Genomic DNA, 56592 nt, shown 5'->3' with positions numbered 1-56592 from the left:
TGGTTTCGAAATAGCCCTTGATAGTCCACACATGCAGGGCGATGCCGCCAAGATAGGCGAAGATCACGCCGCCGTGAGTGTTCAGGCCGATGAACGGCACGTACTGGCCCAGACGGTCAAACAGGGCATACAACGCCACCAGTGACAGCACGGCCGGGAACATCTGGAAAATCAGCATCCCTTTCAGCAGCGTCGCTTTGCCTGGGAAGCGCATGCGGGCGAAGGCGTAAGCGCAGGTCGTGGAGAGCGTCACGATGCCGATCGCGGTGATGGTCGCCACCTTCACCGAGTTCCATAGCCACAGCAGCACCGGGAACGGCGGCGGCGTGACGCGGCCATCCGCGTGCTCCACGCTGAAGCCCAGCGCGAGCTTCCAGTGCTCCCAGGAGATTTCGTCCGGGATCAGACTCCCGGTGGCGAAGTTCCCCGAACGCAGGGAGATGGCGATAACCATCAGCAGCGGGAACATGATCGCCGCGATGAAAATCAGCAGGCCTAAGTGCGTCGCGAGGAGGCGCAGTTTCTGAGATTTGGGTTGTACCATTGCCATGTTCAGTGCCCTCCTTAGTCAAATTTCATACGTGTGGCTTTCAGGTTTACAATCGCCAGGGCGCCAACCAGCAGGAAGATCAGGGTGGCAATCGCCGCCGCCAGGCCGAAGTTCTGGCCGCCGCCGCCCTCGAAGGCGATACGGTAGGTGTAGCTCACGAGCAGGTCGGTATAGCCTGCCGGCGTAGTCGTACCGAGACGGTCCGGGCCACCGTTGGTCAACAGCTGAATCAGCACGAAGTTGTTAAAGTTAAAGGCGAAGCTGGCGATCATCAGCGGCGTCAGCGGCTTAATGAGCAGCGGCAGGGTAATTTTGAAGAAGTTCTGGAACGGACCCGCGCCGTCCATCGCCGAGGCTTCGTACAGATCGTCCGGGATAGCCTTCAGCAGCCCCATGCACAGGATCATCATGTACGGATAACCGAGCCAGGTGTTCACGATGATAATCATCGAGCGGGCGGTGGTTGGGTCGCTGAACCAGGCCGGTTTGATACCGAACAGCGCGCTCAGCATCATGTTGATTTCACCGAAGCTCTGGTTAAATAGCCCTTTGAAAATCAGAATCGAGATAAACGACGGCACGGCGTAGGGCAGAATCAGCAGCACGCGGTAAATCGCTTTGCCTTTCAGGGACTCCCACTGCACGAGGCAGGCCAGCACCATGCCCACGGCCACGGTCAGGATCACGGTCAGCACCGAGAAGACCACCGTCCAGACGAAGATGGCGAAGAACGGTTTCTGGATGCCTTCGTCGGTAAATACGCGGGTGAAGTTGTCCCAGCCGATGGTGACGGTATAGCCCGGGCTGAGTTTGTCGTCGCCCCAGCTGCCGTCGGCATTCACCGACTGAAAGAAACCGATATCGTTGTTCGGACGGTACTTCACGCCGCTCTGGTTGTTGGTCAGCGTGCCGTCATCCGCCAGAGTATAAAGCGGCTGCGTGCCGGAGAACTGGCGCAGCGAGCTCATGGTCACTTTGCTTTCGTCTGGCAGCACGGCGGTGAGCTGGGTCAGCGCCTGACGATTCTGGGTAATGATACGCAGGTTCGCACGTTCACCTTCCGGCAGGGCCGCAGCCTCTTTTAAGGCCAGCTTCTGCTCGCCGCCAAATTTGAACGCGTCGGAAAGATAGGTTTTGCCGCTCTCACCGTCAGTGAGCGCTAACTTCCACTCGTCACCCGTGGGATACAGGCCGAAGTTAAAGGTTTTACCCGCCTGGTAAGAACGATCCAGAAGCACCTGGGTGGCACGCTCCTGCGCGAGCTGGTTGGTGCTGCTGTAGTTGGTAAAGGCAATCGCGATGGTGCAGATCAGCGGAAAGAGGACAAACAGCCCCATCCCGGCAACGCCCGGGTAGACATAGCGCCAGGCGTACGCTTTACGGTTGGCGAAAATATACAGGCCAACCGAGCTTAAAATCAGCGTCATGATGGCAAACAGGTATTCCCCTTGCACGTACATTAAAACAACAAGGTAACCCACCAGCAGACACAGCAGACCTATCACTGACCACTTCAGTGCGTCGCTTTGCCACCAGTGTTTCTTTTTAATGACATCCATGGGGTTCTTCCTCTACAACGGTGGAAACTTATCGTCAGGTGGCGCTGCGCTTACCTGACCTACGGATCGTGCCGTAGTCGTAGGGCGGGTAAGCGCACGCGCCACCCGCCGTTTTTCAGACTTACTTAGTAATACGGCCCTGAGCATCTTTCAGTGCGGCATCGACACTCTGGCGACCGCTTGCAGCGTTGATGACCGCGGTACGGGTGGCGTACCAGAACGCAGCCATCTGTGGGATGTTCGGCATGATTTCGCCTTTCTGGGCGTTATCCATGGTGGCCGCAATACGCGGATCTTTCGCCAGCTGATCCTGGAAGGATTTCAGCGCAACGGCGCCCAGCGGCTTGTCCTTGTTCACTTCATCCAGACCCTGATCGGTCAGCAGGTAGTTTTCGAGGAACTCTTTCGCCAGCTCTTTGTTCGGGCTGGCGGCGTTGATGCCCGCGCTCAGCACGCCCACGAACGGTTTAGATGGCTTGCCGTTGAAGGTTGGCAGCAGGGTCACGCCGTAGTTGATTTTGCTCTTGTCGATGTTGGTCCAGGCCCACGGACCATTGATGGTCATCGCGGTTTCGCCTTTGTTGAACGCCGCTTCCGCGATGGAGTAGTCGGTATCCGCATTCATGTGTTTGTTCTTGATGAGGTCAACCAGGAAGGTCAGACCCGCTTTCGCACCTGCGTTGTCCACGCCCACGTCTTTCACGTCATATTTGCCGTTTTCAAACTTGAACGCGTAACCGCCGTCGGCAGCAATCAGCGGCCAGGTGAAGTACGGCTCTTGCAGGTTGAACATCAGGGCGGATTTACCTTTCGCCTTCAGCTCTTTATCCAGAGCAGGGATCTCTTCCCAGGTCTTCGGCGGGTTTGGCGCCAGGTCTTTGTTGTAAATCAGAGACAGCGCTTCAACCGCGATTGGGTAAGCGATCAGCTTGCCGTTATAGCGAACGGCGTCCCAGGTGAACGGGAACAGTTTGTCCTGGAAGGCTTTGTCTGGCGTAACTTCTGCCAGCAGGCCAGACTGCGCGTAGCCCCCGAAACGGTCATGCGCCCAGAAGATAATGTCCGGACCATCGCCAGTTGCCGCAACCTGCGGGAACTTCTCTTCCAGTTTGTCCGGGTGTTCTACGGTGACTTTGATACCGGTGTCTTTCTCGAATTTTTTGCCCACTTCGGCCAGACCGTTATAGCCCTTGTCGCCGTTAATCCAGATAACCAGCTTACCTTCTTCAATTTTGGCGAGAGCCGGTGCGGAAATCATCATTGCTGCGAGGGCGGACAATGCGAAAACGCGTGCGCCAGTCTTGATCTTCATATCTGCCATCCTTTATTGGTGATGTGCTCGTGGATACATAAGGTGGTTCAACGTGACTCAGTCTCCTTATTTGACATCCTCTTTCCATCCTCCCAGTCCCTACGCCCCACCCCCTGTTTGTGTGATCCCTGTAACATAAATTTAAGTTATGAGTGCTGGCGCACATAAAAACCCACTGAATTTTGCAGGCCGCTTCACGATTTTCGCCTCAGCCCCTCCGCTGCGGTCGCAGAGCCTGCTCTCTCATCCTCCCGCCTCCTCCCCCATAAAAAAGCCGGGGGGTGGAGGATTCACGAAAGTAATGGAACACGCATAGTGAACTTATCTTGAATGTTTCTGTCGGTGACAGGTTGTAACGAAGGGAGAAGGGCATGGCGAGCGTACAGCTGCGTAATGTAACGAAAGCCTGGGGCGACGTAGTGGTGTCAAAAGACATCAATCTGGACATCCACGAAGGTGAGTTTGTGGTGTTCGTGGGTCCATCAGGCTGTGGTAAATCGACTCTGCTGCGTATGATTGCCGGTCTTGAAACCATCACCAGTGGCGATTTATTTATTGGTGATACCCGAATGAACGACATCCCGCCAGCCGAACGCGGCGTGGGCATGGTGTTCCAGTCTTATGCCCTTTATCCGCATCTTTCCGTTGCCGAGAACATGTCCTTTGGCCTGAAGCTGGCCGGCGCGAAAAAAGAGACCATTAACCAGCGCGTCACCCAGGTGGCGGAAGTGCTCCAGCTGGCACATCTGCTGGAGCGTAAACCGAAGGCGCTCTCCGGTGGTCAGCGTCAGCGTGTGGCGATCGGCCGTACGCTGGTGGCCGAGCCGCGCGTGTTCCTGCTCGATGAACCGCTTTCTAACCTGGATGCCGCCCTGCGCGTCCAGATGCGTATCGAAATCTCCCGTCTGCACAAACGCCTTGGACGCACGATGATTTACGTCACCCACGATCAGGTCGAAGCGATGACGCTGGCCGACAAAATCGTGGTGCTGGACGCCGGTCGCGTGGCGCAGGTGGGCAAACCGCTGGAGCTGTATCACTACCCGGCAGACCGCTTTGTTGCGGGCTTCATTGGCTCGCCAAAGATGAACTTCCTGCCCGTAAAAGTGACCGCGACGGCAATCGAACAGGTACAGGTGGAGCTGCCAAACCGTCAGCAAGTCTGGCTGCCGGTCGACAGCGCTAACGTACAGGTGGGGGCCAACATGTCCCTCGGTATCCGCCCTGAGCATTTACTGCCGAGCCACATCGCTGATGTGACGCTGGAAGGTGAAGTTCAGGTCGTCGAACAGCTTGGTCACGAAACACAGATTCATATCCAGATCCCCGCCATCCGTCAGAACCTGGTCTACCGCCAGAATGACGTGGTGTTGGTAGAAGAGGGTGCCACATTCGCTATCGGTTTGCCGCCAGAGCGTTGCCATCTGTTCCGTGAGGATGGCACTGCATGTCGTCGGTTGCACAAAGAGCCAGGCGTTTAAGCATTCCAATTACAAAGAAAAGCAATGATCTCAGGAGATAGAATAATGATTACTCTGCGCAAAGTCCCTCTGGCTGTCGCCATTGCGGCAGGCATCCTGTCTGCCCAGGCGGGCGCCGTAGACTTTAAAGGTTATGCTCGTTCCGGCATTGGCTGGACCGGAAGTGGCGGTGAACAACAATGTTTCCAGGCAACAGGCGCACAAAGTAAATACCGTCTCGGTAACGAATGTGAAACCTACGCCGAACTGAAACTGGGCCAGGAAGTGTGGAAAGAAGGCGACAAGAGCTTCTATTTCGACACCAACGTAGCGTACTCCGTTTCTCAACAGAATGACTGGGAATCCACCAGCCCGGCCTTCCGTGAAGCTAACGTGCAGGGTAAAAACCTGATTGAATGGCTGCCAGGCTCTACCATCTGGGCCGGTAAACGCTTCTATCAGCGTCATGACGTACACATGATCGACTTCTACTACTGGGATATCTCTGGTCCTGGTGCCGGTATTGAAAACATCGATCTGGGCTTTGGTAAACTCTCTCTGGCAGCGACCCGTTCTTCTGAGTCCGGCGGTTCTGCAACCTTCGCCGATCGTGATGCGAACGGCGACCGTATTTATGACAACGTGGTACCAAACGATGTCTTCGATGTGCGTTTAGCCGGTCTGGAAACCAACCCGGGCGGTACGCTGGAGCTGGGCGTTGACTACGGTCATACCAACATTCCTGACGACTACTACCTGCAACCTGGCGCCTCTAAAGATGGCTGGCTGTTCACCGCTGAACACACCCAGAGCATGATGAAAGGCTTCAACAAGTTCGTACTGCAATACGGTACGGATTCCATGACCTCTAACGGTAAAGGTATTCCACAGGGCGGCAGCATCGATAACGACGGCTCTATGTGGCGCGTGCTGGATCACGGTGCAATCACCCTGGCAGACCGTTGGGACCTGATGTACGTCGGTATGTACCAGAACATCGATCGTGACAACAACAACGGTACCGAGTGGTGGACCGTGGGTGTTCGTCCAATGTTCAAATGGACGCCGATCATGAGCACCTTGCTGGAAGTGGGCTACGACAACGTCAAATCTCAGAAAACTGACGACAAAAACAGCCAGTACAAAATCACCCTGGCACAGCAATGGCAGGCAGGCGACAGCATCTGGTCCCGTCCGGCTATCCGCGTCTTCGCAACATACGCGAAGTGGGATGAGAAATGGGGCTATGCAAACAACGACTCAGGTGCAGGTTACACCTCTGGCGTAGCGTATAGCGACACCTCCGCGAAAACCTTCAGCCGTGGCGACAACGATGAGTGGACCTTCGGCGCCCAGATGGAAATCTGGTGGTAATTCGTCAAGCCTGACGTAATGACCTGAAAAGAGGGGCGCAAGCCCCTCTCTCCTTAGGGTGCTGCGCGCTATTGCCTGGCCACCGCAGTGCTCACGCTATCAGAGGTAATAACAATGAAAATGAAGAAAAGTCTCGTCGCGCTGTGCCTCTCTGCGGGGCTGTTGGCCTGTGCGCCTGCGGTCACCTTTGCAGATGTGAATTTTGTTCCTCAAAATACTAGCGCTGCGCCAGCTATTCCGGCTGCGGCACTACAGCAACTGGTGTGGACGCCAGTTGATCAATCGAAAACACAAACTACCCAGCTTTCAGCGGGGGGCCAGTCACTGAACGTGCCGGGTATCAGCGGTCCGGTCGCGGCTTTCAGCGTGCCGGCGAATATCGGCGAGCTGACCCTGACATTGGCCAGTGAAGTCAATAAACAGACCAGCGTCTTCGCGCCTAACGTGCTGATCCTCGATCAGAACATGACGCCATCCGCGTTCTTCCCAAGCGACTATTTCAGCTATCAGGAGCCTGGCGTCATGAGTGCCGATCGGCTGGAAGGCGTTATGCGCCTGACGCCAGCCCTGGGTCAGCAGAAGATTTATGTCCTGGTGTTCACGACTGAAAAAGATCTGCAACAGACAACGAAGCTTGTTGACCCGGCAAAAGCCTATGCGAAAGGCACGGGGAACTCTGTCCCGGATATTCCGGACCCGCTTGCCCGTCATACCACCGATGGTCTGATCAAGCTGAAAGTCTCCACCAACAGCGCCTCCAGCGTACTCGTAGGCCCGCTGTTTGGCTCATCTGGCCCGGGTCCGGTAACGGTGGGTAATACTGCCGCGCCTGTGTACGCCGCGCCAGCCGCAGCACCGGCCGCAGCCCCGGCCCCGGCGAAAAAAGCCGAGCCCGTGCTTAACGATACTGAAACTTACTTTAACAACGCCATCAAGCAGGCGGTTAAAAACGGCGATGTCGATAAAGCGCTGAAACTGCTTGATGAAGCCGAGCGTTTAGGTTCAACCACTGCCCGTTCCACCTTTATCAGCAGTGTAAAAGGCAAGGGGTAACCGTCTCCCCACAGTGCTGATTTTGTTAGTCGTTTAGTGCGCCTTCACGGGCGCACTTTTTTTGCCACTACTCAGGGGCAATCTGTTCAGAACGCATTATCCCTGACGCGGAAAGAAAGAATGATGCGATCCCAGATTTCCACTAGTTCAGCGTCGCTGTAATCAGGTGGGGATGAGACATCACTTCCTTCAGGTAAGATTTCATTGCTTAATGTCAGATCAAGGCTGGGGTGTGCAAAATCAGCGTTGGTTTCATTGGCTACGGCGGTAAACATTAGTTGTTTTGACGGATTTTCGGATGATTTATCTGGCGGGGCGGTGATTAGCCATTCACTGGCATTAAAACCGGCAATGCGTGCTTCTCCTTTTCGCAGCGTACTTCCGTCTATACTATTGATATAAGACTGAATTTCCCCGCTGCGCTCCAGCATGGTTGTGCTTTCCTTAAGGGCGTTATTGCTCCAGACTGAAAAAGAAAACACCGAACTATAGGGGTAAACAAAGGTAATATCTTCCTTAGGCTTGCCGTTTCCGTCGCGGATAAACCCTTGCGGAATACAGGTGCCGGGCACGGAAGGAATATCCTCATTATGCCGTCCGCTCAGTCGGGACATGAGGTCCTGTAATTCCGCCAGTTTCTGGGGTTTATCATTCGCCATCCAGTCAGGTCTTCCCGCTTCCTTGCGCAGATAAAACGCTCGCTCTTTAGCGAAGCGCGGATCAGAATAATCGGTAATCCCCTGCATGAGGATAAACGCTACTCCGTCAACGTAGAGATGACCTTCCAGAATGCGCCCAAATCCCGCCACACTCTCATTTTCATTACGGTCAAAAATGACCGCATTATCACTCAGCTTGTATATCTGCTTAAGAAATGGCTGATCAACAGGGTCCACGGTAGCGCTGTTTTTCAGTTTCTGTTCCCGCAACCGGATACGCTGCTCAAATGCCGGGCGGTAGAGTCGCTTGCTGCTGATGCGGATCTCATTAATCTGTGCCCGGTCAGTCAGGGTGTTTTCGAATGAGGCCGGAACCTCAAACACATAGCGCCCCACGCACTGGGATTTGGTGGTGGCAAAAAGAGTATTAACCATACGTTTTTCCTTGTCCGTTAACGCCGGGGGCGCATGCACAAATGTCACATAGTTATGGATGTAATATCCTGCCGCCAGCAGCAGGAGCGTCAGCGTAACAATCAGGGGGGATGTGTCTTTTTTCATGGGGCGGGAACCTGCTGCACAATCTTCACCACCGAGCGAACCGTGAACACCAGTGCGTCGGAGAGATCGCTGTATACCGAGCGGGAGAGATCGACAGGATCGACAGCATAAGCTCCTTCATGATCGACATCTGTCGCCAGGACGCCCTGAATACGTGAAGAGCTGGTGCAGACGGAGGTGATCGGCACGGTCCCATCGCCGGGGCTTGCGGATGAAATTAGTTGATGGGACCTTAACGGGGACAGTTCAAAAGGGTTAGCTGCATTTTCCCTGCTCCTCTGCGCTTCCTTAACGCTCAGGGGGATCCGCTCTTCCCATGTCAGGAATCCATCTGACGGGTTGCTTTTGCTGGCTCCGTAAAATAGCCAGGTCTGGGGGTGGTATTTGCCGTTTAACTTCTCAATAAATTTTTTAACGATATTACTTATTGTTTTCTCATATTTATTCCATTCGACCCTAGTATCATCCAGCAGCAAATCCTGCTCACATAGCCGCCACCACGCTGTTTTGTTGAGATAAATTTCCTCATACGGATCGGCCACCGGGAGGGAAAGTTGAGTCTCTTTACTGTTGATTTTCAGCCATCCCGGACCATAAGCCATACCCGGCAGAAGCTGTAACGGACCGGGAGACTGTGCCAGCACCGGCATCAGCTTTTCAGCACTTTCCCCGATAATCATTCCAGTAATGCCACGCTCACCGATCTTCATGCGGTGATAAGCTGCCGGTGAGCCGAGATCCGGCATGACGCCGTGTACGATACCCAGGATTGAGTCTTGTCCGCCCATATTTTCCGAGTAATGGCGGGCGACCAGTCCGCCCATCGAATGGGTGATCAGGACGACCTTGTTGACTGCCAGGCGTCCGTGATACGCACTCAGCACCTTACGGATATATTCGCCCAGCAACGCCGCAGAGTCCGCATTCGATTGCAGCCAGTTGTAACCAAAAACGTGCAGCGGGAATAAGAACTTGTGCCCGTGAGCCACTTCTTCTTCGCTCAGCACCTGCTCCTGAGGCTCGTTACCGATTCTGACGCCGATAAAACGCTGACGTGCCGTTTGCAACTGTGTCTCCCGAAAGTAATTATCCATCAGGATCTCGTCGTCGCTGAGCAGGTATTGCAGCCGGTCAAGCGCCTCACCGTAGCTCATGTAAAACGCACTTCCCCATCCGCGGGCGTGACGGGACGGGAATTTTTTTCCCATCCGCACCGTCGTTTAAAATTTCCCCAGAGTCATCGACGACGGTGGTCGTCGGATCAAGCAGTTGCTTTCTTTTTTGGGGGCCAGCAAGTGGCCATTTTTTAAGCGATGACAAGCTGAACTGCCAGACTTTTTTATCCCCACTCTTTAAGTTTGACCCCATCACCCCAGGAATAAAAATCACCGGGATCACTTTTGTAGGGGGCTTGAGACAAACCGAGATGTGGTTTTTGTCTTTTGGCTGAGAAAAAAACTTTATAATGAAACGTGCCATCGTCATCCCAGATGGGACGATGATAAGACCGATTAGGGGGCTATTTTTGTTGTCATCCATGTATTAAGTTACTGATATTCCTTCTCAAGAGCCGTATTAGCTCACAATTTATCCGCGCGATACTTAATCAAAATCAAGTTCTGCTATTGCTGCCACGAACATTTCTCCCGCGCTGTTGCACCATTGTTGCGATAGTGATCGCTAAATTTGGTTTGTCCGTCCTCATTTTGCCAATCTGCGATACAATGCCTTTACGTTATGTATCGGAGAGTCTGGCATGTCACACCCCGCGCTAACGCAGCTGCGTGCGCTAAGCTATTTCGACCAAATACCCGCGCTTGACCCGGAGCAACTGGACTGGCTGTTGCTGGAAGATTCCATGACAAAACGTTTTGAGCAACAGGGTAAAACGGTCACGGTGACGATGATTCAGGAAGGGTTTGTCTCGCCTGCGGAGATTGCCAGCGAGCTGCCGCTGCTGCCGCAAGAAGAACGCTACTGGCTGCGTGAAATTTTACTGTGTGCAGATGGCGAGCCGTGGCTTGCCGGGCGGACGGTGGTTCCTGAGTCTACACTTTCCGGGCCGGAGCTGGCATTGCAACGCCTCGGCAAAACGCCCCTGGGGCGCTATCTGTTCACCTCGTCTGAACTGACCCGTGATTTTATTGAAATTGGTTGCGATGCCGATTTGTGGGGGCGCCGTTCCCGCCTTCGTTTGAGTGGCAAGCCGTTAATACTGACGGAACTCTTTTTGCCAGCATCGCCGTTGTACTAAGAGGGAGAAAAAATGGAGTGGAGTCTGACGCAGAATAAGCTGCTGGCCTATCACCGCCTGATGCGTACTGATAAACCCATTGGCGCGCTGCTGCTGCTGTGGCCGACCTTATGGGCGCTGTGGGTTGCCACGCCGGGCGTGCCGCCGCTGTGGATCCTGGCGGTGTTTGTGGCGGGCGTCTGGCTGATGCGCGCTGCGGGCTGTGTGGTTAACGACTATGCTGACCGGAAATTTGATGGACATGTTAAGCGCACCGCGAATCGTCCTCTGCCGAGCGGTCAGGTGACCGGGAAAGAGGCGCGCATTCTGTTCGTGGTGCTGGTGCTGCTCTCATTCATGCTGGTGTTAACCCTTAACACCATGACCATTCTGCTGTCCGTTGCTGCTCTGGCGCTGGCCTGGGTTTACCCGTTCATGAAGCGATACACCCATCTGCCGCAGGTGGTATTGGGTGCGGCATTTGGCTGGTCGATTCCCATGGCGTTTGCCGCGGTCAGCGAGTCCGTTCCGCTCAGCTGCTGGCTGATGTTCCTGGCGAATATTCTCTGGGCCGTTGCGTACGATACCCAATACGCGATGGTCGATCGCGATGACGATCTCAAGATTGGCATCAAATCGACGGCGATCCTGTTTGGTCGTCACGACAAACTTATCATCGGCATATTGCAGGTGGCGGTGCTGGCGCTGATGGTGGCGATTGGTCGCCTGAACGGCCTGAACTGGGAGTTTTACTGGTCCGTACTGGTGGCGGGGCTGCTGTTTGCGTATCAGCAGAAGCTGATCGCGAAACGCGAGCGTGAAGCCTGCTTTAAAGCGTTTCTGAATAATAACTACGTCGGGCTGGTGCTGTTTCTGGGCCTGGCGATGAGTTACTGGTGATAAAAAAGCCGGGTGGCGGCTTCGCCTTACCCGGCCTACGATTTAGCGGAACATGTAGGCCGGGTAAGCGTTAGCGCCACCCGGCTTTAGCATCACTCGCCCTGCGTCGAACTCTCAATCGTCAAACGCACATCCGCGGTAATCAGCTCTGCCAGCATCTGGTAAACCTTCATCGTCTCTTCCGGCTCGGCATCGCCCGTATCGCTAATGTACCCTTCGTCGCGCAGCGTCAGCACCAGGGAGCTGAATACCGCTTTGTCGAAGAATTCCGGGGCGTTAATGCCATGCAGAACGGAAAGGCGCTGAGCCAGCGTCCGGCTCTCTTTTTCCAGCGTACCGCGGTTGATGGACGGATTTGCACTCAGCAACCAGAAGGTAATGGCGTAGCGCTGCAACGTCTCACGCGCACCGGAAGCCAGGAGCTGCAAGGTACGGGAACGTGACGGATTGATATGCAGTTCATCATCAACGATGGTAATCAGCCCCTGACGATGCATCTCTGCCGTCATTTTATCGAGCTCTGCCGCCAGTTCATCCTTACTCCAGCGCAGGAACAGCTCCGCTTTCAGCATTGGGTAGATGGCCTGAATATGGCGCAGCAGCTCCTGACGCGAAATACGGCGGTGCTGGGTAATAATGGCCGCCATCAGCGACGGCAGCATCAGCATGTGCGTGATGTTATTGCGGTAGTAGGTCATCAGCACGGCCTGCTCGCGCGGCAGAATGATGATGTCACCAATCGTATCTTTCTCGACTTCGAACTTGTTCATCTGCAACGCGTGATCGATCAGCTCGCTGGCGGTGGCAGACGGCACGGTCGAATCAACGGAATACGGCACGTTGCGCATGATATCCAGGTAGCAGTCAATCTGCTCGGTCAGCTGCTCACGGGTCAGTGAACGCTGGCGGGAGGCCAGAAGCGCAGTACAACACAGGTTCATGGCGTTTGCCGCACCAGCATTGTTGATGCGTACCATCAGCTCGGATGCAATGCCGTTGACCGTTGGCGTCAGCCAGGCCGGACGTACCGCTTCGATAGGATCGATAGACTCGCGCCACTCCGGAACATGATGGTTCAGATATGTCATCAACGGCAGGGGCTCGCCAAAGTTCACGTAGCCCTGGCCGAGGTTGCGCAGTTTACTCAGCCCACGCAGCATCTGCGGCAGACTCTCTTTCTCTTTGGTCGCACCGCGCAGCTCTTTCGCGTAGGTGCCCACTTCCATCACGTGTTCATAACCGATGTAAATAGGCACCAGCGTGATAGGACGCGTACCGCCACGCAGCATGGCCTGAATGGTCATCGACAGCGTGCCGGTCTTCGGATCGAGCAGACGACCGGTACGCGAGCGACCGCCTTCAACAAAGTACTCCACGGAATAACCGCGGCTGAACAGCTCGCCCAGATACTCCCTGAAGACGGTGGAGTAAAGCTTGTTACCCTTAAAGGTACGACGAATAAAGAACGCACCCAGACGGCGGAAAATCGGGCCTGCTGGCCAGAAGTTCAGGTTGATACCGGCAGCAATATGCGGCGGCACCAGCCCCTGGTGATAGAGCACGTAAGAGAGCAACAGGTAGTCCATGTGGCTGCGGTGGCAGGGCACATAGACAATCTCGTGGCCGTCGTGCGCTAACTGACGTACGCGCTCGGCGTTGTGGACGTTAATCCCCTGATAGAGGCGGTTCCACGTGAAGCCAAGGATACGGTCAGAGAGGCGAATCATCTCGTAGGAGAAATTCGCGGCGATCTCTTCCATCAGCGCTATCGCGTTCTGCTGAGCTTTCTCGTGCGAAATTTTCTTGCTGCGCGCTTCGTCTTCTACGGCACGGGCAATCGCTTTGGAAGCCAGCAGCTTGTTGAACAAATCCTGACGTGCCGGGAGACGTGGTCCAACGGCCGCCAGACGCTGACGTGCAAAGTGCATACGCGCAACGCGCGCCAGCTTTTGCGCAATGATTTTGTCAGTGCCGTGTTCATCCGCCATGCGGCGCAGTGAAACGGAAGGTGAGAAGCGGACAAAGCTGTCGCGTCCTAGCCAGGAGACGGCGAAGAACTTCTGAATGCCGTTGAGCATACGCAGCGGCGGGTTCTCTTCCCCTTTTTCGCGCCCCGGACGACGGCCAAACATCACCGACACCGGCACCATCTGCACGTCCAGATCGGGGTTGCTGCGGTGCAGATCGAGGTAATCATGGAACAGCTTAATGGACTCTTCTTTCGGCGTATAATAGGTGAACACGCGCGGCCCGCCATGGATGAACACGTAGCGCGGCAGCAGCGTACCGTCGACTTCCAGCGGTTCAAGCGGGTCAGGTAAATCGTGCGCCAGACATTGAGCGCGAAGCGTCAGCAGGTCTGCCTTCGAGTTATAAGGCAAAACGTACATAATAGGGCGCGACGTATCGAGCCCTAATTCCAGCGCAGGTTCTGCTGGGATAGACTTACTTTTTACCAGGACGCTTAATGGTAAATTAAGTAATTTGTAGTAAATTCGTGGCCAGCCGGACATAAACGATGTAAAGCCTCTGGTTAATAATGCAATTGCGGCGCAAGGATAACAGAAAGCGCGCAAAATTTCTGTTGTTACCCGTCATACTTCAGGTTGCAGCAAAACGCGCTGCGGCTTTAGTTACAGACGCTATTTATCATAAAAGGTTCTTTTAATGGCCAATAATACCACTGGGTTAACTCGAATCATTAAAGCTGCCGGTTATTCATGGAAAGGTTTCCGCGCGGCATGGGTTAATGAAGCCGCTTTCCGCCAGGAAGCGGTTGCCGCAATCGTTGCCGTTGTCATCGCCTGCTTCCTTGATGTTGATGCTATCACCCGCGTACTGCTCATCGGATCTGTCCTTCTGGTGATGATAGTGGAAATTCTGAATAGCGCTATTGAGGCCGTAGTTGATCGAATCGGGTCGGAATTCCATGAACTGTCTGGCCGGGCGAAAGACATGGGTTCCGCTGCCGTACTGCTGGCGATTATCACTGCGGCGATCACCTGGGTCACGCTGCTTTGGTCGCATTTCCGATGAGCCTCGAGGAATAATTAAGTCCCTGGTTTTTTGTGCAGTTTTTGGTTCCAAAATCGCCTTTGACTGTATATACTCACAGCATAACTGTATATACACCCAGGGGGCGGTATGAAAGCGTTAACGACCAGGCAGCAAGAGGTGTTTGATCTCATTCGGGATCATATCGGCCAGACGGGTATGCCACCCACGCGTGCAGAAATTGCGCAGCGTCTGGGCTTCCGTTCTCCTAATGCTGCCGAAGAGCACCTTAAAGCGCTGGCGCGTAAGGGCGTGATTGAGATTGTTTCCGGCGCCTCACGCGGCATTCGTCTGCTTGTGGAAGAAGAGAGCGGTATTCCGCTGGTGGGCCGCGTTGCCGCAGGTGAACCTCTGCTGGCGCAGCAGCACATCGAAGGGCACTATCAGGTTGACCCAGGCATGTTCAAGCCGAGCGCCGATTTCCTGCTGCGCGTTAGCGGAATGTCCATGAAAGATATCGGTATTCTGGATGGCGATCTGCTGGCGGTACACAAAACGCAGGATGTGCGTAACGGGCAAGTCGTGGTGGCGCGCATTGATGATGAAGTGACGGTTAAGCGCCTGAAAAAACAAGGCAATACCGTGCAGCTTCTGCCTGAAAATAATGAATTCTCCCCGATTGTGGTGGATCTCCGCGAGCAGAGCTTCTCTATTGAAGGGCTGGCGGTCGGCGTTATCCGCAACGGTGAATGGCTGTAATCTCTTCCTGACAGGCTGTAGTTCCTCTACAGCCTGGCCTGTTTTCTGATTCCGGTAATTTCCATGGCATTGCTAACTTCTGCCGATAAGGCGTTGTGGCGTCTTGCGCTACCGATGATTTTTTCCAATATTACCGTTCCTCTGCTGGGGCTGGTGGATACGGCGGTTATCGGGCATCTCGATTCGCCGAATTATCTTGGCGGCGTCGCGATCGGCGCAACGGCGACCAGCTTCCTCTTTATGCTGCTGCTTTTTCTGCGCATGAGTACGACAGGCCTGACGGCCCAGGCGTATGGTGCAAAAGATCCCCTGCGTCTGGCGCGTGCGCTGGTTCAGCCGCTCATTCTGGCATTCGGTGCCGGCGCGTTAATCGTTCTGTTGCGTACGCCGCTGATTGATCTTGCGCTCCATATTGTAGGCGGCAGCGATGCCGTACTGGAACAGGCCCGGCGGTTCCTCGAAATTCGCTGGCTCAGCGCGCCCGCTTCACTGGCAAACCTGGTCCTGCTGGGCTGGCTGCTGGGCGTGCAGTACGCCCGCGCGCCGGTGATCCTACTGGTGGTGGGCAACCTGCTTAACATTGTGCTCGATCTCTGGCTGGTGATGGGGCTGCACATGAACGTCCGGGGCGCGGCGCTGGCCACGGCGATTGCCGAGTACGGTACGCTGCTGATCGGTTTGGGGATGGTCTGGCGCGTGCTGGCGATGCGCGGTATCACCCTGGATCTGCTGAAATCGGCCTGGCGCGGCAACATTCGTAAGCTGCTGGCGCTTAATCGCGACATCATGCTCCGTTCGCTTCTGCTGCAACTCTGCTTTGGTGCATTAACCGTTTTTGGTGCGCGTCTTGGGCCTGAGATCGTTGCCGTCAACGCAGTGCTTATGACATTACTGACCTTTACCGCTTACGCGCTGGATGGTTTTGCTTACGCCGTGGAGGCGCATTCAGGGCAGGCCTATGGCGCGCGTGAAAGCGGCCAGTTACGCGAAGTCTGGCGTGCTGCCTGTCGTCAGGCGGGCCTGGTGGCGCTGGTCTTTGCTCTGGTATACGCCTGTTTTGGTGGGCATATTGTCGCGTTACTCACCTCGTTGCCCGCGCTACGTGAGCTGGCCGATCGCTACATCCTCTGGCAGGTAGTATTACCGGTGGTGGGCGTGTGGTGCTATTTGCTGGACGGCATGTTTATTGGTGCGACGCGAGGGGCGGAGATGCGCAACAGCATGGCCGTCGCGGCGGCGGGGTTCGGCCTGACGCTGCTAACCCTGCCGTATCTCGGCAATCATGGTCTGTGGCTGGCGCTGGCGGTGTTTCTCTCACTGCGTGGCCTTTCGCTGGCCGTTATCTGGCATCGTCACTGGCGAAACAATACCTGGTTTCCAGCCCCGCACGATATATCGTAACGGTTAAAGATTCCGAATATAAAAACAACTGCCGAATCCTTAACTACAATAATAATCACGTCCAGCAGAAAAGAACGAAGCGGACGATACTCATAGACGCTTAACACGAGGACACGATTATGAATAAAGACGAAATCGGCGGCAACTGGAAGCAATTCAAAGGTAAAGCGAAAGAACAGTGGGGTAAGCTGACAGATGACGATATGACCGTCATTGAAGGTAAGCGCGATCAGCTGGTAGGTAAAATCCAGGAGCGCTACGGTTACGAAAAAGATCAGGCGGAAAATGAAGTCAAAGACTGGGAAACCCGTAACGACTACCGCTGGTAACCGGCACTATCCCCAAGGGCGGCCCTGAGCCGCCTTTTTCTTCGGCTTTAACGCGGCTTTTTCTTCACCAGGATAGAGTGATCGTGCTGACAGGCATCCTGATGGCGGCATGACTCCACCTCCACGCAGGCAGAACATAAGCCGTGGGCTTCAATCACGTTATGGCGCAGCGCAAAGCCCATTCTGGCTGCCAGCGTATGCATAATATCTTCCACACCTTCCGCACACTCTTCCTTCACCACACCACAGCGATCGCAGATAAACATGGCGGACGTGTGAGTTGGCTGGTCAAAAAGATGGCACAGCACATAGCTGTTTGTTGATTCCACTTTATGCACAAACCCTTGCTCCAGCAGAAAATCCAGCGCCCGATAAACGGTCGGCGGTTTTGCCTGCGGCTCGCTTTCACGCAGCAGATCGAGCAGATCGTAGGCGCTGATGGCGCCCTGTTGCAGGCTCATCAGACGCAGTACCTCAAGGCGCTGCGGGGTCAGGCGCACATTGCGTTGCGCGCACAGCTTTTCAGCTTGCGCTAACAGCTCTTTTGTGGACTTGTCCATCGGGCACCTCGGATATGGTAAGGGGTGAAAACATTCACTTTATCATGTTCTGCTAAAAACACCGAGATCCGCCAGGCTGTGCTATACCTGACGCATCGCAAATCAGGAGATCGCAAAATGAAAAGACCTGACTGTATTCGGCACTGGCGGGACGTGGAAGGCGCTGATGACGCAACGTATCCTGACAGTAACGAACGTTTTTCTGTTGGCGCGCCGCTGGCCCGCAGGCTGGGTCTCGGCCGCATTGGTATTCACCATGAACGGCTGCCACCCGGACGCCGTACGTCTTATCCGCATGCGGAAAGCGACGAAGAGGAGTTTGTTTACGTTCTGGAGGGTTACCCTGAGGCCTGGATCAATGGCTATTTATGGAAGCTCGAACCCGGAGACAGCGTGGGATTTCCAGCCGGGACGGGCGTGTGTCACACCTTTATCAACAATACCGATGAAGAGGTGCGCTTACTGGTGGTGGGTGAGGCCAATAAAAAACATAACCGCATCTACTATCCGCTCAATCCGGTGTATGCCGCGACGCGCGAAGACCGCTGGGTCGACCATCCGCCTCAGTTTTTTGGGCCGCACGATGGAAAACCTGGGCGAAAATAATTTCCTCTTCTATAAATATTGATGGTCGTCACATATTACAACAGGCCGGGATGGAATTTAACTTAAGGAAATAGCGGGTCTTTTTGCACTTATTCACAGCAATAGTTCGTTCCTGTTTGGGTGATAACAGACAGGGTTAACTAATAACAAACTATTTACGAGCACACTGTGAAAAAACATTTTAAATTTTCGATGGTTAGCATCGCTGTCTCCTTTTTTATGGCAAATCAGGCGGGAGCAGCCAATACCTGGACGGAAGCGCGTAGCGACGCAATGGGCGGAACGGGTGTCGCGGCAGGGAGCTATGGCAGCGGGGCGTTAATCAACCCCGCGTTACTGGCAAAATCTAAGCCAGAGGATGATGTGACGGTCATTTTGCCGTCCGTTGGCGTGCAGGTGACCGATGAAGACAATCTTCAGGACGAGATTGATACCATTAACGACAAAATCAATCATTACAAGGATGTGGTTGATAGTCTGACCCCCATTGAAGTTATCACCAATCCATTAGGTTCGATCAATCAGTTCCAGGGCGCAGCGAAAGATCTCGCTGATGAACTGGACTACCTGAAAGGCAAGACCGCACACGCCACCGCAGGGCCGGGGATTGCCGTCAGTATCCCTAACGATATTCTTTCCGTGGCCTTTATGGCAAAAGGCTATGCCCATGGCCGGGTCAGCTCTTCAATCGATCAGCAGGACATTGATTATCTGCGCGGTATACAACGAAGCGATGCGGTGGCTGCCGGTGTGGCGCTGGATGCCGCGCTAAACGGTACCGATCAGATCACCAAAAACCTTAACTCTACGGCGTCTGGTCGGGCGGCGATTGTGTCCGACTACGGTATTGCGGTGGCCCGTCAGTTCGATCTTGGCGGCGTTCCGGTTTCCGTTGGCGTCACGCCGAAGCTGCAAAAAACCTGGCTCTATAACTACACCACTTCAATCTACGATTACGACAGTAATAAGTGGAACGACAGCCGCTACCGTACCGACGACACTGGCTTCAACGTCGATGCCGGTATTGCTGCTGATTTCGGTGAAAACTGGACGGTCGGCGTGAGCGGGCAAAACCTGATGTCGCGCGATATCGATACCAAAGATATCCGCATCCGCAACGGGCGTACGGGAGAGGTGGTGAGTTATAAAGACACTTATCAGATCCGTCCGCTGGTCACTGCCGGGGCCGCCTGGCACAACGATCTGGTCACGCTGACCGCAGACGGCGATCTGACCGAAACCAAGGGCTTTAAAAGCGAAGACACCTCCCAGTACGTTGGCGTTGGTGCCGAAGTCACGCCGCTGAGCTGGCTGGCAGTACGCGCCGGTTATCGTGCGGATATGAAAGGGAACGACAGCAACGTCTTTACCGGCGGTGTCGGTTTCGCGCCGTTCAACTCCGTCCACGTTGACCTGATGGGGCTTTATGGCGAAGACGAGACATGGGGTGCAGGGGCACAGTTGAGCATGACGTTCTAAAGTACACCGGAGGCGCTGCGCCTCCGGCTTTTCTTTGTGCTATAGTAGCGCCCCTTTTCCACCAGATGCTTAAAACTTCGCCATGTCGTCAGAACTCCAGACCGCTTTCCATGCACACCGTTTCTCCATTGCGCCAATGCTCGACTGGACGGACAGACACTGCCGCTATTTCCTGCGCCAGCTCTCCCGCCATACGCTGCTGTACACCGAAATGGTCACTACCGGCGCAATTATTCACGGCAAGGGCGATTATCTGGCGTACAGCGAAGAGGAGCATCCGGTTGCGCTGCAACTGGGTGGCAGCGATCCGGCTGCGCTGGCGCAGTGCGCGAAGCTGGCTGAAGAACGCGGCTATGACGAGATTAACCTCAACGTCGGTTGCCCGTCCGACCGTGTGCAAAACGGTATGTTCGGCGCGTGTCTGATGGGTAATGCACATCTGGTGGCGGACTGTATCAAAGCGATGCGCGACGTCGTCTCTATCCCGGTCACGGTCAAAACCCGTATCGGCATAGACGACCAGGACAGCTACGAGTTTCTGTGTGATTTCATCAACACCGTATCAGGGAAGGGTGAATGCGAGATGTTTATCATCCACGCCCGTAAAGCCTGGCTCTCTGGCCTCAGCCCGAAAGAAAACCGCGAGATCCCGCCGCTGGACTACCCGCGCGTGTACCAGCTAAAACGCGACTTCCCGCACCTGACCATGTCGATCAACGGCGGTATTACGTCGCTGGACGAGGCCAAAGCGCATCTCGAACATATGGATGGCGTGATGGTCGGACGCGAGGCGTATCAGAATCCGGGCATTCTGGCGACGGTTGACCGGGAAATCTTTGGCGTTGACGGTGCTGACACCGATCCCGTGGCAGTAGTGCGCGCCATGTATCCGTATATTGAGCGCGAGCTGAGTCATGGTACGTATCTGGGCCATATTACCCGCCATATGCTTGGCCTGTTCCAGGGCATTCCTGGCGCGCGCCAGTGGCGTCGTTATCTCAGCGAGAACGCGCATAAGGCCGGTGCGGATATTGAGGTCCTGGAACACGCGCTGCGTCTGGTTGCGGATAAACGTTAAATTTCGCTAAAAGATGGTCAAATACGCCACGCCCTGCAAGACATTGCGGGGCGTTTTGCTTTCAGAACAACGACTTATTTTTGGCATGTTTCTTGTAACGATCGCAGCATCATTCGGGAACTCGTGGGAGAGCACCATGCTGGAACTACTTTTTGTGATTGGCTTCTTTATCATGCTTATGGTCACGGGCGTATCGCTGCTCGGTATCCTGGCCGCGCTCGTCGTGGCCACGGTGGTGATGTTTGTTGGCGGTTTATTTGCCCTGACGATTAAACTCTTGCCGTGGTTACTTCTGGCGATTGCGGTGGTATGGGCGATACGGGCGATTAAATCACCAAAACTGCCCACTTATCAGCGTAATAACCGCTTCCGTTACTAAGGTATTGAGGTGTACGTCACATACCTGCAACTTTTCCGGCAGCAATCCTTAGAACAGAATAGGATTTACTTATCGAATCTGTCACTATGGCTGCCGCTAAAGAATTCATCGAGCTGTACCCTACATACAGCCGAACTAAAAAAAGAAAGGGCTTCCCACGGGAAGCCCAATTTCTTTTTATGGCTCAGGGAATTAACAGACTTGATCCCTGCGTTGCCCGGCTCTCCAGCACCTCATGCGCGCGCTGCGCATCGGTCAGCGGATATTTCTGCGCCTCTGCCACATCCACTTTAATTACCCCACTGGCGATCAGCGAGAACAGCTCGTTGCTGGCTTCCTCAAGTTCTTCCCGGTTGGTGATGTAACCTTGCAGGGAAGGGCGAGTGACGTACAGTGACCCTTTCTGATTCAGAATGCCCAGGTTGACGCCGGTGACTGCCCCGGAGGCGTTACCGAAGCTCACCATCAGCCCGCGACGTTGCAGGCAGTCCAGCGAAGATTCCCAGGTGTCTTTCCCCACCGAGTCATACACCACGCGGACCTTTTTGCCGCCAGTGATCTCTTTCAGCCGCTCAACGATGCTCTCTTCCCGGTAGTTGATCACCTGCCATGCGCCCGCGTCCAGCGCGCGCTGCGCTTTTTGCGCGCTGCCTGTGGTGCCGATCAGCTTCGCGCCCAGGGCTTTCGCCCACTGGCAGGCAATCAGCCCCACGCCACCTGCGGCTGCGTGAAAAAGGAATTGCTCGTCAGGCTTAATTTCGTAGGTTTTGCGCAGCAGATAATAGACCGTCAGCCCTTTCAGGAATGAGGCGGCAGCCTGCTCGAAGCCGATCGCATTTGGCAGAAGCGCCGCTTTCTCGGCCGGAACGTTATGGATGGAGCTGTAAGCGCCCAGCGCCGACTGCGCGTACACCACGCGATCGCCTTCCTTAATGTGCTTAACCGCGCTGCCCACTTTGCTGACGATACCGGCCGCCTCGGTGCCCAGTCCGCTCGGCATCGACGGAGGCGGATAGAGGCCGCCGCGAATATAGGTATCGATGTAGTTAATGCCGATCGCTTTGTTTTCCACCTGGATTTCGTTCTCGCCAGGCGCAGCGGGGGTAAATTCCACCGCTTTGAGTACGTCAGGGCCACCATGCTTGTGAAATTCAATACGTGTTGCCATGCTTCCTCCAGAATGTGGTAATCTTTCGACCCACTCTTTATCTCGGTAACTCCATTCACTATGGCAGGAAACAAACCCTTCAACAAACAGACTGAACCTCGTGAGCGTGATTATCAGGTCGCCGGGTTAAAAGTCCCGCCGCACTCGATTGAAGCGGAACAGTCGGTGTTGGGCGGTTTAATGCTGGATAACGAACGCTGGGACGACGTCGCCGAGCGTGTTGTCGCGGAAGACTTCTATACCCGCCCGCACCGCCATATTTTTACGGAAATGGCGCGTTTGCAGGAGTCGGGCAGCCCTATCGACCTGATTACGCTCGCAGAATCGCTGGAGCGTCTGGGACAGCTCGACAGCGTCGGCGGATTTGCCTATCTGGCAGAACTGTCAAAAAACACGCCAAGTGCCGCGAACATCAGCGCTTACGCTGATATCGTTCGTGAACGTGCCGTTGTCCGCGAGATGATCTCGGTGGCGAATGAGATCGCCGAGGCCGGTTTCGATCCCCAGGGGCGCACCAGCGAAGATCTGCTCGACCTGGCGGAATCCCGCGTCTTTAAAATCGCCGAAAGCCGTGCGAACAAAGACGAAGGCCCGAAAAATATCGCCGATGTGCTCGACGCCACGGTTGCGCGTATTGAGCAGCTTTTCCAGCAGCCGCACGATGGCGTGACGGGGGTGAACACCGGTTATGACGATCTCAACAAGAAAACGGCAGGTCTTCAGCCATCGGATTTGATTATCGTCGCGGCGCGTCCGTCGATGGGTAAAACGACATTTGCGATGAACCTCGTCGAAAACGCGGCGATGTTGCAGGATAAGCCGGTGCTTATCTTCAGTCTTGAGATGCCCTCTGAACAGATCATGATGCGTTCTCTGGCGTCCCTGTCGCGTGTGGATCAGACCCGCATCCGTACCGGTCAGCTGGACGATGAGGACTGGGCGCGGATCTCCGGTACCATGGGGATTTTGCTGGAAAAACGGAACATCTATATCGATGACTCCTCCGGCCTGACGCCGACGGAAGTACGTTCCCGCGCGCGCCGTATCGCCCGTGAACACGGTGGCATCGGCCTCATCATGATCGACTACCTTCAGCTGATGCGCGTTCCGTCGCTTTCCGACAACCGTACGCTGGAGATTGCCGAGATTTCCCGCTCGCTCAAGGCGTTAGCCAAAGAGCTGCACGTGCCGGTGGTGGCGCTATCGCAGCTTAACCGCTCTCTGGAACAACGTGCAGACAAGCGCCCGGTCAACTCCGACCTGCGTGAATCCGGCTCCATCGAGCAGGATGCCGACTTAATCATGTTCATCTACCGTGATGAGGTTTATCACGAGAACAGCGATCTGAAAGGGATCGCCGAAATTATTATTGGTAAGCAACGTAACGGCCCCATCGGTACGGTACGTCTGACCTTTAACGGCCAGTGGTCGCGTTTCGACAACTATGCCGGTCCTCAATATGATGATGAGTAATTTCTAAGGAATTCAAATGCAAGCGGCAACTGTTGTTATTAACCGCCGCGCTCTGCGACACAACCTGCAACGTCTGCGAGAACTGGCGCCCGCCAGTCAGCTCGTTGCAGTCGTGAAAGCGAACGCTTACGGACACGGTCTTCTTGAGACCGCGCGAACGCTCCCCGATGCCGACGCTTTTGGCGTCGCCCGTCTCGAAGAAGCTCTCCGCCTGCGCGCAGGTGGAATTACGCAACCGATTCTGCTCCTGGAAGGCTTTTTTGAAGCCTCGGACCTGCCGACCATTGCCGATCAGCACCTGCACACGGCGGTGCATAACGAAGAACAGCTGGCCGCGCTGGAAACGGCTGAACTGAGCGAGCCGGTCACCGTCTGGATGAAGCTCGACACGGGCATGCACCGTCTGGGCGTGCGGCCGGAAAGCGCGGAGGCGTTTTATCAGCGTCTGAGTCAGTGCAAAAATGTGCGTCAGCCAGTGAATATCGTCAGCCACTTTGCCCGCGCCGATGAGCCTGAATGCGGCGCAACGGAACAGCAGCTTGATATCTTCAACACCTTCTGCGAAGGCAAACCGGGGATGCGCTCCATTGCGGCGTCCGGCGGGATCCTGCTATGGCCGCAGTCGCACTTCGACTGGGCGCGTCCGGGCATCATTCTTTATGGCGTTTCGCCGCTGGAGAACAAACCCTGGGGGCCGGACTTTGGCTTTAAGCCGGTTATGTCGCTGGTTTCAAAGCTGATTGCCGTGCGTGAGCATAAAGCGGGAGAGCCGGTGGGTTACGGCGGCACCTGGACCAGCGAGCACGACACGCGTCTTGGCGTGGTGGCGATGGGCTACGGCGACGGCTATCCCCGCGCCGCGCCAACTGGGACGCCGGTGCTGGTCAATGGACGCGAAGTCAAGATTGTCGGTCGCGTGGCGATGGACATGATTTGTGTTGATCTTGGGCCCGACGCGCAGGATAAAGCGGGGGACGATGCGGTGATGTGGGGTGAAGGCCTGCCGGTAGAGCGTATTGCTGAAATAACAAAAGTGAGTGCTTACGAACTTATCACGCGCCTTACTTCAAGGGTCGCAATGAAATACGTCGACTAAGCATGAGCGGGATGCGATGCATCCCGCTTCTGTTAACATCCCCTCGATCTTCTTCCGCTTCCGGTTTATTGTTGAATGCCCTGCCTCATAATAATCCGGAGAACATCGCGTGTTTCAGAAAGTAGACGCCTACGCCGGCGACCCTATCCTCTCCTTGATGGAGCGTTTCAAAGAAGATCCTCGCAGCGACAAAGTGAACCTCAGCATTGGTCTTTACTACAACGAAGACGGCATCATTCCTCAGTTGAAAGCCGTTGCCGAAGCTGAAGCGCGTCTGAACGCAACCCCGCACGGTGCTTCGCTTTATCTGCCGATGGAAGGATTAAACACCTACCGCAACACTATCGCGCCGTTGCTGTTTGGTGCGGACCACGCGGTGCTCGCGCAAAAGCGCGTGGCGACTATCCAGACGCTGGGTGGCTCGGGTGCGCTGAAGGTAGGCGCAGATTTCCTGAAAAAGTACTTCCCGGATTCCGGCGTGTGGGTCAGCGACCCGACGTGGGAAAACCACGTTGCGATCTTCGAGGGCGCGGGCTTTAAGGTGGCGACCTATCCGTGGTTCGACAGCGAAACCAACGGCGTGCGCGTTGATGCGCTGCTGGAAAAACTGAACACCCTGCCGGAGCGCAGTATCGTATTGCTGCATCCGTGCTGCCATAACCCGACCGGTGCGGACCTCACCAATGCCCAGTGGGATGCGGTGATCGAGATACTGAAGGCGCGTAACCTGATCCCGTTCCTCGACATCGCCTATCAGGGCTTTGGCGCGGGCATGGAGGAAGACGCCTACGCCATTCGCGCGATTGCCAGCGCGGGGCTTCCCGCTCTGGTCAGCAACTCGTTCTCAAAAATCTTCTCCCTGTACGGCGAGCGCGTTGGCGGCCTGTCCGTGGTGTGTGAAGACGCCGAAGCCGCGGGACGCGTACTCGGTCAGCTGAAAGCGACGGTCCGCCGGATCTACTCCAGCCCGCCGAACTTTGGTGCGCAGGTGGTGGCGACAGTTCTCGGTGACGAAACGCTGAAAGCGTCCTGGCTTGCGGAAGTGGAAGCGATGCGTAAGCGCATCCTGTCGATGCGTCAGGAGCTGGTTAACGTCCTGAAAGAGGCCGTGCCTGGGCATAACTTTGATTATCTTCTCAAGCAACGCGGGATGTTCAGCTACACCGGACTGAGCGCAGCGCAGGTCGATCGCCTGCGCGAAGAGTTCGGTGTCTACCTGATCGCCAGCGGCCGTATGTGCGTGGCGGGTCTGAATGCCAGCAACGTCCAGCGCGTGGCGCAGGCGTTTGCATCCGTAATGTAAGCATTCACTTACTTGCATACTGTATGTAGGCCGGGTAAGGCGTAGCCGCCACCCGGCTTTTTTGTTCGCGCCGGTGCCAGTCATTGCCCGGTGGCGCTTCGCTTCCCGGACCTACACGTTTCTTCTGCGCTTTGTGATCGTCTTCTTTTTATTCAGCTCCATAAGTAAAAACTCCTTTCCTTCCCCTACCGCTGGGGTTATGGTCGGATAGTTTTTTGACCATCCGCTCAAAATAAAAAGATAACAAACTGAATATTCAGGGGAAAATATGCGCAAGATCACACTGGCGCTCAGCGCCGCCTGCTTATTGTTCTCGCTTAATAGCGCCGTTGTTGCACGGGCTTCTGCACCCACGCCGCTTTACACCGGCACTACCGCCGCCATTCTTGCCGAACAGGCCCCCATTCACTGGGTTTCAGTGGCACAAATCGAAAATAGCCTGACGGGTCGCCCGCCGATAGCCGTGGGCTTCGATATTGACGATACCGTTCTCTTCTCCAGCCCCGGTTTCTGGCGCGGCAAAAAAACGTACTCCCCGGACAGCGAAGCCTATCTGAAAAACCCGGAATTCTGGGAAAAGATGAACAACGGCTGGGATGAGTTCAGTATCCCGAAAGAGGTTGCCCGCGCGCTGATCGCCATGCACGTAAAGCGCGGCGACAGCATTTACTTCGTGACCGGACGTAGCCAGACCAAAACCGAAACCGTCTCGAAAACGCTACAGGATGATTTCCTGATCCCGGCGGCCAGCATGAACCCGGTCATTTTTGCCGGGGACCAGGAAGGGCAAAACACCAAAACCCAGTGGCTGGAAAAGAAAAATATCAAAGTGTTCTACGGGGATTCAGATAACGACATCACCGCGGCGCAAGACGTGGGAGCCAGAGGCATCAGGGTGTTACGCGCCTCGAACTCCACCTACCGACCGCTGCCGATGGCCGGAAAATTTGGTGAAGAGGTGATCGTTAACTCTGAATACTGACGCATTAACGGCGGGGTGAATGCTTTTTTAAGCAAATCTCGCTGCGCGGGTTTTACCTTTCGCTTTCTTGCTGCACACTTAGAAAGATTCACCTTTCATAATGGAGCAGCACATGTGGTATCAACAGACCCTGACCTTAAGCGCAAAACCACGCGGATTTCACCTTGTGACGGACGAAGTCATCGGGCAAATCCGCGACCTGTCGCGCGTCAAAACGGGTTTGCTGCATCTGCTGCTTCAGCACACGTCTGCTTCTCTCACGCTCAATGAAAATTGCGATCCCACCGTCCGGTCCGACATGGAGCACCATTTTCTGAAGAGCGTCCCGGATAACGCCCCGTATGAGCATGATTACGAGGGGGCGGACGATATGCCTTCGCACATCAAATCCTCTTTGCTGGGCGTCTCGCTGATGCTGCCGGTCCACAACGGACGGCTACAGCTGGGAACGTGGCAGGGGATCTGGCTGGGAGAACATCGCATTCACGGTGGTTCGCGTAAAATTATCGCAACGCTACAAGGGGAATAAAGATGACAATTTCGGAGATACTTCAGTACTGCATGAGCAAGCCGGGTGCGGAACAAAGCGTTCACAGCGACTGGAAAGCCACGCAGATCAAAGTGGGTGATGTGCTGTTCGCGATGGTGAAAGAGGTGGATGCGCGGCCTGCGGCATCACTGAAAACCAGTCCGGAACTGGCCGACTTACTGCGCCAGCAGCACGATGATGTCAGGCCAAGTAAGCATCTGAATAAAGCGCACTGGAGTACGGTGTTTCTCGACGGCTCGCTGCCAGATTCGCAAATTTACTACCTGGTGGATGCGTCGTATATACAGGCGGTTGAACTGCTGCCGGAAACGATCCGACAGCAGCTCTCCGTGTGACGATTACAGCAACGGTTTGAGGAAGCGCGCGGTGTGCGAGGCTTCGCACTCTGCAACGGTCTCTGGCGTACCGGAGACGAGGATTTCACCGCCGCCGCTGCCGCCTTCCGGGCCGAGATCGACAATCCAGTCAGCGGTTTTAATCACGTCCAGGTTGTGCTCAATCACCACGATGGTGTTGCCCTGATCGCGCAGCTGGTGCAGCACGTCCAGCAGCTGCTGGATATCCGCAAAGTGCAGGCCGGTGGTCGGCTCATCCAGAATATACAGCGTCTGACCGGTACCGCGTTTGGACAGCTCACGCGCCAGCTTCACGCGCTGCGCTTCACCGCCGGACAGCGTTGTCGCTGACTGCCCCAGACGAATATAGGTCAGACCCACATCCATCAGGGTTTGCAGCTTACGCGCCAGCGCAGGGACGGCGTCAAAGAACTCGCGCGCCTCTTCGATGGTCATATCCAGCACTTCGTGGATGGTCTTGCCTTTGTACTTAATCTCCAGCGTTTCACGGTTATAACGCTTACCTTTGCACTGGTCGCACGGCACGTAGATATCCGGCAGGAAGTGCATCTCAACCTTGATTACGCCGTCGCCCTGGCACGCTTCACAGCGGCCGCCGCGCACGTTAAAGCTGAAACGGCCTGGCGTATAGCCGCGTGAACGCGCTTCCGGCACGCCGGCAAAGAGTTCACGTACGGGCGTAAAGACGCCGGTATAGGTCGCCGGGTTGGAACGCGGCGTACGGCCAATCGGGCTCTGATCGATGTCGATAACCTTGTCGAAATGCTCCAGCCCCTGAATGTCGCGGTACGGCGCAGGCTCGGCCAGCGTCGCGCCGTTCAGCGCCGTCTGCGCAATCGGGAACAGCGTATCGTTGATCAGCGTCGATTTACCGGAACCGGACACGCCGGTGATGCAGGTAAACAGCCCGACAGGCAGTGTCAGGGTCACGTCCTTCAGGTTGTTGCCGCGCGCGCCGGTCAGCTTCAGCACTTTTTCCGGGTTCGCCGCCACGCGCTGTTTCGGCACTTCAATTTTGCGCTTGCCGCTCATGTACTGGCCGGTCAGCGATTCAGGCACCGCCATGATGTCTTTCAGCGTCCCTTCCGCGACCACCTGGCCGCCGTGTACGCCTGCGCCCGGGCCGATGTCGATCACGTGGTCCGCGGCGCGGATCGCATCTTCGTCGTGCTCGACCACGATTACCGTGTTGCCGAGGTTACGCAGGTGAACCAGCGTGCCGAGCAGGCGTTCGTTGTCGCGCTGGTGCAGGCCGATAGACGGCTCATCCAGCACGTACATCACGCCGACTAAGCCCGCGCCAATCTGGCTCGCCAGGCGGATACGCTGGGCTTCACCGCCGGACAGCGTTTCAGCCGAGCGGGAAAGCGTCAGGTAGTTCAGACCGACGTTCACGAGGAACTTGAGGCGATCGCCGATCTCTTTCAGCACTTTTTCAGCGATTTTCGCGCGCTGACCGGAGAGCTTCAGGTTGTTGAAGAAGTCCATCGCGTGGCCGATGCTCATGTCTGAGATGGTCGGCAGTGCCGTGTTTTCGACAAACACGTGACGCGCTTCGCGACGCAGACGTGTACCCTCGCAGGTGGCGCAGGAGCGGTTGCTGATGAACTTCGCCAGCTCCTCACGCACCGCGCTGGATTCGGTCTCTTTGTAGCGGCGCTCCATGTTGTGCAACACCCCTTCGAACGGGTGGCGACGCACGGAAGTGTCACCGCGATCGTTCATGTACTTGAACTCAATATTCTCTTTGCCGGAACCGAACAGGATCACTTTATGTACGTTCGCGCTCAGGCTGGCCCACGGGGCTTCAACGTCGAACTTATAGTGCTCAGCCAGCGATTTCAGCATCTGGAAGTAGTAAAAATTACGCTTATCCCAGCCGCGAATAGCGCCACCCGCCAGCGACAGTTCCGGGTTTTGGATCACACGGTCCGGGTCGAAATACTGCTGAACGCCCAGGCCGTCACAGGTCGGGCACGCGCCCGCCGGGTTGTTGAACGAGAACAGGCGCGGTTCCAGCTCGCGCATGCTGTAGCCGCAAATCGGGCAGGCAAAGTTGGCGGAGAAGAGCAGCTCTTCCGCTTTCGGGTCGTCCATATCGGAGACCACGGCCGTGCCGCCAGAGAGTTCCAGCGCCGTTTCAAAGGACTCCGCCAGACGCGTTGCCAGATCTTCACGTACCTTAAAGCGGTCAATCACCACTTCGATGGTGTGTTTCTTTTGCAGCTCCAGCTTTGGCGGATCGGACAGGTCACACACTTCGCCGTCGATACGGGCGCGGATATAGCCCTGGCTTGCCAGGTTCTCCAGCGTTTTGGTGTGCTCGCCCTTACGCTCTTTAATGATCGGCGCCAGCAGCATCAGGCGTTTGCCTTCCGGCTGCGACAGTACGTTATCCACCATCTGGCTGACGGTCTGGGCCGCCAGCGGGACGTCGTGGTCCGGGCAGCGCGGCTCGCCCACGCGCGCATACAGCAGACGCAGGTAGTCATGGATTTCGGTAATGGTACCGACCGTGGAGCGCGGGTTATGCGATGTGGATTTCTGCTCAATGGAGATAGCAGGGGACAACCCTTCAATGTGGTCGACATCCGGTTTTTCCATCAGCGACAGGAACTGACGCGCGTACGCCGAGAGCGATTCAACGTAACGACGCTGTCCTTCGGCATACAAAGTGTCGAAAGCCAGTGAGGATTTGCCAGACCCCGAAAGCCCGGTCACGACGATGAGTTTGTCGCGAGGGATTATGAGGTTAATATTTTTGAGATTATGGGTGCGGGCGCCCCGAACTTCGATCTTATCCATTCACCTTTCCCGGTTGGAACACGGATTGCCTGATTTGTTTGAAGGACAAACGGCTGTCAGAAACGGCTAATTATGACACAAAATGACCTGTTTGAATATACAGTATTGGAATGCATTTTCTGATTCACTGTGTAACAATGTCGAGTTCGCGGGAGAACTCTGGAACGTGCTACGCAACTATCAAAGTGCAGCATGGAAATGGTACACTCGCGCGTTTACACTATTAAGAAACGTATTCAGGAGACACGAACATGGCCAGCAGAGGCGTAAACAAGGTGATTCTCGTCGGTAATCTGGGCCAGGACCCGGAAGTACGCTACATGCCGAGTGGTGGCGCAGTTGCCAACATTACGCTGGCTACTTCCGAATCCTGGCGTGATAAAGCGACCGGAGAAATGAAAGAGCAGACCGAATGGCACCGCGTTGTGCTGTTTGGCAAACTGGCCGAAGTGGCCGGTGAGTATCTGCGTAAAGGTTCTCAGGTCTATATCGAAGGCCAGCTGCGTACCCGCAAATGGACCGACCAATCCGGCGCTGAGAAGTACACCACGGAAGTGGTGGTGAATGTGGGCGGCACCATGCAAATGCTGGGTGGCCGTCAGGGCGGTGGCGCACCGGCAGGTGGCGGTCAGAATCAGCAGCAGGGTGGTTGGGGTCAGCCTCAGCAGCCTCAGGGCGGCAACCAGTTCAGCGGCGGCGCGCAGTCCCGTCCGCAGCAGCAGTCTGCTCCGGCACCGTCTAACGAACCGCCAATGGATTTCGACGACGATATCCCGTTCTGATATCCAGACGCGTGAAAAACAAAAAACCCAGACAATGTCTGGGTTTTTTTATAACAGGCTATCAGGTAATCACCATCGGCCAGTCTGGCGGAGTGTGGCTCATGGCTTCAACCATCACCACTTTAATGTTTTCCCAGACGGCGGCAATGTCTACCAGCGTAATGCCAAGCAAACCTGTCGCGAACCAGCATGCGGCGCCCAACCCTAACAGGGTGCTAATCACAGCAAGACCTGCGTAGTCGGACTTTCGAAACTGAATGTTTAACGTGCTGGCCAGGAACATCAAAACCGCGCTCAACAACGGCCAGCGCAGGAGCACCATGCTGGTGGTAATGGTTGCCATAAAACCCATCCTCGACAAAACAGACGAACTGGAATGAAACAATGTTTCTCGTTACATAAGATGTGTGAACTATATCACATTTGCTGTTTTATTCGCCAGTATCCGCGTGAGGTAAAAGTGGGATTATTGCCGGGGAAAATATATCGTCGTCGCTCAGAACGACGTCTGGTCGGAATTTTTATTTTTATTTCATCCAGATAGTAAAACCTTTGCAAAACGCCATCGGCTGTATAGCGTTTACAGCAGTATATCTATGGATTATGCTTGTGTGGAACAATAAATGTACCCGCAAAAATAATTCATCGCATTGAATTAATTGACTTTTTTGGATTTTGTATTCTTTGTTTTACACTCGGCATGCTCTTTGATTTCGTGGTCTTATTCTTTTATTCAGATATGAATTATTGCGGTTGCTCTCTCGATTAATGACCTGCGAAAAGATAATGAAAGAAAAAAGACGCGAGATTATTAACGACAGCATGCAGGCGCTGCATGCCCTGGCGAAGCTGATGCCGCAACTCAACGCGCAGTGTTCGCCGGTTGAAATGCTGGAAATTATCAACAGCGCACTGGGGGCAAATCTCTCATGGGTCAGTGTCGAATCCGCAGACGGGCCGCGCGTGGTTTGTGCCGGCGACGTGACGTGTCACGCCTTTAACGTGGCGGATTTTCTTGCCAGCACCCTGTTGCAGCGGCATCACCGCGCCTGGCGGGTGATCTACTGGAAAGAGCATATTGGCCGGGCGGTATTTTCCCCTCAGCACCCAGGCTATGCGCGGCTGCAAAGCGGCGTGCTGTGTAAATTCTCAGCGCATGGCAGACAGTGCAGTGGTTATTTCTTTTTGGCTTTTAATGAAAAACTGACCTCGTTGCCGATATTGAAAAATATCGTGGTGGTATTGGTTGAGAAGCTAAAAGATTATTTTGATGACATCATCGTGCGGGAAAAAACGGCGCAGGAAATGCAGCGCGTCGTCACGCAATATAAAACCTTATTTGAGCGTGCTCCGGTATTAATGAACGCCTTTGACAGGCATAACCGGTGTGTATTGTGGAATGCCGAATGCGAAAAAGTCTTTGGCTGGAGTATGACTGAAATCGGCGAGCATCCCGATCCGCTGGCCCTGTTTTACCCGGATCCTGAGGAGCGACAGCGCGTGCAGGAGTCGGTTCGTTTCGCACCACTTAAGGATATGTACGAATGGCACCCGGTGCGTAAAGACGGGACGCAGTTAACCATTCTCTGGTCAAACATCCTTTTGCCGGATAACTCCATTCTCAACATTGGCCTGGATATCACCGAACGTAAAAAAGCAGAACAGCAGCTGACCGTCAAAGCCACCACGGACGATCTGACGGGCTGTCTGAATCGCTCGACAATCTTACAGCGTCTCAAAATAGCGCTGGCAGCCAGTTCGCCGCAGGATGTCAGTAGCCACTTCTGTCTCCTGATGTTCGATCTCGATCATTTCAAGCAGATCAACGATCGGTGGGGACATCAGGTTGGCGATGCGGCATTGATCCACTTTTGCGACCGTATTCGCGAGGTGAGCCCGGCCGGGTCGGCGCTGGGACGGGTGGGGGGCGAAGAGTTTGTTCTTCTGCTGGCGCACACGGATGGTATGGCCGCTACGTTGCTCTCTTCCCGGCTGCGTGCCGCGCTGATCTCAAAACCGCTGCGTGTGGGCGATAAAACGCTGGTACTCTCTTTCAGCGCCGGGGTGGTTGAAGTCTGTCAGGGGCAACGGGATACTTCTGCCATACTGATGCGTGCCGATAAGGCATTATATGACGCCAAGCGTACGGGAAGAGGAAAAACGGTCCTGGCGTCTGATTATTTATAAATCAGCATAAGAACAAAGAGCAGGCTATTTCAGCCAGCGAATTTTCCACACCTGTCGCGGGTAATTATTTTCCTTATCAGAAACGAAATGAATACTTTTAGTTTGGCTTACGGGAAAATATTATCGGCATCACGAATTTTAGGATTTTTAATACCAAAAGTCAGTTGCTAACTTCCCATGATTCATGCAACGTAATCACCTGTTTATCAAAGCAGCCGGTCTTCATTGCTACAGGCGTACAACATGCAGGGATACAGAGCGGGAAATGAATCGTAGCGCGCTGCGCAACATGCTCAAAGTGGTCGGGATTATCATGGTAGTTATGCTGCCGGTGATGCTTGCGCTATGGTTTGCCCAGCTTAGAGCCGTGTCGGAAATCAGCGCCCAGCTGCGCACGTTTGCTGAACTTGCTTTAAACAAAACTGAACGGGTTATTCAACAGGTTGATCTGGCCCGGGAAGACGCGGAAAAATATCAGGGAAAAGTGTGTACGCCGGAGCATCGTCAATATATGTTGAACGTTTCCCGCGGTCGTCTTTTTGTTGCCGATTTAATTTATGCTGAAGGCCAGTCGTTTCTCTGCTCGACCCTTTTTACGCCGGATCATCCTTACACCATTCCCGCTGCCAATTACACACGTAAACCCGACGTTGCTATCTATTATTTTCGCGATACGCCATTTTTTGATGGTTATAAAATGATATATATGCAGCGCGGAAATTATGTCGCAGTGGTCAACCCGCTTTCGTACAGTGAGGTGATGTCAGACGATCGTTCCCTGTCGTGGGGGGTGTATGACACCGTCAGCAATGCATTCTTTTCTGTAAGCCAGAAAGCCAATATTTCTTTATTGCATTCGATGCTTCGACATCAGGAAACGACTTTTCAGAAAGGTGACCGTTTTTATACGATCGTGAAATCCGGGCAGCGGCCGATTGCGGCCATCGTTTCAACCTCCAGCGCCCGTTTTTATAAAACGCTTTATCATCAGGCCACCCTGACGCTACCGCTGGGGATAATTTGCAGCATTATTATTCTGCTGGTGTGGTCGCGTACACACCGTGAATTCAATTCGCCTGGCCGACTTCTGCACCGGGCGCTGAATAAACGCCAGCTGTGCGTCCATTATCAGCCCATTATTGATATTAAAAATAACCAGTGCGTGGGGGCAGAGGCGTTGTTGCGCTGGCCTGGATTCAACGGTCAGGTTATGAGCCCGGCGGAATTTATTCCCCTGGCAGAAAAAGAGGGGATGATTGAGCGCATTACGGATTACGTCGTGGAGGAGGTGTTCAGCGATCTGGGCCATTTTCTTGCCGCTCATCCCGGTCTGTATGTCTCGATTAACCTGTCGGCGTCGGATTTTCACTCTTCGCGTCTTATCGCCCTGATCTCCGACAAAGCCCGCTTTTACTCGGTTCGCGCGCAGCAAATCAAAATTGAGGTGACGGAGCGGGGGTTTATTGACGTGCCAAAAACCACGCCGGTCATTCAGGCGTTTCGCCAGGCGGGGTATGAAGTGGCGATTGATGATTTCGGAACCGGCTACTCTAACCTGCATAACCTCTATTCGCTGAACGTCGATATCCTGAAAATCGACAAATCCTTTATCGATACCTTAACCACCAACAGCACCAGCCACCTGATTGCCGAGCACATCATTGAGATGGCGCAAAGCCTGCGGCTGAAAACCATTGCGGAAGGGGTCGAGACGGGGGAGCAGGTGAGCTGGTTGCTGAAGCGTGGCGTGCAGTATTGTCAGGGATGGCACTTCGCGAAAGCGATGCCGCCCCAGGCATTTATGGCCTGGCAGCAGCAACCCTTGCGTTAACACGCATTAATTGAGCTGATGGCGGTAGTCGCTCGGCGTACGGTCAAACTCGCGGCGGAAGACGCGGGAAAAGGTCTGCTGCGACACATAGCCCAGATCCATTGCGATATCAAAAATGGGCCGCTGCGTTGAGCGTAACGCCTGCGCCGCCAGCAGGAGCCTGCGCTGGCGAATGTAATCACCCAGCGTTTGATGCATTACGGTGCGGAACATTCTCTGTAAATACCATTTCGAATAGCCCGACTTCTTAGCGACCACATCAATGTTCAACGGCTGGTCGATATGTTCATCAATCCATTCAATAAGTGTCTGAATAATTTGCTGATGCGACATAAGGTTACCCCTCTGTGGAGACATCTGTCCTGGTTGATTCGTCGTTTTCTCTGCGGGGGAGTATAATTCCTCAAGTTAACTTGAGGTAAAGAGGTTTTATGGAAAAGAGATTACCGCGCATCAAAGCGCTGTTAACCCCCGGTGAAGTGGCTAAGCGAAGCGGTGTGGCGGTGTCGGCGCTCCACTTCTATGAAAGCAAAGGGTTAATAAAAAGTATCCGTAACGCCGGAAACCAGCGGCGCTATACCCGCGATGTGCTCCGCTACGTGGCGATCATCAAAATTGCGCAACGTATCGGCATTCCTCTGGCCACCATCGGTGACGCGTTCGGCGTATTGCCGGAAGGGCACTCGCTGAGCGCGAAGGAGTGGAAGCAGCTGTCGTCCCAGTGGCGAGAAGAGCTGGATCGTCGTATTCACACGCTGGTGGCCCTGCGCGATGAGCTGGACGGCTGCATTGGTTGCGGGTGTTTATCACGCAGCGATTGTCCGCTACGTAACCCGGGTGACAGGCTGGGCGAGCAGGGAACGGGGGCGCGGTTGCTGGAGGAGGATTGAGAGGTGTTTGCCGGATGGCGCTTCGCTTACCCGGCCTACGCTCTCGGTTTTGCAGGTCGGGTAAGGCGCAGCCGCCACCCGGCAACAAGCATAAAGAACTAAAGCGCCACTAAGGGCGCTTTAGTTTTTTCCGGTCTTTGTCTTTCTCTCTATCCCGCTGGCTCACGGGAGGGTTTCCCCCGACATCAGTACCCCTCGTGTCGAGCTTGTGGAGGAGGTTCCGGTTTGTACTGACACTTTAATTCTATGCCCGGCCGCCGTTTTTGCCACCGGAGACGGTGAGATTTTAGCCAAATTTTTTTCGTGAAGTTGTTCAGTTTTCTATAGTTAAAAAGTATGAATCACCGGAGAACATCATGCTAACGGTCCACCACCTTAATCAGTCTCGTTCACATCGCGTCCTCTGGGCGCTGGAAGAGCTGGGTCTGACGTATGAGATTGTGCGCTACCAGCGCGAGAAATCCATGCTTGCACCGGATTCGCTCAAAAAAGTGCATCCGCTGGGGAAATCCCCGGTACTGGAAGATAACGGACTGGTGCTGGCCGAATCAGGCGCGATTCTGGAATATCTTCAGGAAACGTACGATTCGGCGTCACGATTCAAACCGTTAGATCCCGCCCATAAAGTGCAGTATCGCTTCTGGCTGCATTACGCCGAAGGGTCTTTGATGCCGCTCCTGTTAATGAAGCTGGTGTTTAACAGCCTCGGCAAACCACCCGTCCCGTTTGGCCTGCGCACGCTGGGTAAGGCGCTGGGGCAGGGGGTGCAAAAAGCGTATCTCAACCGCCAGCTGGAAACGCATGCGCGCTTTATTAACGATCATCTTGCCGAAAACAGCTGGTTTGCCGGCGACACGCTGACCATGGCTGATATCCAGATGAGTTTTCCCCTCTTCGCCCTGCTGGCGAGAGGCGGCATCGACAATCTCGACCACATAGCGGCGTGGAAACAGAGAGTGGAGGCACGTCCGGGCTGGCAGACAACGCTTGCGAAAGGCGGCCCGCTGACAATCCCCGGCGAGGGATGAAATGTAACGAAATTGCGCATGGACGATAACGTTTGCGCATCCTCTGCTTAATTCTTCATCGCCATGAGGCAATTTTAGCGAAAAACGAGAAAGTTCAGTTGAAAAGGGCGGGTATTAGGCTAGATAATCGTTTGCCTACATTTGACCACCCGTTTTGTAAGCGCGGAGCTAAACGTTTGCTTTTTTTGTGACGCCCCTTTCGTCGCAAACGCAGCACAAGGATTTGACGTTTCGCTGGCAGTGGAGTCTCCACCACGCTTACGGACTTTCAATAAAAATTTTCAGGGGATGTTTTCTATGTCTACGCCATCTGCGCGTACCGGCGGTTCACTTGACGCCATGTTTAAAATTTCTGCTCGCGGCAGCACCGTGCGCCAGGAAGTTGTTGCCGGTCTGACCACGTTTCTGGCGATGGTGTACTCCGTCATCGTGGTGCCAGGCATGCTCGGCAAAGCGGGCTTCCCGCCAGCGGCGGTCTTCGTTGCCACCTGCCTGGTTGCGGGTGTGGGTTCGATTGTGATGGGCCTGTGGGCGAACCTGCCGCTGGCGATCGGGTGCGCCATCTCCCTGACCGCGTTTACCGCCTTCAGCCTGGTGCTGGGCCAGCATATCAGCGTCCCGGTAGCGCTCGGCGCCGTGTTCCTGATGGGCGTGCTGTTCACCGTAATTTCAGCAACCGGCATTCGTAGCTGGATTTTGCGCAACCTGCCGCAGGGCGTGGCGCACGGCACCGGCATCGGTATTGGCCTGTTCCTGCTGCTGATCGCTGCCAACGGCGTGGGTCTGGTCATCAAGAACCCGCTGGACGGCCTGCCGGTTGCGCTGGGTAACTTCGCGAGCTTCCCGGTGATCATGTCGCTGGTGGGTCTGGCGGTGATCATTGGCCTGGAAAAACTGAAAGTGCCGGGCGGCATTCTGCTGACCATTATCGGCGTGTCCATCGTCGGCCTGATCTTCGACCCGACCGTTCATTTCTCCGGGATTTTCGCCATGCCGTCGCTGAGTGATGACAAAGGCAACTCCCTGATTGGCAGCCTGGATATTGTGGGCGCGCTGAACCCGGTGATCCTGCCAAGCGTGCTGGCGCTGGTAATGACCGCGGTGTTTGATGCCACGGGCACCATCCGCGCGGTGGCCGGTCAGGCTAACCTGCTGGATAAAGACGGACAGATTATTGACGGCGGCAAAGCGCTGACCACCGACTCCCTGAGCAGCGTTTTCTCTGGCCTGGTAGGTGCGGCGCCTGCGGCGGTGTACATTGAGTCCGCAGCGGGTACGGCGGCAGGCGGTAAAACCGGCCTGACGGCCATCACCGTTGGCGTGCTGTTCCTGCTGATCCTGTTCCTCTCTCCGCTCTCTTATCTGGTGCCGGCTTACGCGACCGCACCTGCGCTGATGTACGTCGGCCTGCTGATGCTGAGCAACGTGGCGAAAATCGACTTCGCGGATTTTGTTGATGCTATGTCCGGCCTGATCACTGCGGTATTCATCGTGCTGACCTGTAACATCGTGACCGGCATTATGATCGGCTTCGCCTCGCTGGTGATTGGGCGTCTGGTCTCCGGTGAGTGGCGTAAGCTGAACATCGGTACCGTGGTCATCGCCGTTGCGCTGGTGGCGTTCTACGCGGGCGGCTGGGCCATCTGAATTGACTTTTTATGCGAAAACGGGTGGCTCAGGCCGCCCGTTTTTATTTTCAGGACTCATCCTGTTGCCTTTTACGTTACTCTGGAGAGGATAGAATAAGAGGCACGACGCCTCAGGTTTGGCATATAAGAAACACAGCAAACAGGGAACGCATGGAAATTTTCTTCACAATACTCATCATGACCCTTGTGGTCTCATTATCCGGGGTGGTTACACGCGTACTGCCCTTCCAGGTCCCCCTGCCTTTAATGCAAATAGCTATCGGTGCGCTGCTGGCGTGGCCGACGTTCGGTCTGCACGTGGAGTTCGATCCGGAACTGTTCCTCGTGCTGTTTATCCCGCCGCTGCTGTTTGCCGATGGCTGGAAAACGCCGACGCGCGAATTTCTGGAGCACGGGCGAGAGATCTTCGGCCTGGCGCTGGCGCTGGTGGTGGTCACCGTGGTCGGGATTGGTTTCCTGATCTACTGGGCCGTACCGGGGATCCCGCTCATACCCGCCTTTGCGCTGGCCGCCGTGCTGTCGCCTACCGACGCCGTGGCGCTGTCCGGCATTGTGGGCGAAGGGCGCATTCCAAAGAAAATCATGGGCATTTTGCAGGGCGAGGCGCTGATGAACGACGCCTCTGGCCTGGTCGCCCTGAAGTTTGCCGTGGCGGTTGCCATGGGCACCATGGTCTTTACCGTCGGCGGTGCGACCCTGGAATTCTTCAAGGTGGCGATTGGCGGTATCCTCGCGGGCTTTGTGGTGAGCTGGCTGTACGGACGCTCGCTGCGCTTCCTCAGCCGCTGGGGTGGCGACGAACCCGCTACGCAGATCGTCCTGCTGTTCCTGCTGCCGTTTGCCTCTTACCTGATTGCCGAACACATCGGCGTGTCGGGTATTCTGGCGGCGGTAGCCGCGGGGATGACCATCACCCGCTCCGGCGTTATGCGCCGCGCGCCGCTGGCGATGCGCCTGCGTGCGAACAGTACCTGGGCCATGCTCGAGTTTGTGTTTAACGGCATGGTGTTCCTGCTGTTGGGTCTGCAACTGCCGGGCATTATGGAATCCTCGCTGATTGCAGCCGAAGCGGATCCAAACGTTGAAGTCTGGATGCTGTTTACCGATATCGTGCTCATCTACCTTGCGCTGATGCTGGTGCGTTTCGGCTGGCTGTGGACGATGAAGAAATTCAGCGTTCGCTTCCTGACCAAAAAGCCGATGGAGTTCGGCTCGTGGACCACGCGCGAGCTGCTGATTGCCTCTTTCGCGGGCGTGCGCGGGGCGATCACCCTTGCTGGTGTGCTCTCCATTCCTCTGCTGCTGCCGACGGGTGACGTCTTCCCGGCGCGCTACGAGCTGGTGTTCCTGGCGGCGGGCGTGATCCTCTTCTCCCTGTTTGTCGGCGTGATTATGCTGCCGATTCTGCTGCAACATATTGACGCAGGGGACTCCTCGCAACAGCACAAAGAAGAGCGGATTGCCCGTGCGGCGACGGCGGAAGTGGCGATTGTCGCCATCGAGAAGATGGAGGAGCGTCTGGCCGCCGATGCCGAAGAGAACATTGATAACCAGCTGCTGAAGGAAGTCAGTTCACGCGTGATCGGTAATTTGCGTCGCCGTGCTGACGGACGTAACGACGTGGAAAGTTCGTTGCAGGAAGAGAACCTCGAACGCCGTTTCCGCCTGGCGGCGCTGCGCTCCGAGCGTGCCGAGCTGTATCACCTGCGCGCGACGCGGCAGATCAGCAACGAGACGCTGCAAAAGCTGCTGCACGATCTGGATCTGCTGGAAGCGTTGTTGATAGAGAATCAGTAGCGCTGTAATTGCCCGGTGGCGCTGCGCTTACCGGGCCTACGTGCTCGATCGGTTCCCTCTCCCTGTGGGAGAGGGTTAGGGTGAGGGTACCCAAAACCCCTCACAGCATTGCAACCACGCCTGCGCGCTGTGCGACAGATAGACCCCTTCACGCCAGATCATCCCCAGCTGCCAGTGCAGGTCGCTCTCCAGCGGGATCCAGCGCAGCGTATTTTTATCCAGCCGCTCGCAGATCGGCTGCGGCAGAATGGCAATCCCCACGCCCGCCTGTACCATCGCCGCCAGAAAATCCCACTGACCGCTGCGCACCGCAATGCGCGGCTTTACGTTGTGCTGGTTAAACAGCGCCATCAGCTGGCGGCTTAAGGCGAAATCTTCGTTGTAAATCAGCAGCGGGTGTTCGCCGAGCAGCTCGGGTTTTACTGACTCAATCTTCAGCCAGTCGCCGGAGCGCGGCACCAGCACGCACAGCGGGTGGCTGAACAGAGGCAGCGTCGCCAGGCCGCTTTCCTCCTCCACGGGAAGGGCCGTCATGGCCACGTCCAGTTCACCGTTCATCACCGCCTGCTGCACGGTCAGGCCGCCAAATTCAGAAATTTTTAGCTCAACGCCGGGATAGCGCTGGCGAAACAGGCTTATCGGCCCGGCCATCATCATGCCGACCATCGGCGGAATACCGAGCCGCAGCAGCCCTTTTGTCAGATGGTTGATGTCCCCAAGCTCGGCCTCCAGCTGGCGGAACTCCGCCAGAATTGCCAGCCCGCGCTCGAACACCACGCGTCCGGTATCGGTCAGCAGTAGCTTGCGCCCGTCGCGGATCAGCAGGGTACAGTTCAGCTCATCTTCGAGATTTTTCAGCATCTTGCTGATGGTCGGCTGGGTTACGAATAACTTCTCCGCTGCGCGGGTAAAACTTTGCTGGCGAACCACCTCGACAAAATAGCGCAGCGTTCTTATGTCCATGATTATTCCTCGAAACTATACCTTCGATGATTTTAATTCATTTCAGTCGATACCGTACGCTCACTATACTGGCGCCTCGTCTCATTTCTGAGGAAAACCCCCATGGCCGTGGCGTTAAGCCGTGTTACGCCTGCCGTTGTGCAACGACTCCAGGTACCGGTTCAGGTACTGCTCTACGCGGGACTGTTTGTTTTCGCGGAATATCTTGTCGACTGGCTGCATCTGCCTTTACCCGCCAACCTGGTGGGGATGGTGCTGATGCTGACGCTGATCCTCTGTCGCGCGTTGCCCCTTAGCTGGGTGCGGGCCGGCGCACGCTGGCTGCTGGCGGAGATGCTGTTGTTCTTTGTGCCGGCTGTGGTGGCGGTGGTGAATTATGCCCAGTTGCTGATGGTCGACGGCTGGCGCATCTTTGCGGTTATCGCCCTGAGCACGATGATGGTGCTGGGCGCCACCGCCTGGGTGGTGGATAAAGTGTATCGCTTTGAAATCAGCAGGCAGAAGCATGACTAACTTTCAGATAAGCGTGCTGTGCCTGATTGCGACAGTCGTCATCTACTTTGCCAACAAGCGCCTGTATCGCCGCTTTCGCGCGCTGCCGCTGATGCCGCTGGTCTTTACGCCGATACTGCTGGTGCTGATGCTGGTCTTCGGCCATATCTCCTGGCAGAACTACATTGGCGAATCCCACTGGCTGCTGTGGCTGCTCGGCCCGGCGACCATCGCCTTCGCCGTACCCGTTTATGACAACCTCGCCATTATCAGACGCCACTGGATGTCGCTCAGCGCGGGTGTCGTCACCGCGACGGTGGTGGCGGTGTGCAGTTCGGTCTGGCTGGCGCGGTTGTTTACCCTGTCGGATGAAATCCAGCGCAGCCTGGCGGTGCGTTCGGTGACCACGCCGTTTGCGCTGGCAGCCGCCAAACCGCTCGGTGGCCAGCCGGATCTGGTGGCGCTGTTTGTGGTGGTGACGGGCGTCTTCGGCATGGCAGTGGGGGATGTGCTGTTTCTGCGGCTTTCCATTCGCGAAGGGATGGCGAAAGGCGCGGGGTTTGGCGCGGCGTCGCACGGGGCGGGGACGGCACGTTCGTATGAGCTGGGACAGCAGGAGGGCGTGGTCGCGAGCCTGGTGATGATGCTTTCGGGCGTCACGATGGTGCTGATTGCGCCGCTGGTGGCGTGGGTGATGTTTTAAGCTCCCCGGCCAGAGCGACCGGGGAGAAAAGGCTTAGTGCGCGCGGCCCTGCTCAACGCCCAGGCCGGTTTGCGAGCGGATAAACTGGGCGCGGAATTTTTCACGCTCCAGGTTACCCTCCGGTGAATTATCGGTGGCAGAGAAGATCCAGATCCCGATAAACGCCACGGCAATGGAGAACAGCGCCGGGTATTCATACGGGAAGATAGCGCTTTCGTGACCGAGGATCTGCACCCAGATGGTCGGGCCGAGGATCATCAGAATCACCGCCGTCAGCAGGCCCAGCCAGCCGCCAATCATCGCCCCACGGGTGGTCAGTTTTGACCAGTACATGGAGAGCAGAATGATCGGGAAGTTACAGCTTGCCGCAATCGAGAAGGCCAGCCCGACCATAAAGGCGATGTTCTGTTTCTCGAACAAAATCCCCAGCAGGATGGCGACGACGCCCAGCACCAGCACGGTGATTTTGGAGACTTTCAGCTCATCGCGCTCGCTTGCGCCTTTGCGGAAGACGTTGGCGTAGAGGTCATGCGAAACCGCCGACGCGCCGGCCAGCGTCAGCCCTGCAACCACCGCGAGGATGGTGGCAAAGGCCACGGCAGAGATAAAGCCGAGGAACAGGTTGCCGCCCACCGCGTCGGCCAGATGCACCGCCGCCATGTTGTTACCGCCGATAAGCGCGCCCGCCGCGTCTTTAAACGCCGGGTTTGCCCCCACCAGCATGATTGCGCCGAAGCCGATGATAAAGGTCAGAATGTAGAAGTAGCCCATAAACCCGGTGGCGTAGAACACGCTTTTACGCGCTTCACGCGCATCTGACACCGTGAAGAAACGCATCAGGATATGCGGCAGGCCAGCGGTACCGAACATCAGGCCGAGACCGAGCGAGAGCGCGGATATCGGATCTTTCACCAGCCCGCCCGGGCTCATGATCGCTTCCCCTTTCGGGTGGACCGCCATCGCTTCGGTAAACAGATTATTGAAGCTGAACCCGACGTGCTTCATCACCATAAAGGCCATAAAGCTGGCGCCGAACAGCAGTAGTACCGCTTTGATGATCTGTACCCAGGTGGTGGCCAGCATGCCGCCGAACAGGACGTACATCACCATCAGCACGCCGACCAGCACCACCGCGACGTGGTAGTTCAGGCCGAACAGCAGCTCGATCAGTTTGCCCGCGCCGACCATCTGGGCGATCAGATAGAGTGCCACCACCACCAGCGAACCGCAGGCGGAGAGGGTACGAATCGGCCCCTGCTTCAGGCGATAGGAGGCGACGTCAGCAAAGGTATAGCGCCCCAGGTTACGCAGGCGCTCGGCAATCAGGAACAGAATGATTGGCCAGCCCACCAGGAACCCGAGGGAGTAGATCAGGCCGTCATACCCTGAGGTATACACCAGCGCGGAGATCCCAAGGAACGAGGCGGCGGACATAAAGTCCCCCGCGATCGCTAGCCCGTTCTGGAAGCCGGTAATGTTGCCGCCCGCGGTGTAGTAATCGTTACGGGAGCGTACGCGTTTCGACGCCCAGTAGGTGATGTACAGCGTCAGCACCACGAAAATCAGGAACATGATAATCGCCTGCCAGTTGGTTGGCTGGCGCTGAACCTCGCCGGTAAGGGCATCTGCCGCATGGGCAGCAAAGGGAAGTGTGGCGGCTAGCGCCGTCAGGACTCGCTTCATGATGCTTTTACCTCGCGCAGAACTGCTCTGTTAAGACGATCGAATTCACCGTTCGCACGCCAGACGTACACACCCGTGAGCACAAACGAAATGATGATCACGCCAATCCCAATCGGAATACCGCGCGTGACGCTGGTACCCTCATGCAGCGGGGTGCCCAGCCAGTGCGGCGCAAAGGCGATCAGCAGAATAAAGCCGACGTAGATAATCAGCATGATGATGGAAAGGATGAAGGCAAACCGTTGCCGTTTTTCGACGAGCTCCCTGTAGTGCGCACTATTCTCTATCTGCTGACAAATATCGTTATTCATCACAGAGTCTCCAGAAGTAAGGTTGGTTTGTTTTTTATCCCCTCTCCCCTGTGGGGAGAGGGTGAGGGGAGGAAGGTGCGGTCTGATGCCCTCACCCCGGCCCTCTCCCACGGGGAGAGGGAGAAAACACTAGGAAGGCATTGCGATGGCCTGCTTCTCTTCGAGCAGTTTGTCCACCACGCCAGGATCGGCCAGCGTTGAGGTATCACCGAGGTTACTGGTGTCGCCCGCCGCGATTTTGCGCAGGATACGGCGCATAATCTTGCCGGAACGGGTTTTCGGCAGCGAGTCGGTCCAGTGCAGCACGTCCGGCGTGGCAAGCGGGCCGATCTCTTTACGCACCCAGTTGCGCACCTCGGTATACAGCTCTGGCGACGGCTCTTCGCCGTGGTTCAGGGTGACGTAGGCGTAGATCGCCTGGCCTTTGATGTTGTGAGGAATGCCGACAACCGCCGCTTCGGCAATTTTCGGATGCGACACCAGCGCAGACTCAATCTCCGCCGTGCCCAGACGGTGGCCGGAGACGTTCAGCACGTCGTCCACGCGTCCGGTGATCCAGTAATAACCGTCTTCATCCCGGCGCGCGCCGTCGCCGCTGAAGTACATGTTTTTGAAGGTCGAGAAGTAGGTCTGCTCGAAGCGCTCATGGTCGCCGAACAGGGTACGCGCCTGGCCAGGCCAGGAATCGACGATCACCAGGTTGCCCTCGGTAGCGCCTTCCTGCGGATTGCCTTCGTTATCCACCAGCGCAGGCTGCACGCCGAAGAACGGACGGGTGGCCGAACCGGCTTTCAGCTGTGTGGCGCCCGGCATCGGGGTGATCATGAAGCCGCCGGTTTCGGTCTGCCACCAGGTATCCATCACCGGGCACTTCTCGTTGCCGATCTTCTTCCAGTACCACTCCCAGGCTTCGGGGTTGATCGGCTCGCCCACGGAGCCGAGGATACGCAGGGAAGAGCGGTCGGTCCCTTCGATAGCTTTATCTCCTTCTGCCATCAGCGCGCGGATCGCCGTTGGCGCGGTGTAGAGAATGTTGACCTGATGCTTATCAACCACCTGGCACATACGCGCCGGGGTCGGCCAGTTCGGTACGCCTTCAAACATCAGCGTCGTTGCGCCGCAGGCCAGCGGGCCGTACAGCAGGTAGCTATGACCGGTCACCCAGCCCACGTCGGCGGTACACCAGTAGATGTCGCCCGGATGGTAGTCGAAAACGTATTTAAAGGTGGTGGCCGCGTAAACCAGATAGCCGCCGGTGGTATGCAGCACGCCTTTCGGCTTACCGGTGGAGCCGGAGGTATACAGGATAAACAGCGGATCTTCCGCGTTCATCTCTTCAGGCTGATGCTGGTCGCTGGCGTTTTCAATCAGATCGCTCCACCACAGGTCGCGCCCCTCGTGCCAGTCGATTTTGCCGCCCGTGCGTTTGAAGACAATGACGTTACTGATGGATTTCACGTTCGGGTTTTTCAGCGCTTCATCAACGTTTTTCTTCAGCGGAATACCGCGCCCGGCGCGCACGCCCTCGTCAGCGGTGATCACCAGCTTCGAATTTGAGTCGACAATACGCCCGGCAACCGCCTCCGGCGAGAAACCGCCGAAGATAACGGAGTGGATCGCACCGATGCGCGCGCAGGCCAGCATAGCCACGGCGGCTTCCGGCACCATTGGCATATAGATCGCCACCACATCGCCTTTTTTAATGCCCTGGGCCAGCAGCACGTTGGCAAAGCGGCACACGTCGCGATGAAGTTCTTTATACGAGATGTGTTTACTCTGAGAGGCATCGTCGCCTTCCCAGATGATGGCCGTTTCGTTGCCGCGTTCAGCAAGATGGCGGTCCAGGCAGTTCGCCGCCAGGTTCAGCGTGCCGTCTTCATACCATTTAATGGAGACGTTGCCCGGCGCGAAAGAGGTGTTCTTTACCTTCTGATAAGGTTTGATCCAGTCGAGGATGTGGCCCTGCTCACCCCAGAACGCGTCAGGGCTGGAAACGGACTGCTGGTATTTCTCCTGGTATTGCTCCGGGCTTATCAGGCAACGGTCCGCAATGTTTGCGGGAATGTCGTGTTTGTGTATTTGGCTCATGGCTTTTTTTATCCTTGTAAGATGTTAATAATATGTCGCAAAAACGTTAATAGTAGGGGCTTTACAAGCTTTGTTTAGTATTTGGGCGACAGATCACGCAATGTCTGAAGAGTATGAAAATTGAGCGAATGAAACTTTGAAGGGAAATAATTCACCTGAAGAATTATTCACTTTTTTGAAGTGAAAATATTTTGTATAACAAATGGTTATTTATGCGAATTGCTATAAATTGCCGTCAATGACACTTTTTGCAGTGAAATGCCTCGTTCTTTAAGGCTTGCGCAGCATGCCGTGCAAATGATACTCATACGGCGCGTTAAAAAATCCCATAAACCAACGCAACACAATTCATACCCTTTCAGTATGTCTCCATATTCATGCAGTTTTGATGGTACGGAGATTTCATTGAGGAAGTCAGTTTCTATGAAAAATTTGAAAGTCAGCCTGGCCTGGCAGATCCTGCTGGCCCTTGTGCTGGGCATCTTGCTGGGCAGTTACCTCCATTATCATAGCGACAGCCGCGAGTGGCTGATTGCGAACCTTCTCTCCCCTGCGGGCGATATCTTTATTCATCTGATCAAGATGATTGTTGTGCCGATTGTGATCTCGACGCTGGTGGTCGGTATCGCGGGTGTCGGTGATGCGAAACAGTTAGGCCGCATCGGCGTTAAAACTATTCTCTATTTCGAAGTGATCACCACGGTTGCCATCGTTCTTGGCATCACCCTGGCGAATGTGTTCCAGCCTGGTGCCGGGATCGATATGTCGCAGCTGGCGACGGTGGATATTTCGAAATACCAAAGCACAACCGCCGATGTGCAGAGCCATTCGCATGGACTGATGGGGACTATTCTCTCGCTGGTGCCGACCAACATTATCGCGTCCATGGCGAAGGGCGAGATGCTGCCGATCATCTTCTTCTCGGTACTCTTTGGTCTGGGGCTTTCTTCCCTGCCCGCGACGCACCGTGAACCGCTGGTCACCGTGTTCCGATCTGTCTCCGAAACCATGTTCAAAGTCACCCACATGGTGATGCGCTATGCGCCGGTCGGGGTATTCGCGCTGATTGCGGTGACCGTAGCGAACTTCGGCTTTGCCTCCCTGTGGCCGCTGGCGAAGCTGGTGATTCTGGTGCACTTCGCGATTCTGTTCTTCGCGCTGGTAGTGCTGGGCATTGTGGCGCGCCTGTGCGGGCTCAGCATCTGGATCCTGATCCGCATCCTGAAGGATGAGCTGATTCTGGCCTACTCCACGGCAAGCTCCGAGAGCGTACTGCCGCGTATCATTGAGAAGATGGAGGCCTACGGTGCGCCGGCGTCCATTACCAGCTTCGTGGTGCCAACGGGTTACTCCTTTAACCTGGATGGTTCGACGCTGTATCAGAGTATTGCGGCAATCTTTATCGCGCAGCTGTACGGCATTGACCTGTCGCTGTGGCAGGAGATCGTGCTGGTTCTGACGCTGATGGTGACTTCAAAAGGCATCGCAGGCGTCCCGGGCGTCTCCTTCGTGGTGCTGCTGGCGACGCTGGGCAGCGTCGGTATTCCGCTGGAAGGCCTGGCGTTTATTGCCGGTGTGGACCGTATCCTAGATATGGCGCGTACTGCGCTGAACGTGGTGGGTAATGCGCTGGCGGTGCTGGTAATCTCCAAGTGGGAACACAAGTTCGACCGTAAAAAAGCGCTAGCGTATGAACGCGAGGTGCTGGGTCGTTTTGATAAAACGGCTGACCAGTAACATTCTAAGCCCGGTGGCGCTGCGCTTACCGGGCCTACGGGTTTTGTAGGCCGGGTAAGGCGAAGCCGCCACCCGGCACGTTACTCCCCGCTCAACGCATCAAACTCTTCACACCCGGTATCAAACCCTTCGGTACAGCTCAGGTTTAACCAGTAAAGCGCTTTCTGCTTATTCGGTGTGATAAAGCCTTTCTCACCCTGCCTGAACAGCATTCCTGCCCAGTACTCCGCATAGCCCGTCCGGGACAGAGCCGAACTCCGCTTGAACCACGACGCGGCCTGCACGTCATCCTGAGGGACTTCAACGCCGTTGGCATAGATCAGCCCCAGCAGCTGTTGCGCGTCTACCGCCGAGTCGCTATCGATGTCTTCGGTCGCCGATTGCAGCAGTGCGATGGCCTGCGGGTAGTCGGTTTTGCCCGCCTGCGTGTTCACCAGCACCCGCGCCAGCAGGATCGCGCCGCGTTTGCTGCCCGCAATGTTTGCCTGCTGGGCCAGGGCTTTGGCCTGAGCATAGTCGCCCTGCGAAAAGTGGATTTGCGACAGCAGCGCCATGGCGTCGACATCACCGCCTTTTGCCGCTTTTTCCGCCCACAGCGCCGCCTGCGCGCTGTCGCCGGAACTGAACCAGGTATCGGCAAGATAATACTGCGCGCGCGCATCGCCCGCTTCAGCCTGCTTTTTATACTGGCTGCCTATCTCATCGGCATGGGCAAACGCGGTTAAAAATAACAACATCAGAAAAAGGGTTTTCATGGATTCTTATCATCTGGGTACACGCCGCGCAGTATAATCGCGGTGACAGAAGAAAAAAACGGGTGCGTTAAGACCTCAGCATCCCACAAGCCGGGCGGAACACGCGTTCCGCCCGAAGAGGTTAGCCTGCGTTACAGGCTAATTTCGCCGCCACCTCCTGATGTTCACTCTTTATTGAAAACTCGCAGAGCTTATCGCGAGTAATAAAGGTAAAGATCACTATCGTCAGGCAAATAATAAAGACGATGCCTAACGTAGTTTTTAATGGCGTCATGCCTTTTACTCCTTGTGAAAAAAAGAATAAGAGGCTACTCTCAACCTGTTGGTTGTTGAGGGGTAGCCTCGGGTAAATGCAAATTTCCCGGGGCTTTCCACTTTCTGTCCCTCAACAATGCTCAAGACAGAAAGTCTTAAGCACCCGCCGCATATCTTATCTCGCTGAATTAAAATGCAAAGATGTAATTAATTTTCGCGCAAATTACATTTTTTCTGCGAGACGTCTTCAGAAATATATATAGATGTAATTAATAGCGGTGCCAGAAATAATAATGGGGTGAATATCTCACCCCATTTAGTCAGCGATTAATTAACGGCTTCATCCCATTGCGCTTTCGCGCAGGCGGGCTTTCAGCTTGTTATATTCGTCGATCACATACTGTTCCGCAGCGTGTTGATCCGCTATTGGCTCCACGTTTACGGCGCAGTATTTATACTCCGGCGTTTTGGTTATCGGGCTTAAGTTCTCCGTCACCAGCTCGTTACAGGCGCCAATCCACCACTGGTAGGTCATATAGACCGCGCCTTTGTTCGGACGGTCGCTGACCTGCGCGCGGGTAATGATGCGGCCTTTACGCGAGTTCACCCACACCAGCGCTTCATCTTCAATACCGAGCCGTTCGGCGTCGGCGGTGTTGATCTGCGCGTAGCCCGGTTCATCCGCCAGCGCCGCCAGCGCGGCGCAGTTGCCGGTCATGGAACGGCAGGAGTAGTGGCCCACTTCACGCACGGTGGAGAGCACCATCGGATACTCGTCGGTGAGCTTATCGATCGGCGCGACCCAGTCGCAGGTGAAGAACTGCGCCAGCCCGTTCGGGGTGTCGAACTTCTCTTTAAAGAGGTATGACGTCCCCTGATCGGATTCTGACTCATCCCGGCACGGCCACTGGATGTAGCCCAGCTCACCCATTTTTTCATAGGTTGCCCCATAAAAGTCCGGACACAGATGCCGCAACTCGTCCCAGATCTCCTGGGTGTTGTTGTAGTGCATCGGGTAGCCCATGCGGGTGGCGATTTCGCTGATGATCTGCCAGTCCGTTTTCAGATCCCACTTCGGCTCGACGGCCTTGAAGAAGCGCTGGAAGCCGCGGTCTGCTGCCGTATAGACACCTTCATGCTCGCCCCAGGAGGTCGACGGCAGAATCACATCCGCCGCTGCCGCGGTTTTGGTCATAAAGATATCCTGAACAATCACCAGCTCCAGATCCTCAAAGCCTTTGCGCACCGCGGACAGTTCGGCGTCGGTCTGGAGCGGATCTTCACCCATGATGTAGGCCGCACGTACTTCACCGTGAGCCGCGCGGTGCGGCAGCTCGCTGATGCGGTATCCGGTGTGTGCCGGCAGACTTTCCACGCCCCAGGCCTTCGCAAACTTCTCGCGGTTTTCCGGGAACTTCACGTACTGGTAGCCCGGATAGGTGTCCGGCAGCGCGCCCATATCACACGCACCCTGCACGTTATTCTGACCACGCACCGGGTTCACGCCCACATGCGCTTTACCCAGATTGCCGGTCAGCATGGCGAGGCTGGTGAGCGAGCGCACGGTTTCCACACCCTGGTAGAACTGGGTCACGCCCATGCCCCACAGGATGGCGGCGGGTTTCGCTCCGGCGTACATCCGCGCCGCCTGGCGGATCTCCTGCGCGCTGACGCCGGTTATCGCCTCTACTGACTCCGGCGTATAGCCTTCGACAATCTTGCGATACTCTTCAAACCCTTCCGTACGGCTCGCGACAAACGCCTGGTCGTAGAGGTTCTCCTCAATAATGACATGCCCCATCGCATTCAACAGCGCGATGTTCGAGCCGTTTTTCAGTGCGATGTGCATATCCGCAATGCGCGCGGTTTCAATTTTACGCGGATCGCAGACGATGATTTTCGCCCCGTTCTGTTTGGCGCGAATAACGTGATTCGCGACGATAGGGTGAGAATCCGCCGGGTTATAGCCGAAGATGAACACCAGATCGGTGTTATCTATCTCATTGATGGCATTACTCATTGCGCCGTTACCGACCGACTGGTGCAGACCTGCAACCGATGGGCCGTGTCAGACGCGAGCGCAGCAGTCGACGTTATTGGTACCAATAACGGCGCGCGCGAATTTTTGCATCACATAGTTGGTTTCATTCCCGGTTCCGCGTGAGGAGCCGGTGGTCTGAATCGCATCCGGGCCATACTTGGCCTTGATGGCGCTGAGGCGCGTGGCGACGTAATCCAGCGCTTCATTCCAGGAGACGGCTTCCAGCTTGCCGCCGCGTTCGCGGCGGATCATAGGGGTTTTCAGGCGCGGCGTGAGGATTTGGGTATCGTTAATAAAATCCCAGCCGTAGTACCCTTTCAGGCACAGCGTGCCCTGATTGGTTTTACCCTGCGCCGCTTCCGCCCGGACGATTTTGCCGTTATCGACCACCAGGTGGATCTTGCAACCTGAGGCACAATAAGGGCAAACCGTGACGACTTTTTTCATCACTTTGCTCCAGTTAAACAGTTCTTACCTGCCCAATATGCAGCTTCTATGCCATGTTTTTACTATGGGTATTTCCTGACTTTACGGCCCTTTGCGGGGCAAAACCCTGACGAAAAACAGCCAATCGTCAAAATTGACGTGTCGAAAGGGCAGGGGATGTGACATGGATTGAAATTCCGTCACGTAAAAAACAATTCGGCTGGAGCCGGCGGCAGAATGGTTCAGACTTAACATAATTCCCTGACGGAAGCATGCGATGAAACCGGCGATTCTGGTGGTTGATGATGATGTCGCAGTCTGCGAACTGCTACAGGATGTGCTCAGCGAGCACGTCTTTACCGTGCTGACGTGTCACACCGGTCAGGACGCGGTGAACCGTGTCCAGCAGGATCCCGGCATTGCGCTGGTTCTGCTGGACATGATGCTGCCGGATATCAACGGATTACAGGTTTTGCTGCAACTGCAAAAGCAGCGACCATCGCTACCGGTGGTGATGCTGACGGGGCTGGGAAGTGAATCAGATGTGGTCGTCGGGCTGGAAATGGGCGCCGATGATTACATCGGAAAACCGTTCAATCCGCGCGTGGTGGTCGCCCGCGTTAAGGCGGTGCTGCGTCGAACCGGCGCGCTGGACGCGGAGCCTGCCGCGCCGCGCGTTGAAGGTATTACCTTTAACGGCTGGACGCTGGACACCACCCGCTGCGAGCTGAGCGATCCGCAGCGTAATACCGTGCCGTTAACCCAGGGCGAATACGGCCTGCTGCTGGCATTAACGCAAAACGCCCGCCGGGTACTGAGTCGTGAACAGCTGCTGGAGCTGACCCACAGCGAAAGCGCCGAGGTCTTTGACCGCACTATCGACGTGTTGATCATGCGGCTACGGCGAAAAATTGAGGTCAATCCGCACCAGCCTTTGCTGATCAAAACCATTCGCGGTCTGGGCTATGTTTTTGCCACGGACGTTTCCCATCATGAGAAAGCCGCCTGACCGTTCTCCTGAATAAACGCCTGAAGCTCGGCCAGCGTTTTCGCGCCGTCAATCGCATTGGCCGCCAGCAGGCTGGCCCGCGCGCAGGCGTGCGCCAGATAAATACTCTCGGTAAGCGACAGCGATTCATGGCAACCGTATAAAAAGCCTGCGCAAAACGCGTCGCCCGCACCGACGCTGCCGATAATCTCGTCCTGCGTCAGCTTCCACGAAGGAACCCATTGCCCTTTTTCACCCGGCGCTTCACCCCATGCCCCTTCCGGACAGTGGATCACTACCCGCTGCCGCACGCCTGCCGCCAGCAACTGTGCGGCAGCGTCGGCGATATGGACCATGTTCAGCGCACCATGACCGTCGCGGATCTCAAGCCCGCTAAACTCACCGGCTTCCAGCTCGTTAATCACCAGATAATCAAGATGGCGCAGGGCAGGGAGCACCAGCGGCTGATAGCGCGGATCGCCCTTGCGGGAGACCAGATCGAGCGAGGTTTCATACCCCTGATCGCGCATCTGTGCCAGTAACCGCGCGCTGCGGGTGCCAAACTCCTCGTCCGGCATGTCCAGGCTGTCGAGCAGCAGCAGATAGCCGAGATGGAAGATCTTCAGCGATCCGTCTAAACGATCGAAGGCGGGAAGATCCAGCAGGCGGTTGGCGCCCGGCGAGTGGAAAAAGGTGCGCTGTCCGCTGGGGTCGGTCATCACCTGCGACATCGACGTTGGGGCGAACGTTGTACGCTGCACGCGCTGGCGATTGACGTGATACTGGTCGAGCATCGCCAGAATATAGTCTCCGTCGCTGTCTTCCCCAATCAGCCCCACCGCCTGTAACGGCAGGCCGACGTGCATTTTCGCCAGCGTCAGCAGAACGTTGAGCGGCGCACCGCCGGTTGAGCGTTCGCTGTGGGTGATTTCCGCCAGCCAGCCGCGCTCCGGCCACTGCACGATCTGATGAACGTGATCCACCAGCATGTTGCCTGCGGCGATAATCCCTTTGCGTTCCATTATGCCTGCCCCGCGCTGCCGAAGATGCGCATCTGCTCCGCGACCGTATCGGTAATGGCCTCTTCAATGCCCAGCAGCAGTTCGGCAAACTCATCGTACAGCGGCTGGCGGTTTGCCATGCGCTGCTCAACGGCGGCGAGCGCGGCCTGCGACATGCCGGTATAGAAGTTGATTTTATGAATGCCCAGCTCGATGGCGCGGCGGAAGTCGGCATCGCTGATGCCAGAGCCGCCGTGTAACACCAGCGGCAGGCCCGTCTGCTGGCGAATGGCGTCCAGACGGGGGAAATCAAGCTTCGGCTCGCCCTTGTATTTGCCGTGCGCGTTGCCAATGGCGACCGCCAGCGCGTCGATACCGGTTAAATCGACAAACTCGCGCGCCAGCTGTGGGTCGGTAAAGAACGCTTCATCCGCATGCCCATACAGTGCGCCGCCTTCATCTCCGCCGACTGCGCCCAGCTCCGCCTCCACCGAGACGCCCACCGCGTGGCACATCTTCACCACTTCCCGGGTCTGGCGGATATTTTCCTCATAGCTCAGCGTCGAGCCGTCGAACATCACCGAGCTGAACCCTAAGCGCAGGGCGCGCACGACGGCCTCAAAATGCAGCCCGTGGTCGAGGTTCAGCACCACGGGAATATCGTGACGGGCGGCTTCGAACTTCACCGCTTCAACAAGCGACTCCAGAGACACGTACTTAAAATGCACTTCGGCGATGTTGATGATAAACGGCGAGCGTTCCTGCTTCGCGGCGGCAAACAGCGCGCGCAGAAAATGGGAGTCGAGAACGTTGAACGCGCCCAGGGCGTAGCGGTGTTCTCTGGCGTGTGCCAGACCGTCGGCAAGAGAAATCAATGGCATCATTCACTCCTTATATCCGAAACAGGTTGTACTCGTTGCACAGCACCAGCACCGCCGGTTCGTCTTCTTCGATGGTGTTGTAGCGATCGATGGGCTGTAAAAAGTGGTTGTCGTGTTCATCGTCATTGACCGACGACACTTCGCCCACCAGCACGTCGCCAAAGCCGCGTTCACCCCAGAAACTGTGGTACAGGCCGGGCGTCAGGCAGATGCTCTCCCCTGGCGTGAGGCGCAGCTGGCTGCCGGGCGCGTGCGTCTGCCGACAGCCGTCTATCGTGACGATCACGTCGGTGTTTTCGGTCTCCTCATGCGCGCCCGCATTCCATAACTCAATAATCAGATTCCCGCCGCCGCGGTTGATGATGTCCTCCCGCTTGCGCCAGTGGAAATGCATCGGCGTCACCTGGCCGTCGCGGACGTGCATGATTTTTTTCGGCATAGCACTTTTCATAAGGTACGCCGTTGGGGGAGCCGTTGCGCAGGGTGAACAGCGTCAGCCCCTCTGCGGCAAAGTGGTTGCCGCCAAACGCCGTCACGTCCCAGCCGAGCCTGAGGTCGAACACCTCCTGCCAGGCGGCCTGGTCAAGCTGCTGCCATTTTGTTGGCGGAAAGCTGGCAAACGGCGGGAGATGCACGTCGTGCATGGAGAAGAACTGCCGCGTGTGGCCGAGGATTTCATTGATGTCGGAGCGTTTCATGGGGACTCCTTGAGTTTTATGCCACCCCCTCACCCCGGCCCTCTCCCTCAAGGGAGAGGGGGAGTAAGTTCCCTCTCCCCGTGGGAGAGGGTTAGGGGTGAGGGCATCAGGCCGCACCGGGTTTACTTAACCGTCCACCCCTTATACGTGCCGACGTTCTTTTTATCGATCATCGTCACCGGGATCAGCACAGGCTCTTTCGGCGCAGGTTTGCCCTGGAGAATGTCATAGCCAATCTCCACCGCCTTCGCCGCCATCACCTGCGGATCCTGCGCCGGTGTCGCCACAAACAGGGAGTTTTCGCGCTTCAGGGCTTCTTCACCGTCCGGGCTGCCATCCACGCCAACGATAAAGAACTCATTACGTTGAGCCTGTTTCGCCGCCAGATCGGCGCCGATCGCCGTCGGATCGTTAATTGCGAATACGC

At 55.8% G+C, this 56592-nt stretch carries 52 protein-coding genes and 1 pseudogene (2 of these 53 only partly in view); 30 read left to right on the top strand and 23 right to left on the bottom strand.

Annotation, left to right across the window (positions count from 1 at the left end):
- The 3 genes from malG to malE form a co-directional block, all read right to left on the bottom strand.
- Nucleotides 1–550 carry the 5' portion of a maltose ABC transporter permease MalG gene (gene malG / locus KTH07_RS18845; protein WP_003860332.1) on the bottom strand. The gene continues 341 nt to the left of window position 1, outside the view, so 550 of the gene's 891 nt are visible here — the first part of the coding sequence; the start codon lies at nt 548–550; its stop codon lies off the left edge, out of view.
- Nucleotides 551–564: 14 nt separating this feature from the next.
- Entirely contained in the window at nt 565–2109 is a 1545-nt protein-coding gene (gene malF / locus KTH07_RS18840; protein WP_032620649.1) for a maltose ABC transporter permease MalF, read from the bottom strand.
- A 121-nt stretch (nt 2110–2230) separates the two neighbouring features.
- Nucleotides 2231–3421 carry a maltose/maltodextrin ABC transporter substrate-binding protein MalE gene (malE, locus tag KTH07_RS18835; RefSeq protein ID WP_032620647.1) on the bottom strand — a complete coding sequence of 397 codons (1191 nt, stop codon included), beginning with the start codon at nt 3419–3421 and terminating at the stop codon, nt 2231–2233.
- A gap of 371 nt (nt 3422–3792) precedes the next feature.
- On the opposite strand from malE, the gene malK reads away from it, so the two are divergent.
- The 3 genes from malK (at nt 3793) to malM (ending at nt 7308) form a co-directional block, all read left to right on the top strand.
- Nucleotides 3793–4902, top strand: coding sequence for a maltose/maltodextrin ABC transporter ATP-binding protein MalK (gene malK, locus KTH07_RS18830; protein WP_003860329.1), 1110 nt, complete (start codon nt 3793–3795; stop codon nt 4900–4902).
- Nucleotides 4903–4944: 42 nt separating this feature from the next.
- Nucleotides 4945–6255, top strand: a complete 1311-nt coding sequence (locus KTH07_RS18825) for a maltoporin (protein ID WP_026080558.1) — start codon at nt 4945–4947, stop codon at nt 6253–6255.
- Nucleotides 6256–6369: 114 nt separating this feature from the next.
- A complete protein-coding gene (gene malM / locus KTH07_RS18820) occupies nt 6370–7308 on the top strand; it encodes a maltose operon protein MalM (RefSeq protein ID WP_063162111.1) in 939 nt (312 codons plus the stop codon).
- A gap of 86 nt (nt 7309–7394) precedes the next feature.
- Here the strand turns inward: malM and KTH07_RS18815 are convergent, their stop codons facing one another.
- Genes KTH07_RS18815 through KTH07_RS18805 form a run of 3 tightly spaced genes read right to left on the bottom strand, consistent with a single transcriptional unit; the run spans nt 7395 to nt 10067 of the window.
- A complete protein-coding gene (locus KTH07_RS18815; protein WP_015570173.1) occupies nt 7395–8528 on the bottom strand; it encodes a T6SS immunity protein Tli4 family protein in 1134 nt (377 codons plus the stop codon).
- Complete coding sequence (locus KTH07_RS18810; protein WP_176662594.1) at nt 8525–9682, bottom strand: hypothetical protein; 1158 nt, start codon at nt 9680–9682, stop codon at nt 8525–8527. The genes KTH07_RS18815 and KTH07_RS18810 overlap by 4 nt, the downstream gene beginning before the upstream one ends.
- On the bottom strand, nt 9669–10067 hold the full coding sequence (locus KTH07_RS18805) for a hypothetical protein (protein WP_217310842.1): 399 nt from the start codon (nt 10065–10067) through the stop codon (nt 9669–9671). Before KTH07_RS18805 ends, KTH07_RS18810 begins: the two co-directional genes overlap by 14 nt.
- A 217-nt stretch (nt 10068–10284) precedes the next feature.
- Here KTH07_RS18805 and ubiC point away from each other — a divergent pair, with 217 nt between their 5' ends.
- Together ubiC and ubiA are read left to right on the top strand one after the other, a co-directional pair.
- On the top strand, nt 10285–10782 hold the full coding sequence (gene ubiC / locus KTH07_RS18800; protein WP_032620645.1) for a chorismate lyase: 498 nt from the start codon (nt 10285–10287) through the stop codon (nt 10780–10782).
- Nucleotides 10783–10794: 12 nt separating this feature from the next.
- Nucleotides 10795–11661 carry a 4-hydroxybenzoate octaprenyltransferase gene (gene ubiA, locus KTH07_RS18795; RefSeq protein ID WP_015570176.1) on the top strand — a complete coding sequence of 289 codons (867 nt, stop codon included), beginning with the start codon at nt 10795–10797 and terminating at the stop codon, nt 11659–11661.
- Between the two features lie 92 nt (nt 11662–11753).
- Here ubiA and plsB read toward each other — a convergent pair whose 3' ends face one another.
- Complete coding sequence (gene plsB, locus KTH07_RS18790) at nt 11754–14174, bottom strand: glycerol-3-phosphate 1-O-acyltransferase PlsB (protein WP_032620643.1); 2421 nt, start codon at nt 14172–14174, stop codon at nt 11754–11756.
- Nucleotides 14175–14328: 154 nt separating this feature from the next.
- Here plsB and KTH07_RS18785 point away from each other — a divergent pair, with 154 nt between their 5' ends.
- The 4 genes from KTH07_RS18785 to KTH07_RS18770 all read left to right on the top strand — a co-directional run bounded on the left by KTH07_RS18785 (nt 14329) and on the right by KTH07_RS18770 (nt 17144).
- Nucleotides 14329–14697 carry a diacylglycerol kinase gene (locus KTH07_RS18785; RefSeq protein WP_017382619.1) on the top strand — a complete coding sequence of 123 codons (369 nt, stop codon included), beginning with the start codon at nt 14329–14331 and terminating at the stop codon, nt 14695–14697.
- A 108-nt stretch (nt 14698–14805) separates the two neighbouring features.
- The gene (gene lexA / locus KTH07_RS18780; protein ID WP_003860318.1) at nt 14806–15414 is read left to right on the top strand and encodes a transcriptional repressor LexA; all 609 of its coding nucleotides are present in this window, start codon (nt 14806–14808) and stop codon (nt 15412–15414) included.
- Between the two features lie 63 nt (nt 15415–15477).
- The gene (gene dinF, locus KTH07_RS18775) at nt 15478–16815 is read left to right on the top strand and encodes an MATE family efflux transporter DinF (protein WP_032620641.1); all 1338 of its coding nucleotides are present in this window, start codon (nt 15478–15480) and stop codon (nt 16813–16815) included.
- 119 nt (nt 16816–16934) lie between these two features.
- Nucleotides 16935–17144 carry a CsbD family protein gene (locus KTH07_RS18770; protein ID WP_003860314.1) on the top strand — a complete coding sequence of 70 codons (210 nt, stop codon included), beginning with the start codon at nt 16935–16937 and terminating at the stop codon, nt 17142–17144.
- Nucleotides 17145–17191: 47 nt separating this feature from the next.
- Here the strand turns inward: KTH07_RS18770 and zur are convergent, their stop codons facing one another.
- The gene (gene zur / locus KTH07_RS18765) at nt 17192–17704 is read right to left on the bottom strand and encodes a zinc uptake transcriptional repressor Zur (protein WP_006810484.1); all 513 of its coding nucleotides are present in this window, start codon (nt 17702–17704) and stop codon (nt 17192–17194) included.
- Between the two features lie 117 nt (nt 17705–17821).
- Between zur and KTH07_RS18760 the strand changes: the two genes are divergently transcribed.
- From KTH07_RS18760 to pspG, 4 genes are all read left to right on the top strand, one after another.
- On the top strand, nt 17822–18310 hold the full coding sequence (locus KTH07_RS18760; RefSeq protein WP_017382621.1) for a cupin domain-containing protein: 489 nt from the start codon (nt 17822–17824) through the stop codon (nt 18308–18310).
- A 192-nt stretch (nt 18311–18502) separates the two neighbouring features.
- Nucleotides 18503–19789, top strand: a complete 1287-nt coding sequence (gene traF / locus KTH07_RS18755) for a conjugal transfer protein TraF (RefSeq protein ID WP_371822134.1) — start codon at nt 18503–18505, stop codon at nt 19787–19789.
- Between the two features lie 82 nt (nt 19790–19871).
- Nucleotides 19872–20867 (top strand): tRNA dihydrouridine(20/20a) synthase DusA, encoded by a 996-nt coding sequence (gene dusA, locus KTH07_RS18750; RefSeq protein ID WP_023302927.1) that lies wholly within the window; start codon nt 19872–19874, stop codon nt 20865–20867.
- Nucleotides 20868–21003: 136 nt separating this feature from the next.
- Nucleotides 21004–21246: an envelope stress response protein PspG gene (pspG, locus tag KTH07_RS18745; RefSeq protein ID WP_017382623.1), complete on the top strand. Its 243-nt coding sequence runs from the start codon at nt 21004–21006 to the stop codon at nt 21244–21246.
- A 184-nt stretch (nt 21247–21430) separates the two neighbouring features.
- Here pspG and KTH07_RS18740 read toward each other — a convergent pair whose 3' ends face one another.
- The gene (locus tag KTH07_RS18740; protein WP_003860300.1) at nt 21431–22414 is read right to left on the bottom strand and encodes a quinone oxidoreductase; all 984 of its coding nucleotides are present in this window, start codon (nt 22412–22414) and stop codon (nt 21431–21433) included.
- Between the two features lie 60 nt (nt 22415–22474).
- On the opposite strand from KTH07_RS18740, the gene dnaB reads away from it, so the two are divergent.
- The 6 genes from dnaB to KTH07_RS18710 all read left to right on the top strand — a co-directional run bounded on the left by dnaB (nt 22475) and on the right by KTH07_RS18710 (nt 28153).
- The gene (gene dnaB, locus KTH07_RS18735) at nt 22475–23887 is read left to right on the top strand and encodes a replicative DNA helicase (protein ID WP_003860298.1); all 1413 of its coding nucleotides are present in this window, start codon (nt 22475–22477) and stop codon (nt 23885–23887) included.
- 16 nt (nt 23888–23903) lie between these two features.
- Nucleotides 23904–24983 (top strand): alanine racemase, encoded by a 1080-nt coding sequence (alr, locus tag KTH07_RS18730; protein WP_023295763.1) that lies wholly within the window; start codon nt 23904–23906, stop codon nt 24981–24983.
- A 109-nt stretch (nt 24984–25092) separates the two neighbouring features.
- Complete coding sequence (gene tyrB, locus KTH07_RS18725; RefSeq protein WP_017382625.1) at nt 25093–26286, top strand: aromatic amino acid transaminase; 1194 nt, start codon at nt 25093–25095, stop codon at nt 26284–26286.
- A gap of 268 nt (nt 26287–26554) precedes the next feature.
- Nucleotides 26555–27268 (top strand): acid phosphatase AphA, encoded by a 714-nt coding sequence (gene aphA / locus KTH07_RS18720; protein WP_017382626.1) that lies wholly within the window; start codon nt 26555–26557, stop codon nt 27266–27268.
- A gap of 112 nt (nt 27269–27380) precedes the next feature.
- On the top strand, nt 27381–27797 hold the full coding sequence (locus tag KTH07_RS18715; protein WP_017382627.1) for a secondary thiamine-phosphate synthase enzyme YjbQ: 417 nt from the start codon (nt 27381–27383) through the stop codon (nt 27795–27797).
- A 2-nt stretch (nt 27798–27799) separates the two neighbouring features.
- The gene (locus tag KTH07_RS18710) at nt 27800–28153 is read left to right on the top strand and encodes an MmcQ/YjbR family DNA-binding protein (protein WP_032620552.1); all 354 of its coding nucleotides are present in this window, start codon (nt 27800–27802) and stop codon (nt 28151–28153) included.
- Nucleotides 28154–28156: 3 nt separating this feature from the next.
- On the opposite strand, the gene uvrA is transcribed toward KTH07_RS18710, so the two are convergent.
- The gene (uvrA, locus tag KTH07_RS18705) at nt 28157–30979 is read right to left on the bottom strand and encodes an excinuclease ABC subunit UvrA (protein ID WP_015570187.1); all 2823 of its coding nucleotides are present in this window, start codon (nt 30977–30979) and stop codon (nt 28157–28159) included.
- Between the two features lie 251 nt (nt 30980–31230).
- Here uvrA and ssb1 point away from each other — a divergent pair, with 251 nt between their 5' ends.
- Nucleotides 31231–31761 (top strand): single-stranded DNA-binding protein SSB1, encoded by a 531-nt coding sequence (gene ssb1 / locus KTH07_RS18700; RefSeq protein ID WP_006177466.1) that lies wholly within the window; start codon nt 31231–31233, stop codon nt 31759–31761.
- Between the two features lie 61 nt (nt 31762–31822).
- Here the strand turns inward: ssb1 and KTH07_RS18695 are convergent, their stop codons facing one another.
- Entirely contained in the window at nt 31823–32104 is a 282-nt protein-coding gene (locus KTH07_RS18695; protein WP_003860282.1) for a YjcB family protein, read from the bottom strand.
- A gap of 443 nt (nt 32105–32547) precedes the next feature.
- Here KTH07_RS18695 and KTH07_RS18690 point away from each other — a divergent pair, with 443 nt between their 5' ends.
- Nucleotides 32548–33948 (top strand): sensor domain-containing diguanylate cyclase, encoded by a 1401-nt coding sequence (locus KTH07_RS18690; protein WP_032620549.1) that lies wholly within the window; start codon nt 32548–32550, stop codon nt 33946–33948.
- 265 nt (nt 33949–34213) lie between these two features.
- Nucleotides 34214–35779: an EAL domain-containing protein gene (locus tag KTH07_RS18685; RefSeq protein WP_039272016.1), complete on the top strand. Its 1566-nt coding sequence runs from the start codon at nt 34214–34216 to the stop codon at nt 35777–35779.
- A gap of 6 nt (nt 35780–35785) precedes the next feature.
- Here KTH07_RS18685 and soxS read toward each other — a convergent pair whose 3' ends face one another.
- Nucleotides 35786–36112, bottom strand: coding sequence for a superoxide response transcriptional regulator SoxS (soxS, locus tag KTH07_RS18680; RefSeq protein ID WP_003860277.1), 327 nt, complete (start codon nt 36110–36112; stop codon nt 35786–35788).
- 98 nt (nt 36113–36210) lie between these two features.
- Between soxS and soxR the strand changes: the two genes are divergently transcribed.
- From soxR to KTH07_RS18660, 4 genes are all read left to right on the top strand, one after another.
- On the top strand, nt 36211–36669 hold the full coding sequence (gene soxR / locus KTH07_RS18675; RefSeq protein WP_003860275.1) for a redox-sensitive transcriptional activator SoxR: 459 nt from the start codon (nt 36211–36213) through the stop codon (nt 36667–36669).
- 356 nt (nt 36670–37025) lie between these two features.
- Nucleotides 37026–37697 (top strand): glutathione S-transferase family protein, encoded by a 672-nt coding sequence (locus KTH07_RS18670; RefSeq protein ID WP_017694715.1) that lies wholly within the window; start codon nt 37026–37028, stop codon nt 37695–37697.
- 297 nt (nt 37698–37994) lie between these two features.
- Nucleotides 37995–39344, top strand: coding sequence for a guanine/hypoxanthine transporter GhxP (ghxP, locus tag KTH07_RS18665; protein WP_006810466.1), 1350 nt, complete (start codon nt 37995–37997; stop codon nt 39342–39344).
- A gap of 152 nt (nt 39345–39496) precedes the next feature.
- The gene (locus KTH07_RS18660; protein ID WP_003860270.1) at nt 39497–41143 is read left to right on the top strand and encodes a Na+/H+ antiporter; all 1647 of its coding nucleotides are present in this window, start codon (nt 39497–39499) and stop codon (nt 41141–41143) included.
- A gap of 75 nt (nt 41144–41218) precedes the next feature.
- On the opposite strand, the gene KTH07_RS18655 is transcribed toward KTH07_RS18660, so the two are convergent.
- Nucleotides 41219–42106 (bottom strand): LysR family transcriptional regulator, encoded by an 888-nt coding sequence (locus KTH07_RS18655; RefSeq protein WP_022646759.1) that lies wholly within the window; start codon nt 42104–42106, stop codon nt 41219–41221.
- Between the two features lie 102 nt (nt 42107–42208).
- Between KTH07_RS18655 and KTH07_RS18650 the strand changes: the two genes are divergently transcribed.
- Nucleotides 42209–42619 (top strand): CidA/LrgA family protein, encoded by a 411-nt coding sequence (locus KTH07_RS18650; protein ID WP_023302931.1) that lies wholly within the window; start codon nt 42209–42211, stop codon nt 42617–42619.
- Nucleotides 42612–43301, top strand: a complete 690-nt coding sequence (locus KTH07_RS18645) for an LrgB family protein (protein WP_015570195.1) — start codon at nt 42612–42614, stop codon at nt 43299–43301. The genes KTH07_RS18650 and KTH07_RS18645 overlap by 8 nt, the downstream gene beginning before the upstream one ends.
- A 33-nt stretch (nt 43302–43334) precedes the next feature.
- Here the strand turns inward: KTH07_RS18645 and actP are convergent, their stop codons facing one another.
- From actP to acs, 3 genes are all read right to left on the bottom strand, one after another.
- Nucleotides 43335–44984: a cation/acetate symporter ActP gene (gene actP, locus KTH07_RS18640; protein WP_017382634.1), complete on the bottom strand. Its 1650-nt coding sequence runs from the start codon at nt 44982–44984 to the stop codon at nt 43335–43337.
- Nucleotides 44981–45295, bottom strand: a complete 315-nt coding sequence (locus tag KTH07_RS18635; protein ID WP_032620747.1) for a DUF485 domain-containing protein — start codon at nt 45293–45295, stop codon at nt 44981–44983. The genes actP and KTH07_RS18635 overlap by 4 nt, the downstream gene beginning before the upstream one ends.
- A 129-nt stretch (nt 45296–45424) precedes the next feature.
- Nucleotides 45425–47383: an acetate--CoA ligase gene (acs, locus tag KTH07_RS18630; protein ID WP_015570198.1), complete on the bottom strand. Its 1959-nt coding sequence runs from the start codon at nt 47381–47383 to the stop codon at nt 45425–45427.
- Between the two features lie 423 nt (nt 47384–47806).
- Here acs and gltP point away from each other — a divergent pair, with 423 nt between their 5' ends.
- The gene (gene gltP, locus KTH07_RS18625) at nt 47807–49120 is read left to right on the top strand and encodes a glutamate/aspartate:proton symporter GltP (protein WP_015570199.1); all 1314 of its coding nucleotides are present in this window, start codon (nt 47807–47809) and stop codon (nt 49118–49120) included.
- A gap of 80 nt (nt 49121–49200) precedes the next feature.
- On the opposite strand, the gene KTH07_RS18620 is transcribed toward gltP, so the two are convergent.
- The 3 genes from KTH07_RS18620 to fdhF all read right to left on the bottom strand — a co-directional run bounded on the left by KTH07_RS18620 (nt 49201) and on the right by fdhF (nt 52618).
- On the bottom strand, nt 49201–49875 hold the full coding sequence (locus KTH07_RS18620; RefSeq protein ID WP_063162138.1) for a tetratricopeptide repeat protein: 675 nt from the start codon (nt 49873–49875) through the stop codon (nt 49201–49203).
- A gap of 121 nt (nt 49876–49996) precedes the next feature.
- Complete coding sequence (locus KTH07_RS18615) at nt 49997–50149, bottom strand: Hok/Gef family protein (RefSeq protein WP_023295770.1); 153 nt, start codon at nt 50147–50149, stop codon at nt 49997–49999.
- Nucleotides 50150–50470: 321 nt separating this feature from the next.
- On the bottom strand, nt 50471–52618 hold the full coding sequence (fdhF, locus tag KTH07_RS18610; protein ID WP_080465641.1) for a formate dehydrogenase subunit alpha: 2148 nt from the start codon (nt 52616–52618) through the stop codon (nt 50471–50473).
- Between the two features lie 256 nt (nt 52619–52874).
- Here fdhF and KTH07_RS18605 point away from each other — a divergent pair, with 256 nt between their 5' ends.
- Nucleotides 52875–53606: a response regulator gene (locus tag KTH07_RS18605; protein WP_015570202.1), complete on the top strand. Its 732-nt coding sequence runs from the start codon at nt 52875–52877 to the stop codon at nt 53604–53606.
- Here KTH07_RS18605 and KTH07_RS18600 read toward each other — a convergent pair.
- The 4 genes and pseudogenes from KTH07_RS18600 to KTH07_RS18585 all read right to left on the bottom strand — a co-directional run.
- Nucleotides 53588–54607, bottom strand: coding sequence for a carbohydrate kinase family protein (locus tag KTH07_RS18600; RefSeq protein ID WP_023295771.1), 1020 nt, complete (start codon nt 54605–54607; stop codon nt 53588–53590). The two genes, KTH07_RS18605 and KTH07_RS18600, sit on opposite strands and share 19 nt — an antisense overlap.
- Nucleotides 54607–55467 carry a ketose 1,6-bisphosphate aldolase gene (locus KTH07_RS18595; protein ID WP_023295772.1) on the bottom strand — a complete coding sequence of 287 codons (861 nt, stop codon included), beginning with the start codon at nt 55465–55467 and terminating at the stop codon, nt 54607–54609. Before KTH07_RS18595 ends, KTH07_RS18600 begins: the two co-directional genes overlap by 1 nt.
- A gap of 10 nt (nt 55468–55477) precedes the next feature.
- A pseudogene (locus tag KTH07_RS18590) lies at nt 55478–56165 on the bottom strand (D-lyxose/D-mannose family sugar isomerase).
- 122 nt (nt 56166–56287) lie between these two features.
- On the bottom strand, nt 56288–56592 hold the 3' portion of the coding sequence (locus KTH07_RS18585; RefSeq protein ID WP_003860240.1) for an ABC transporter substrate-binding protein. It continues 637 nt past the right edge of the window; only the last 305 of its 942 coding nucleotides appear in the window; its start codon lies beyond the right edge, outside the window; its stop codon occupies nt 56288–56290.

Source organism: Enterobacter cloacae complex sp. ECL72 (genome assembly GCF_019056635.1).
GTDB classification, from domain to species: domain Bacteria; phylum Pseudomonadota; class Gammaproteobacteria; order Enterobacterales; family Enterobacteriaceae; genus Enterobacter; species Enterobacter hormaechei_C.
This window is presented reverse-complemented; position numbering and strand designations above follow the sequence as displayed.

What these genes read in the sequence shown, in the direction of transcription:
- soxR (WP_003860275.1), top strand. Translation starts at nt 36,211, where the DNA reads ATGGAAAAGAGATTACCGCGCATCAAAGCGCTGTTAACCCCCGGTGAA.
- KTH07_RS18770 (WP_003860314.1), top strand. Translation starts at nt 16,935, where the DNA reads ATGAATAAAGACGAAATCGGCGGCAACTGGAAGCAATTCAAAGGTAAA.
- KTH07_RS18740 (WP_003860300.1), bottom strand. Translation starts at nt 22,414, where the DNA reads ATGGCAACACGTATTGAATTTCACAAGCATGGTGGCCCTGACGTACTC.
- dusA (WP_023302927.1), top strand. Translation starts at nt 19,872, where the DNA reads ATGTCGTCAGAACTCCAGACCGCTTTCCATGCACACCGTTTCTCCATT.
- malF (WP_032620649.1), bottom strand. Translation starts at nt 2,109, where the DNA reads ATGGATGTCATTAAAAAGAAACACTGGTGGCAAAGCGACGCACTGAAG.
- KTH07_RS18655 (WP_022646759.1), bottom strand. Translation starts at nt 42,106, where the DNA reads ATGGACATAAGAACGCTGCGCTATTTTGTCGAGGTGGTTCGCCAGCAA.
- KTH07_RS18805 (WP_217310842.1), bottom strand. Translation starts at nt 10,067, where the DNA reads ATGGATGACAACAAAAATAGCCCCCTAATCGGTCTTATCATCGTCCCA.
- KTH07_RS18600 (WP_023295771.1), bottom strand. Translation starts at nt 54,607, where the DNA reads ATGGAACGCAAAGGGATTATCGCCGCAGGCAACATGCTGGTGGATCAC.
- KTH07_RS18645 (WP_015570195.1), top strand. Translation starts at nt 42,612, where the DNA reads ATGACTAACTTTCAGATAAGCGTGCTGTGCCTGATTGCGACAGTCGTC.
- KTH07_RS18810 (WP_176662594.1), bottom strand. Translation starts at nt 9,682, where the DNA reads ATGAGCTACGGTGAGGCGCTTGACCGGCTGCAATACCTGCTCAGCGAC.
- ubiC (WP_032620645.1), top strand. Translation starts at nt 10,285, where the DNA reads ATGTCACACCCCGCGCTAACGCAGCTGCGTGCGCTAAGCTATTTCGAC.
- uvrA (WP_015570187.1), bottom strand. Translation starts at nt 30,979, where the DNA reads ATGGATAAGATCGAAGTTCGGGGCGCCCGCACCCATAATCTCAAAAAT.
- acs (WP_015570198.1), bottom strand. Translation starts at nt 47,383, where the DNA reads ATGAGCCAAATACACAAACACGACATTCCCGCAAACATTGCGGACCGT.
- KTH07_RS18650 (WP_023302931.1), top strand. Translation starts at nt 42,209, where the DNA reads ATGGCCGTGGCGTTAAGCCGTGTTACGCCTGCCGTTGTGCAACGACTC.
- KTH07_RS18605 (WP_015570202.1), top strand. Translation starts at nt 52,875, where the DNA reads ATGAAACCGGCGATTCTGGTGGTTGATGATGATGTCGCAGTCTGCGAA.
- plsB (WP_032620643.1), bottom strand. Translation starts at nt 14,174, where the DNA reads ATGTCCGGCTGGCCACGAATTTACTACAAATTACTTAATTTACCATTA.
- KTH07_RS18660 (WP_003860270.1), top strand. Translation starts at nt 39,497, where the DNA reads ATGGAAATTTTCTTCACAATACTCATCATGACCCTTGTGGTCTCATTA.
- dinF (WP_032620641.1), top strand. Translation starts at nt 15,478, where the DNA reads ATGGCATTGCTAACTTCTGCCGATAAGGCGTTGTGGCGTCTTGCGCTA.
- KTH07_RS18620 (WP_063162138.1), bottom strand. Translation starts at nt 49,875, where the DNA reads ATGAAAACCCTTTTTCTGATGTTGTTATTTTTAACCGCGTTTGCCCAT.
- KTH07_RS18715 (WP_017382627.1), top strand. Translation starts at nt 27,381, where the DNA reads ATGTGGTATCAACAGACCCTGACCTTAAGCGCAAAACCACGCGGATTT.
- KTH07_RS18615 (WP_023295770.1), bottom strand. Translation starts at nt 50,149, where the DNA reads ATGACGCCATTAAAAACTACGTTAGGCATCGTCTTTATTATTTGCCTG.
- KTH07_RS18690 (WP_032620549.1), top strand. Translation starts at nt 32,548, where the DNA reads ATGAAAGAAAAAAGACGCGAGATTATTAACGACAGCATGCAGGCGCTG.
- zur (WP_006810484.1), bottom strand. Translation starts at nt 17,704, where the DNA reads ATGGACAAGTCCACAAAAGAGCTGTTAGCGCAAGCTGAAAAGCTGTGC.
- malM (WP_063162111.1), top strand. Translation starts at nt 6,370, where the DNA reads ATGAAAATGAAGAAAAGTCTCGTCGCGCTGTGCCTCTCTGCGGGGCTG.
- ubiA (WP_015570176.1), top strand. Translation starts at nt 10,795, where the DNA reads ATGGAGTGGAGTCTGACGCAGAATAAGCTGCTGGCCTATCACCGCCTG.
- malK (WP_003860329.1), top strand. Translation starts at nt 3,793, where the DNA reads ATGGCGAGCGTACAGCTGCGTAATGTAACGAAAGCCTGGGGCGACGTA.
- malE (WP_032620647.1), bottom strand. Translation starts at nt 3,421, where the DNA reads ATGAAGATCAAGACTGGCGCACGCGTTTTCGCATTGTCCGCCCTCGCA.
- KTH07_RS18595 (WP_023295772.1), bottom strand. Translation starts at nt 55,467, where the DNA reads ATGCCATTGATTTCTCTTGCCGACGGTCTGGCACACGCCAGAGAACAC.
- KTH07_RS18635 (WP_032620747.1), bottom strand. Translation starts at nt 45,295, where the DNA reads ATGAATAACGATATTTGTCAGCAGATAGAGAATAGTGCGCACTACAGG.
- KTH07_RS18815 (WP_015570173.1), bottom strand. Translation starts at nt 8,528, where the DNA reads ATGAAAAAAGACACATCCCCCCTGATTGTTACGCTGACGCTCCTGCTG.
- pspG (WP_017382623.1), top strand. Translation starts at nt 21,004, where the DNA reads ATGCTGGAACTACTTTTTGTGATTGGCTTCTTTATCATGCTTATGGTC.
- KTH07_RS18695 (WP_003860282.1), bottom strand. Translation starts at nt 32,104, where the DNA reads ATGGCAACCATTACCACCAGCATGGTGCTCCTGCGCTGGCCGTTGTTG.
- KTH07_RS18785 (WP_017382619.1), top strand. Translation starts at nt 14,329, where the DNA reads ATGGCCAATAATACCACTGGGTTAACTCGAATCATTAAAGCTGCCGGT.
- lexA (WP_003860318.1), top strand. Translation starts at nt 14,806, where the DNA reads ATGAAAGCGTTAACGACCAGGCAGCAAGAGGTGTTTGATCTCATTCGG.
- ssb1 (WP_006177466.1), top strand. Translation starts at nt 31,231, where the DNA reads ATGGCCAGCAGAGGCGTAAACAAGGTGATTCTCGTCGGTAATCTGGGC.
- KTH07_RS18760 (WP_017382621.1), top strand. Translation starts at nt 17,822, where the DNA reads ATGAAAAGACCTGACTGTATTCGGCACTGGCGGGACGTGGAAGGCGCT.
- aphA (WP_017382626.1), top strand. Translation starts at nt 26,555, where the DNA reads ATGCGCAAGATCACACTGGCGCTCAGCGCCGCCTGCTTATTGTTCTCG.
- alr (WP_023295763.1), top strand. Translation starts at nt 23,904, where the DNA reads ATGCAAGCGGCAACTGTTGTTATTAACCGCCGCGCTCTGCGACACAAC.
- actP (WP_017382634.1), bottom strand. Translation starts at nt 44,984, where the DNA reads ATGAAGCGAGTCCTGACGGCGCTAGCCGCCACACTTCCCTTTGCTGCC.
- KTH07_RS18685 (WP_039272016.1), top strand. Translation starts at nt 34,214, where the DNA reads ATGAATCGTAGCGCGCTGCGCAACATGCTCAAAGTGGTCGGGATTATC.
- traF (WP_371822134.1), top strand. Translation starts at nt 18,503, where the DNA reads ATGGTTAGCATCGCTGTCTCCTTTTTTATGGCAAATCAGGCGGGAGCA.
- ghxP (WP_006810466.1), top strand. Translation starts at nt 37,995, where the DNA reads ATGTCTACGCCATCTGCGCGTACCGGCGGTTCACTTGACGCCATGTTT.
- KTH07_RS18710 (WP_032620552.1), top strand. Translation starts at nt 27,800, where the DNA reads ATGACAATTTCGGAGATACTTCAGTACTGCATGAGCAAGCCGGGTGCG.
- soxS (WP_003860277.1), bottom strand. Translation starts at nt 36,112, where the DNA reads ATGTCGCATCAGCAAATTATTCAGACACTTATTGAATGGATTGATGAA.
- KTH07_RS18670 (WP_017694715.1), top strand. Translation starts at nt 37,026, where the DNA reads ATGCTAACGGTCCACCACCTTAATCAGTCTCGTTCACATCGCGTCCTC.
- gltP (WP_015570199.1), top strand. Translation starts at nt 47,807, where the DNA reads ATGAAAAATTTGAAAGTCAGCCTGGCCTGGCAGATCCTGCTGGCCCTT.
- dnaB (WP_003860298.1), top strand. Translation starts at nt 22,475, where the DNA reads ATGGCAGGAAACAAACCCTTCAACAAACAGACTGAACCTCGTGAGCGT.